The organism is Caulobacter sp. GW821-FHT10C03, from assembly GCF_059415485.1.
In genome coordinates this window covers 14,511-56,068 of sequence record NZ_JBWKNI010000029.1, presented here as the reverse complement: position 1 = coordinate 56,068, position 41,558 = coordinate 14,511, and the positions used below count along the sequence as shown (strand labels likewise).

General features: G+C 69.1%; 34 protein-coding genes and 1 tRNA gene. 21 read left to right on the top strand and 14 right to left on the bottom strand.

The genetic code is table 11. From position 1 onward, the window contains the following. Positions 1-137 precede the first annotated feature (137 nt). A complete protein-coding gene (locus tag AC07NG_RS24295) occupies positions 138-488 on the bottom strand; it encodes an MmcQ/YjbR family DNA-binding protein (RefSeq protein WP_492856556.1) in 351 nt (116 codons plus the stop codon). Further along, a complete protein-coding gene (gene msrA, locus AC07NG_RS24290) occupies positions 488-1,138 on the bottom strand; it encodes a peptide-methionine (S)-S-oxide reductase MsrA (RefSeq protein ID WP_492856557.1) in 651 nt (216 codons plus the stop codon). The genes AC07NG_RS24295 and msrA overlap by 1 nt, the downstream gene beginning before the upstream one ends. Before the next feature lie 160 nt (positions 1,139-1,298). On the opposite strand from msrA, the gene AC07NG_RS24285 reads away from it, so the two are divergent. From AC07NG_RS24285 to AC07NG_RS24275, 3 genes are all read left to right on the top strand, one after another. Next, positions 1,299-1,388, top strand: a tRNA-Ser gene (locus tag AC07NG_RS24285). Between the two features lie 27 nt (positions 1,389-1,415). Further along, positions 1,416-2,129 carry an alpha/beta hydrolase gene (locus AC07NG_RS24280; protein WP_494596894.1) on the top strand — a complete coding sequence of 238 codons (714 nt, stop codon included), beginning with the start codon at positions 1,416-1,418 and terminating at the stop codon, positions 2,127-2,129. Between the two features lie 77 nt (positions 2,130-2,206). After that, on the top strand, positions 2,207-2,695 hold the full coding sequence (locus AC07NG_RS24275) for a nucleoside 2-deoxyribosyltransferase domain-containing protein (protein WP_494596893.1): 489 nt from the start codon (positions 2,207-2,209) through the stop codon (positions 2,693-2,695). A 164-nt stretch (positions 2,696-2,859) separates the two neighbouring features. On the opposite strand, the gene AC07NG_RS24270 is transcribed toward AC07NG_RS24275, so the two are convergent. The 3 genes from AC07NG_RS24270 to AC07NG_RS24260 form a co-directional block, all read right to left on the bottom strand. After that, the gene (locus tag AC07NG_RS24270; protein WP_494596891.1) at positions 2,860-4,440 is read right to left on the bottom strand and encodes an ABC-F family ATP-binding cassette domain-containing protein; all 1,581 of its coding nucleotides are present in this window, start codon (positions 4,438-4,440) and stop codon (positions 2,860-2,862) included. Between the two features lie 128 nt (positions 4,441-4,568). Next, positions 4,569-5,705, bottom strand: coding sequence for a hypothetical protein (locus tag AC07NG_RS24265; protein ID WP_494596889.1), 1,137 nt, complete (start codon positions 5,703-5,705; stop codon positions 4,569-4,571). A gap of 195 nt (positions 5,706-5,900) precedes the next feature. Further along, the gene (locus tag AC07NG_RS24260; protein ID WP_494596888.1) at positions 5,901-6,569 is read right to left on the bottom strand and encodes a hypothetical protein; all 669 of its coding nucleotides are present in this window, start codon (positions 6,567-6,569) and stop codon (positions 5,901-5,903) included. A 258-nt stretch (positions 6,570-6,827) separates the two neighbouring features. Between AC07NG_RS24260 and uvrA the strand changes: the two genes are divergently transcribed. Continuing rightward, positions 6,828-9,737, top strand: coding sequence for an excinuclease ABC subunit UvrA (gene uvrA / locus AC07NG_RS24255; protein ID WP_487291834.1), 2,910 nt, complete (start codon positions 6,828-6,830; stop codon positions 9,735-9,737). A gap of 88 nt (positions 9,738-9,825) precedes the next feature. On the opposite strand, the gene AC07NG_RS24250 is transcribed toward uvrA, so the two are convergent. From AC07NG_RS24250 to AC07NG_RS24235, 4 genes are all read right to left on the bottom strand, one after another. After that, complete coding sequence (locus AC07NG_RS24250; protein ID WP_494596886.1) at positions 9,826-10,761, bottom strand: hypothetical protein; 936 nt, start codon at positions 10,759-10,761, stop codon at positions 9,826-9,828. Between the two features lie 81 nt (positions 10,762-10,842). Then, complete coding sequence (locus tag AC07NG_RS24245; protein WP_492856565.1) at positions 10,843-11,703, bottom strand: hypothetical protein; 861 nt, start codon at positions 11,701-11,703, stop codon at positions 10,843-10,845. Between the two features lie 2 nt (positions 11,704-11,705). After that, positions 11,706-12,485, bottom strand: a complete 780-nt coding sequence (locus AC07NG_RS24240; protein ID WP_494596885.1) for a hypothetical protein — start codon at positions 12,483-12,485, stop codon at positions 11,706-11,708. 83 nt (positions 12,486-12,568) lie between these two features. Further along, a complete protein-coding gene (locus AC07NG_RS24235; RefSeq protein ID WP_494596884.1) occupies positions 12,569-13,570 on the bottom strand; it encodes a hypothetical protein in 1,002 nt (333 codons plus the stop codon). Positions 13,571-13,658: 88 nt separating this feature from the next. Between AC07NG_RS24235 and trmFO the strand changes: the two genes are divergently transcribed. From trmFO to AC07NG_RS24220, 3 genes are all read left to right on the top strand, one after another. Continuing rightward, a complete protein-coding gene (gene trmFO, locus AC07NG_RS24230; protein ID WP_487291839.1) occupies positions 13,659-15,059 on the top strand; it encodes a methylenetetrahydrofolate--tRNA-(uracil(54)-C(5))-methyltransferase (FADH(2)-oxidizing) TrmFO in 1,401 nt (466 codons plus the stop codon). Positions 15,060-15,185: 126 nt separating this feature from the next. Further along, complete coding sequence (locus AC07NG_RS24225) at positions 15,186-15,890, top strand: hypothetical protein (RefSeq protein ID WP_494596882.1); 705 nt, start codon at positions 15,186-15,188, stop codon at positions 15,888-15,890. A gap of 308 nt (positions 15,891-16,198) precedes the next feature. Continuing rightward, a complete protein-coding gene (locus AC07NG_RS24220; protein ID WP_494596880.1) occupies positions 16,199-19,594 on the top strand; it encodes a TonB-dependent receptor in 3,396 nt (1,131 codons plus the stop codon). Positions 19,595-19,622: 28 nt separating this feature from the next. On the opposite strand, the gene AC07NG_RS24215 is transcribed toward AC07NG_RS24220, so the two are convergent. Continuing rightward, positions 19,623-20,429: a DUF1365 domain-containing protein gene (locus AC07NG_RS24215; protein WP_494596879.1), complete on the bottom strand. Its 807-nt coding sequence runs from the start codon at positions 20,427-20,429 to the stop codon at positions 19,623-19,625. Beyond that, positions 20,426-21,766 carry an NAD(P)/FAD-dependent oxidoreductase gene (locus AC07NG_RS24210; RefSeq protein WP_494596877.1) on the bottom strand — a complete coding sequence of 447 codons (1,341 nt, stop codon included), beginning with the start codon at positions 21,764-21,766 and terminating at the stop codon, positions 20,426-20,428. Before AC07NG_RS24210 ends, AC07NG_RS24215 begins: the two co-directional genes overlap by 4 nt. A 141-nt stretch (positions 21,767-21,907) precedes the next feature. On the opposite strand from AC07NG_RS24210, the gene AC07NG_RS24205 reads away from it, so the two are divergent. The 11 genes from AC07NG_RS24205 (at position 21,908) to AC07NG_RS24155 (ending at position 32,148) form a co-directional block, all read left to right on the top strand. Continuing rightward, the gene (locus tag AC07NG_RS24205) at positions 21,908-23,008 is read left to right on the top strand and encodes an SAM-dependent methyltransferase (protein ID WP_494596875.1); all 1,101 of its coding nucleotides are present in this window, start codon (positions 21,908-21,910) and stop codon (positions 23,006-23,008) included. Between the two features lie 21 nt (positions 23,009-23,029). Then, positions 23,030-23,440, top strand: coding sequence for a DUF2177 family protein (locus tag AC07NG_RS24200; protein WP_494596873.1), 411 nt, complete (start codon positions 23,030-23,032; stop codon positions 23,438-23,440). An 89-nt stretch (positions 23,441-23,529) separates the two neighbouring features. Beyond that, entirely contained in the window at positions 23,530-24,060 is a 531-nt protein-coding gene (locus AC07NG_RS24195) for a sigma-70 family RNA polymerase sigma factor (RefSeq protein WP_487291846.1), read from the top strand. Next, the gene (locus tag AC07NG_RS24190) at positions 24,057-24,785 is read left to right on the top strand and encodes an anti-sigma factor (RefSeq protein WP_487291847.1); all 729 of its coding nucleotides are present in this window, start codon (positions 24,057-24,059) and stop codon (positions 24,783-24,785) included. Before AC07NG_RS24195 ends, AC07NG_RS24190 begins: the two co-directional genes overlap by 4 nt. Before the next feature lie 39 nt (positions 24,786-24,824). After that, a complete protein-coding gene (locus tag AC07NG_RS24185; protein WP_494596871.1) occupies positions 24,825-25,919 on the top strand; it encodes a mechanosensitive ion channel family protein in 1,095 nt (364 codons plus the stop codon). 342 nt (positions 25,920-26,261) lie between these two features. Next, positions 26,262-27,491 (top strand): allantoate amidohydrolase, encoded by a 1,230-nt coding sequence (locus tag AC07NG_RS24180; protein WP_494596896.1) that lies wholly within the window; start codon positions 26,262-26,264, stop codon positions 27,489-27,491. Then, a complete protein-coding gene (locus tag AC07NG_RS24175; protein WP_494596869.1) occupies positions 27,488-28,705 on the top strand; it encodes a pyridoxal-phosphate-dependent aminotransferase family protein in 1,218 nt (405 codons plus the stop codon). Before AC07NG_RS24180 ends, AC07NG_RS24175 begins: the two co-directional genes overlap by 4 nt. Before the next feature lie 130 nt (positions 28,706-28,835). Continuing rightward, complete coding sequence (gene puuE / locus AC07NG_RS24170) at positions 28,836-29,750, top strand: allantoinase PuuE (protein ID WP_492856579.1); 915 nt, start codon at positions 28,836-28,838, stop codon at positions 29,748-29,750. Then, complete coding sequence (uraD, locus tag AC07NG_RS24165; RefSeq protein WP_492856581.1) at positions 29,747-30,268, top strand: 2-oxo-4-hydroxy-4-carboxy-5-ureidoimidazoline decarboxylase; 522 nt, start codon at positions 29,747-29,749, stop codon at positions 30,266-30,268. Before puuE ends, uraD begins: the two co-directional genes overlap by 4 nt. After that, entirely contained in the window at positions 30,269-31,453 is a 1,185-nt protein-coding gene (locus tag AC07NG_RS24160; RefSeq protein ID WP_492856582.1) for a urate hydroxylase PuuD, read from the top strand. 35 nt (positions 31,454-31,488) lie between these two features. After that, entirely contained in the window at positions 31,489-32,148 is a 660-nt protein-coding gene (locus AC07NG_RS24155; RefSeq protein WP_494596867.1) for a TetR/AcrR family transcriptional regulator, read from the top strand. Between the two features lie 175 nt (positions 32,149-32,323). On the opposite strand, the gene AC07NG_RS24150 is transcribed toward AC07NG_RS24155, so the two are convergent. Beyond that, positions 32,324-33,643, bottom strand: coding sequence for an amidohydrolase (locus AC07NG_RS24150; RefSeq protein ID WP_494596865.1), 1,320 nt, complete (start codon positions 33,641-33,643; stop codon positions 32,324-32,326). 191 nt (positions 33,644-33,834) lie between these two features. Beyond that, positions 33,835-36,039 carry a TonB-dependent receptor gene (locus tag AC07NG_RS24145; protein ID WP_494596864.1) on the bottom strand — a complete coding sequence of 735 codons (2,205 nt, stop codon included), beginning with the start codon at positions 36,037-36,039 and terminating at the stop codon, positions 33,835-33,837. Positions 36,040-36,319: 280 nt separating this feature from the next. Between AC07NG_RS24145 and manD the strand changes: the two genes are divergently transcribed. Together manD and AC07NG_RS24135 are read left to right on the top strand one after the other, a co-directional pair. Then, positions 36,320-37,531, top strand: coding sequence for a D-mannonate dehydratase ManD (manD, locus tag AC07NG_RS24140; RefSeq protein WP_494596862.1), 1,212 nt, complete (start codon positions 36,320-36,322; stop codon positions 37,529-37,531). 118 nt (positions 37,532-37,649) lie between these two features. Further along, positions 37,650-38,402 (top strand): FadR/GntR family transcriptional regulator, encoded by a 753-nt coding sequence (locus AC07NG_RS24135; RefSeq protein WP_492856593.1) that lies wholly within the window; start codon positions 37,650-37,652, stop codon positions 38,400-38,402. Between the two features lie 121 nt (positions 38,403-38,523). On the opposite strand, the gene ilvD is transcribed toward AC07NG_RS24135, so the two are convergent. Next, a complete protein-coding gene (gene ilvD, locus AC07NG_RS24130; RefSeq protein ID WP_492856595.1) occupies positions 38,524-40,377 on the bottom strand; it encodes a dihydroxy-acid dehydratase in 1,854 nt (617 codons plus the stop codon). Between the two features lie 96 nt (positions 40,378-40,473). Between ilvD and AC07NG_RS24125 the strand changes: the two genes are divergently transcribed. Next, the gene (locus tag AC07NG_RS24125; RefSeq protein WP_494596860.1) at positions 40,474-41,367 is read left to right on the top strand and encodes a LysR family transcriptional regulator; all 894 of its coding nucleotides are present in this window, start codon (positions 40,474-40,476) and stop codon (positions 41,365-41,367) included. The last annotated feature ends 191 nt before the right edge of the window (positions 41,368-41,558 follow it).

The following is a 41,558-nucleotide window of genomic DNA, read 5'->3' as shown; positions in this document are numbered from 1 at the left end:
CCCCCCGCCGGCACAGAGCCCAGTCTCGCCCCCTCCACCACTTCGTGGTCCCCCTCCCCCGTTTCACGGGGGAGGAGAAAAGATGCTCCCCCTCTGGGGGAGCTGTCGCGGAGCGACTGAGGGGGGCCGCGAAGCGGCTAAAGCCCCAGTTCCGCCCTGGCCTTCTTCGTCAGCTTGGCCGCGATCAGCGCGTGGGCCGTCTTCAGCCAGTCGGCGACCTCGGCGTCGTCGAACGACGCCAGATCCTCCAGCTTCACCCACTTGGCGCGAGCCAGATACGGCGCGGCGATCGCCCGGCCGGTCTCGGTCAGCACCTCGTAGGCGACGTCCGAGACCTTGAACGACGCGCCGCCGCCGTGGGTGACGCCAGTCCCGATGACGGCGAACATCTTGCCGCCGACCTTGTAGACCTGGTCGTCGCCCCACTGGACGGTCATGGTCGCCGCGGGCAGCGCCATGGCCGCCTTGTGGAAGGCCTCCGGGCTCATCAGGCCTCGACGCCCACGCCGATCGGGCAGGTCACGCCGGTGCCGCCGATGCCGCAATAGCCGCCCGGGTTCTTGGCCAGGTACTGCTGGTGATAGTCCTCGGCGAAGTAGAACGGACCGGCGGCGGCGATCTCGGTGGTGATCGCGCCCAGACCCTTGGCCGACAGGGCCTGCTGGTAGGCTTCCTTCGACGCCACGGCCGCGGCGGCCTGGGCGTCGTTGGTCGGATAGATCCCCGAGCGGTACTGGGTGCCGATGTCGCCGCCCTGGCGCATGCCCTGGGTCGGGTCGTGGTTTTCCCAGAAGGTCTTCAGCAGGGTCTCGTAGGTGACGGCCTTGGGGTCGAACACCACCAGCACCACCTCGGTGTGACCGGTGCGGCCCGAGCAGACCTCCTCATAGGTCGGGTTCGGGGTGATGCCCGCGGCGTAGCCAGCGGCGGTGACGTAGACGCCCGGGACCTGCCAGAACACCCGCTCGACGCCCCAGAAGCAGCCCATGGCGAACACCGCCGTCTCCAGGCCGTCCGGATAGGGACCCTTCAGCGGGTGGCCGTTGATGAAATGGACGTCAGCGGTCGGGATGGCGGCCTCGCGCCCCGGCAGGGCGGTGTCGATGGTCGGCATCTCGAGGAGCTTCTTGAACAGCATGGGACGGGGCCTTTCGGAGGCGGGAGTTTCTTGAGGCCCGATATAAGTCGTCGCAGGCCCGTTTTCACCCCGTAACGGCGCTTGCTACGAGTCGCTGCCTGAGTATATTGCGCCCCTTCCCGCGCCGGGGGTCTCAACCACCCCCGACTCGAAGTGCGCTGGTGAGGTGGCCGAGTGGTTGAAGGCGCACGCCTGGAACGCGTGTATAGGGGAAACTCTATCGAGGGTTCGAATCCCTCTCTCACCGCCACTACTCTTCCTCGCGGGGAAGCCTCACATGACCTCAGTCGCTCCTAGAACCCAGGATGACGGCCCCGCGCGGCAAGGCGTGCTGCTCCTGCATGGCCATAGCCGCACCGGCCGGTCGATGGGCAAGCTGGCGTCACGGCTGAGGGCCGCCGGCTTTGAGACCTGGGCGCCGACCTATTCCTTTCGCGCCCCGTTGCCCAAGGTCGTGGACCGCCTGCTGCCCGAACTCGCCGCCTTCGAGCGGTCCTTCGACGGCCCGCTGCACATCGTCGCCCACTCGCTGGGCAGCCTGGTCGCCCGCGCCCTGCTGGTCAGGCAGCGGCCCGATCCCCTCGGGCGGGTCGTCATGCTGGCCCCGCCCAACGGCGGCAGCGAATGGGCCGATGTGCTCTCCCGCGTGCGGCTGAACCGGATCGCGCTGGGAGCGATGGCGCCCCACCTGCTGACGGCGAGACCTTCGGACGACGCGAGCCTGCCCGCCGCCGTCGATTTCGAGCTGGGCGTCATCGCCGGCGACCGCGCGCTCGATCCGATCCTGCCCCGGCTGATCCTGCCGCGCCCCAACGACGGCAAGGTCTCGGTGGCGGCGACGCGCATCGCCGGCATGAGCGCCCACGTCGTCCTGCCGGTCACCCACACGCTGATGATCTTCAATCCCCGGGTGGGCGAGCAGGTGCAGGCCTATCTGGAAACCGGACGGTTCCTCGACGTGGAAAACGACGCCCTCCGCCGGACCGCGTGACCATGCGGGTGCGCCTGGCGTACAGACGCGGCATGATCCGCCCGGCCCTCCTCCTCCTCGCAGCCCTGAGCCTGTGCATGACGACCAACGCCCTGGCCGCCCCGACCATCGTGACCTCGCCGCAGACCCTGCCCGCCGCGCACGACCGGCCGCGCGTGTTCCTGGGGGGCAGCATCGACATGGGCAAGGCGGTCGACTGGCAGGCCCAGGTGATCGCCGCCCTGGCCGACCAGGACGTGGTCATCCTCAATCCGCGCCGCCCCGACTGGAACCCGGCCTGGAAACCCGTCGCCGACGAGCCGGAGTTCCGCCGCCAGGTCGAATGGGAACTGGCCGCCCTGGAGAGCGCCGACGTCATCGTGCTCTACCTGACGCCCGGCTCGCAGTCGCCGATCAGCCTGCTGGAGATGGGCCTGCACGCGCGCTCGGGGAAGCTGGTGGTGCTTTGCCCCGAAGGCTTCTGGCGCAAGGGCAATGTCGACATCACCGGCGAGAAGTATGGGGTGAAGCAGGTGGAGAGCCTTGAGGCCCTGATCGCCGAGGTGAAGGCGCGGGTTAAGCGGTAGGTCACTGCTCTCGGGACCTCTTCCCGTAAAATCCCCGCGAAAGCGGGGACCCAGGTGTTTTATCGTCGAGCGCCCCACGTTTCAGAAAAAGCCTGGGTCCCCGCTTTCGCGGGGATTTTACGGAGAGAACCGGGGAGAAACGGAGAGAAGGCGTCACCTCCTCTCTACAGCTCCACCTCCCGCTCCACCCCGATCCCGGCCAGGAAATCGGGGTCGTGGCTGACCACCAGCAGCGCCCCGTCATAGCCCGCCAGCGCCGCCTCCACGGCCGCCACCGAGTCGAGGTCCAGGTGGTTGGTCGGCTCGTCGAGGATCAGCAGTTGCGGCGGGGTCGGCCCGGCCAGGACGCAGGCCAGGGCCGCGCGCAGGCGTTCGCCGCCGCTCAAAGACCCGGCCAGCCGGTCGGCGGCGCTGTTGCGGAAGAGGAAGCGGGCCAGGGCGGCCTGGGCGGCGTTGCGGTCGGCGGCGGGGTGCAGGCGGAGGAAGGCTTCGCGCAGGGTCTCGTCCGGACGCAGGATGGCCAGCGACTGGTCGAGCATCACCGCCGGAACGCCGCGCGTCACCGTTCCCGCCGTCGGCGCCAGCACGCCGGCCGCCAGGTTCAGCAGGGTCGACTTGCCCGCGCCGTTGGGGCCGCGCACCGCCACCCGCTCGGGACCGGCCAGGCGCAGGCTGACGCCGTCGAGCACCGGCGGCCGGCCGGGCCAGGCGAAGGCGACGTCCGCCATCGATAGCACCAGCCGCCCCGCCGGCAGGCCGGTCGGCGGCAGGTCGAAGCCCAGGGTCCGCGCCCGCTCGACCCACTTTTCGGCGCTCTCCACCGCCTCGCGGGCGCCGGACTGCAGCCGCTCGGCCAGGCGGCGTTCCTTGCCGCCGGTGTTCTCGGCGCGCTCGGCCCGGGCGCCGAGCAGGATCTTGGGCTCGCTGCCCTTGGCGGCGAAGCGCTTGCCGGCGGCGTCGCGGCGGGCCTTGCGTTCGAGCGCGGCCTGGGCTTCGCGGGCGGCGCGGCGCTCGTCGCGTTCGGCGCTGTCCAGAGCCCGGCCGGCGGCCTCCACCTCGGCCGCCTTGCGCTCGGCATAGAGGTCGTAGCCGCCGCCATAGCTGGCCGCGCCCAGGCTGGAGATCTCGACGATGCGGTCCATGCCGCGCAGCAGGGCGCGGTCGTGGCTGGCGACGATCGCCCCGCCCTTCCAGCGGGCCAGCACCTGGGCCACGAGGTCCCGCGCCTGGGCGTCGAGGTGGTTAGTCGGCTCGTCCAGCAGGATCAGGTCGGGCGCGGCCAGCAGCAGGGCGGCGAGACCCGCGCGGGTCTGCTGGCCGCCGCTTAGGGCGCTCGCGGGGCGGTCGGGATCGAGGCCGGTCAGACCGACCTCGGTCAAGGCCTCGTCCAGCCGCGCCGGCAGGGTCCAGTCGGCCTCGGCGAAGTCGGTGTCGTCCCCCAGCCCCGCCTCGATGCGCGAAAGCCGCCGCCAGGCCTGCCCGACGGCCAGGCGGTCGGCCAGGATCGCGTCCGGCGCAAGCTCGGGCGTCTGGTCGAGCACGCCGATCGTCCCGACCCGGGCGATGGTCCCGGCCAGGGGCGCCCGCGCGCCGGCGATCAGCGCCAGCAGGGTCGACTTGCCCGCGCCGTTGCGACCGAGCAGGCCGACGCGCTCGGCGCCGACCGACAGGTTCAGGTTTTCGAAAAGGACGCGGCCGTCAGGCGCGGCGGCGGAAACGGAGTCCAGAGTGATGAAGGCGGGCATGGGAAACCACGAACAGGGAAACGGGAAGGACGAAGCGGTCTTCCGTCTGGCTGATCATGGCGGCCTCCATCAGGGGTGGAGCAGCCGATGTAGAGGTCGCGCCGGCCTTGGGCAAGCGCGACCGCGATTCAGAACGTCTTGCTGACCATCACGAAGGCGCTGGCCGAAGGGCGCGTGATCAGGGGCGATATGGCGGTCGCCGAGTCGGCCTTGATGGCGTCCCGATAGTCCGGCAGGACCAGCATGCTGTCCTTGTCGATGATCCGGTAATCCACGACCTTCGAGTCGGTGTCGAACAGCACGCCGATGCCGACGCCGAAATCCGCGCGATTGCTCCCCTCCTTCTTGCCCAGACCCAGGGCCCAGCCGACGCCGAACTGGTCGATCTTGGCGTCGCTGTCGAGCACGGCCGTGAACAGCGGACCGCAGCCCACCACCTGTCCGCTGGAGTCGTTGGCGAGGGCGAACGGACCGCAGGCCACGAGCTTGCCTACGCCGTCCCACCACCTCGCCCAGTTGCTCGGGCCTTCGCCTTTGTCGACTTTGACGTCTTTGGCGTTCCTGCCGGCGCTGATCCCCTGGAAAAGGCTCTGGTTCCGCAGCAGGTAGTGGGTTTCGACCGCGATCTGGATGTCGACGTCTTCCGACTTCTGGACCTGGGCCAGCACCTCGCCGTCCTGGCGGGTGATGAACTTGATGGCGTCGGCGCGCCGACCGCCGAGATTGCCGCTGACCAGCGCGCCCGTGCCGGCATAGAGGTCGGCGACGACGCTCTTCTTGTCGAGTGTCGTCGTCTTGGTTTCGACGACTTCGGTCGTTTCGGGCGTCCCGCCGTCCTTCGTGGTCGTGGTCGTGGTTTTCGTCTCGACCGTGGCTTTTTCCGCGTCCTGCGCCTCGCCGTTCCCACCGCCGCTGCCGGTTTCGACGGCCGGAGGGGCCTGATCGCCGCCGCCACCGCCGGCCGCGAGCGCAAGGGTCGAGGCCTTCTGAATGGCCGAGGGCGGCAGGGCCGTAGCGATCGGGGCGTCCTTGATCGCCGCCGCGGGCGCCTTCCTGGCGGCCGTCGGCTTGACGGCGGCGGGCTTGACCGCGACCGGCGTCGCGTCGGAGGCCTCGCCGAACGTGGTCACCGCGCCCTCGCCGGTCTTGACCGACATCGAGCCGTCAGCGCCGAAGGTGATCGTCACCTCGCCGACGATCTTGACCGTCGGCTTGGTCGAAGCGGCCATGACCGCCGCCGGCGCCAGCCAGGCCGCGATCGCCACGACACACGCGCGTGAAAGTGCTTTCCGCATGCCAGCCCCCCAGCATCATGCTCATGAAAACAATGTCGGAAACGCTCGCCGTTTGGGCGCGAACAGGAGTGCGCCATGGCGTTTTCGAATAGTGACGTTATCTCGAATTTATTGCAACCATGAATTGCTAAGCTCGAAACACTGAAGCCATGGGTTAGCCGAAAATCAGCAGATCCCGTCGCGCAGGCGCGGCTGCTCGGCGCGGCCGGCGCGATAGGCGCCGCAGCGGGCCTGCTTGCGGGCGTCTTCGGCGAAGGGCGGCGGGGGCGGGGGCAGGCCGCGAGGCACGAACTTCGCGGGCGGCGGGGCGAGGCGGCCCACGGGTCCCATCCGCGGCGACGGGGCCTTGGCGGCGAGACTGCCCCAGCACTTGTCCTTCTCCTCGTCGGTCAGGTGCTCGCTGCTGAGGCCCTTGCAGGCCCGGTGGTAGCGACCCCAGCGGAAGTCCGGATTGCCCTCGGTCAGCTTCCAGCGATCGACGGCCCGGGGATCGACCCGCCAGGCGGGATCGATCCCCGGCGCGGCGGGGCCGGGCGAACCGGCCGACGGCCCGCCCTCTCCTTCCAGGGCGGCGGACGCGACGCCGTCGTGGCTGGTCCGAGGTTCGGAAGCGCTGAGCGCTGAAGGGGCGGACGACGTTCTGGCCGCCCGTTTCGGCGCGGGCGGCGGATCTTCCTCCTCCGTCCGATCGAGCTCGACCAGCATGGCCGGCGGCTCGACCGGCGGCGGCGCGCGCTCGACCAGCGACAGCAGGCCGATCAGCAGCAGGTTGGCGGCCAGACCCGCCGGAGCCGCGACCGCCCATCGTCCAACCTCGCGTCGCCCCCGCCCCATCGCCCGCCACCGAAGATTGCCCTGACGACGAATGCTCGCGCTTCGATGGCGTCCGAAATTCGACCGCGCGGCGCCCGCTTTGCGCCCTCGAAATCGCCTCCTGCTGACATCCGGTGTCAGCAGGACTGGCAGCAGGATGGCTGCGGCGTTTGTTCGCATGTTGTTCTTGTGTTAATGCCGCGCCAGCGCCCTACATATAGCCGCTGCGCCGCGCCTCGCGCGTGGCTCCCAATCCGACCTTCGAGCGTTCCGGACACCATGGCCGAGCAACTGAACTTCATCCGCGTCCGCGGCGCCCGCGAGCACAATCTCAAGGACGTCAGCGTTGACATTCCGCGCGGCGAGCTGGTCGTGCTGACCGGCCTGTCGGGCTCGGGCAAGAGCTCGCTGGCTTTCGACACCATCTATGCCGAGGGCCAGCGCCGCTATGTCGAGAGCCTGTCGGCCTACGCCCGCCAGTTCCTCGAGCTGATGAGCAAGCCGGACGTGGACCTGATCGAGGGCCTGTCGCCAGCCATCTCGATCGAGCAGAAGACCACGTCGCGCAACCCGCGCTCGACCGTCGGCACGGTGACCGAGATCCACGACTACATGCGCCTGCTGTGGGCGCGGGTCGGGGTGCCCTATTCGCCCGCCACCGGCCTGCCGATCGAGAGCCAGACCATCAGCCAGATGGTCGATAAGATCACCGTCCTGCCCGAAGGCACGCGCCTCTACCTGCTGGCCCCCGTCGTGCGCGACCGCAAGGGCGAGTACCGCAAGGAGATCGCCGAGTGGCAGAAGGCCGGCTTCCAGCGGCTGAAGATCGACGGCGAGTACTATCCGATCGAGGACGCCCCGGCCCTCGACAAGAAGTTCAAGCACGACATCGACGTGGTCGTGGACCGCGTGGTGACCAAGGCCGGCATGGAGCAGCGCCTGGCCGACTCCCTCGAACAGGCCCTGCGCCTGGCTGACGGCCTCGCGGTGGCCGAATGGGCGACGATCGACGAGGGCGAGAAGGAGCCCAAGCGGCTGCTGTTCTCCGAACGCTTCGCCTGCCCGGTCAGCGGCTTCACCATCGCCGAGATCGAGCCGCGCCTGTTCTCGTTCAACAATCCGGCCGGCGCCTGCCCCACCTGCGACGGCCTGGGCGCGAAGCTGGCCTTCGACGCCGACCTGATCATCCCGGACAAGGACAAGACCCTGCACAAGGGCGCCGTCGCGCCCTGGGCCAAGGGTCCCTCGCCGCTCTACACCCAGACCCTGCAGGCCCTGGCGCGCCACTACGGCTTCTCGATGGACGAGCCCTGGTACAAGCTGCCGGAAAAGGCCCGGACCGTGGTGCTGAACGGCTCCAAGGGCGAGAAGATCAAGTTCACCTACGACGACAACGCCCGCAAGTACGAGGTCGACAAGCCCTTCGAGGGCGTGCTGCCGAACCTGGAACGCCGCTGGCGCGAGACCGACAGCAGCTGGGTGCGCGAAGAGCTCGGCCGCTACCAGTCCGACACCCCGTGCGAGGCCTGCGGCGGCAAGCGCCTGAAGCCCGAGGCCCTGGCCGTGAAGGTGCATGGCCTGGACATCGCCGCCGTCTCGAACCTGGCCATCCGCCCGGCCCGCGACTGGTTCACGGCGCTGGAAGGCCACCTGACCGACAAGCAGCTGGAGATCGCCCGGCGGATCCTCAAGGAGATCAACGATCGCCTGCGGTTCCTGGTCGACGTCGGCCTCGACTACCTCAACCTGTCGCGCGGCTCGGGCACGCTGTCGGGCGGCGAGAGCCAGCGCATCCGCCTGGCCAGCCAGATCGGCAGCGGCCTGACCGGCGTGCTCTACGTGCTCGACGAGCCGTCGATCGGCCTGCACCAGCGCGACAACACCCGCCTGCTGCAATCGCTGCAAGGGCTGCGCGACCTCGGCAACTCGGTGCTGGTGGTCGAGCACGACGAGGAGGCCATTCTCACCGCCGACTACGTGATCGACATGGGCCCGGCCGCCGGCGTCCACGGCGGCGAGATCGTCGCCGAGGGCAAGCCGGACGAGATCATGGCCAATCCGGCCAGCGTCACCGGCCAGTACCTGACCGGCGCGCGCGAGATCGCCGTGCCGGAAGAGCGCCGCCCGATCAACAAGAAGAAGATGCTCAAGGTCATCGGCGCCAAGGGCAACAATCTGAAGGAGGTCACCGGCGAAATCCCGGTCGGCACCTTCACCTGCATCACCGGCGTCTCGGGCGGCGGCAAGTCGACCTTCACGATCGAGACCCTCTACAAGGCCGCCGCGCGCCGCCTGAACAACGCCAGCGACGCCCCGGCGGCGCACGAGCGCATCGAGGGCCTGGAGAACTTCGACAAGGTCATCGACATCGATCAATCGCCGATCGGCCGCACCCCGCGCTCGAACCCGGCGACCTATACCGGCGCCTTCGGCCCGATCCGCGACTGGTTCGCCCAGCTGCCGGAGAGCAAGGCGCGCGGCTACGGCCCGGGCCGCTTCAGCTTCAACGTCAAGGGCGGCCGCTGCGAGGCCTGCCAGGGCGACGGCGTCATCAAGATCGAGATGCACTTCCTGCCCGACGTCTACGTCACCTGCGATATCTGCAAGGGCAAGCGCTACAACCGCGAGACCCTGGACGTGCTGTTCAAGGGCAAGACCATCGCCGACGTGCTGGACATGACGGTCGAGGAGGCCGCCGACTTCTTCAAGGCCGTGCCGCCGATCCGCGACAAGATGGAGACCCTCAAGCGCGTGGGCCTCAGCTACATCAAGGTGGGCCAGCAGGCGACGACCCTGTCGGGCGGCGAGGCCCAGCGGGTGAAGCTGTCCAAGGAGCTTTCCAAGCGCGCCACCGGCCGCACGCTCTACATCCTCGACGAGCCGACCACCGGCCTGCACTTCGAGGACACCAAGAAGCTCTTGGAGGTGCTGCACGAGCTGGTCGACCAGGGCAACACCGTGGTCGTCATCGAACATAACCTCGACGTCGTGAAGACCGCCGACTGGCTGCTGGACTTCGGTCCGGAAGGCGGCGACGGCGGCGGCGAGATCGTCGCCGTGGGCTCGCCCCAGGACGTGGCCAAGGTCGAGGCCAGCTGGACCGGCAAGTACCTCAAGGAACTGCTCGACCGCCACGAGGAGCGCCGCCTGGCGCGGGTGGGCGAGCTGAAGAAGACCAAGCGGGCCTGATCAGGGCGTCCGCCTGAAGCGAGCTTGAAACAACAAAGGGCGGCGGGTCTCCCCGCCGCCCTTTTTCATGTCGGTGTCCCTCGAGGGATCAGACGTCGAACGGCCCCCTCGGAGCGGCCGGCGCGGCATCGGCCGCCCGTTCGACGATCTCGCGATAGATGAAGGCCGACGGGGCGTAGATCGTCACGCTGGTCAGCACCGTGATCAGGCCGCCGACGGCCAGGCTGAGCACGCCGGTCGGGGTGAGCAGCGACTCCAGCGTCAGCTTCTGCGACTGCATCAGGTCGTTCAGGGTGTCGAGGTTGAAGCCGCTGAGCGCGCCGCCCAGCAGGGTGATGATCAGGAACAGCAGCAGGTAGACGACGACCGCCAGGATGGTGGCCACGAAATAGGCCCCGAACATCGGCCAGAAACGTCCCTTGGTCAGGGCGAACGAGCCGAAGACGTTGATCTTGCCCTCGGTGAAGGTCAGCACGTTGGCCAGCGACAGGCGCACGCCCAGGAAGACCAGCACGGCGATCGAGGCCGGCACGATCAGCAGGCCGACCAGCGCGGCCAGGGGCGGCGCGATGGCGCCCAGGATGACCAGGATGAGCGTGACCGCGACCAGCAGGACCAGATAGGCCGCGAACAGCAGCAGGCCCAGCAGGATGGAGACGCCGGCCTGGCGCAGCTCGTCGGCGCCGAACCGCAGATAGGCGCGCCGGGAGTCGGCCGGGCGCAACACCGCGCGATAGATCGCCGCCAGCAGCACCGAATAGAAGGCGATGCTGTAGACCAGCGAGAACAGCGCGAACGGACCCAGCTTGGCCATGGCCTGCAGGGTTTCGGTCGGATCGGTGGAATTGTTCTGGCTGAGCGTCGTGAACGCTTCGAGCTCGGCGCCGAACAGGCCGATCATGGCCACGGACACGATCGCCGAGACGATGGTCGCGATCAGGACCCAGACCGCGACGGTCTTGAAGTGCTCGCGCACCAGGACGAAGCCTGAAATAGCCGCGTCCGTCGCCGAAAAGGTCTTCATCTTGCTCTTGCTCGCCCTGTGCGGTGTGTCGCAGGCAGGAACGCGTAACAAGCTTCGTTGGCCAGGGACAGAGCCCGGGCCTCAAATATCCGGGTGCAGCTGGCGATAGGCGCGGGCCGGGCCGGCGGTCAGGATCACTGTCTGGACGGTGAACATCAGCGGCGCGATCAGCACGTTGGTCAGCAGGCCCAGCAGAACGAACAGCTTGGACCCGCCGCCGACCAGGGCGATGACGCCGGTCAGCAGGCCGCCGACCAGCGAGAAGACGATCGGCGTCAGCACGAAGGCCATGAACAGGTTCAGCACGAACATGCCCAGCAGGCCCCAGAAGTGGCCGTGGGTCAGCACCCAGGCCTCGCGCAGGTTGATCCTGCCCTCGGCGAAGGTCTGGGGCGACAGCAGCGACAGGCGCACGCCCACCCACATCGACAGGCCGATGACGCCCAGACCGCCGAGGAAGGCGATCCAGGCCGCGACGCTGCGTGCGCCCGCGCCGGCCACGGTGGCGGTCAGCAGGGTCACCAGGCCGCTGGGAATGGCGGTGACGAACAGGGCCGCGGCCCAGGTGATCAGGGCCACGACGAACAGCCGGACCTCGTCGGCGCCCAGGCGCAGATAGGCGCCGCGGTTCTGCTCGGGATGCAGCACCGAGCGCAGGATGGCGCTGGCCAGCACCGCGCAGATGGCGGCCGCCAGCAGGATCAGCAGGGCCATGGCCCCGCCCAGGTGCGCGATCAGGTCGAGCACCTCCTTGGGGTCGGCGGTGAAGCGGGTCTGGGCCAGGTCGCGCCGCACCTCCTCGCCGAAGGCGACGGCCAGCAGCACCCACAGCAGGATCAGGGCGGCCCAGTAGAAACCGCCCCAGGCCAGCAGCGAGGCGGGGTGGCGGCGCATGGTGCGCGGCCCTTCGAGAGCGGCGGCGATGGGCGACAGGGCGATCATGGTCAGGCTTCCGGCCGCTCGGCGACGGCCAAGCTCGGGCCGTGTCTGTAGACGTGGACGCACGCCGCCGTCCAGGCCGGCGCGACGCAGAAATAGTAGAGACACACGGCCACGGCTTGCAGCGCCAGGGCGGCGGGGCCGTCGAGGGCGGTGCGCCCGCCCACGGCGATCACCACGCTGGGCAGGTAGAACACCAGGCCCAGGGCCACCAGCAGGCCGGCGCGGCCCTTGGTCAGGTCGAAGGCGCTGAGCACCTGCAGCCGTCCGGCGGCGATGCTGGCGGCCGGAGCCAGCGACAGACGGGCGGCCAGCCAGGCCAGGACCGCCAGGCTGGCCAGCGGCGCCAGGCTGGCGGCGAAAGCGGCCAGGGGACCCGACAGCGCCGCCTTCCAGGCCTCGGACGAGGTGGCGTCGAAGCCGGGCGCGGCGGCGCGGGCGACGCCCAGGGACACGGCCCCGACCACCACCAGCAGCACGGAGATCACCACCAGGAAGATCAGGGCGAGCAGCAGCTGCACCCCGGCCATCAGCGCCTCTTCACGCCCCCAGCGCAGGCCGGCCAGGCCCGCCGGGCGGTCGAAGGCGGCGCGATAGAGCGCCCCATAGGCCAGGGCGGCGGCGAGGAAGTCGGCCAGCAGCACCCAGCCCCCGCCGGCGAAGCGGCCGGCCAGTCCGAGCAGGCTGGCCGCGGCCAGGGCGGCCCAGGTGCGGGGCGCAAGACGGGTCACGCCGGTGATCCCGGCCCGCGCCGTCGCGCCGATCGCGATCGATGCCTCGCCCATTTCGCTCCCAAGCCCTCAGTCGCCGGCAGTCTAGCCCGCGCCGCGCCATCAGACGACGAGTCGGCGCGGGCGTGGCGCTGATTTTACGCCGGCGTGGCCTCGGGGTCGCTTTCGACCGGCGGTTCGGGCGGAGCGGGCGGCGGCGGCGGCGCTGCGGCCTCCCCGGCGGCCCCCTCGGCGGTACGGGCCGTCAGCTGCTGATAGGCGCTGGCCCACGGCGCGATGTAGATCGTCAGCACGATCGACTGCAGCAGCGCCAGGATCGGCGCGGCCGCGAGCAGCCAGGGCCAGAGCAGATGCAACAGCTCGTCCAGGCCACTGACCTTCGACAGCGCCGACCAGGTCCCGGCCATGGTCAGGGCGAAGACGATCAGCACGGCGACGCCCAGAACCATCTCCACCGCCATGACCAGCAGGACGGCCAGCACCGCCATGCCGAACAGGCGCAGCGACGAGCCCTTGGTCAGGGCCCAGGACTCGAACAGCACCAGACGCCGGCCCGCGAAGGTCATGGGCCAGGCCATGGACAGACGAAGCATCGCCCAGACGATGGCGACCAGACCGCCGATCACCGTCAGCACGCCGATCGTGATCCCCAGGAGCTTGCCGGTCGCGAAATAGGCCAGGGCGCCCACCAGCACGCCCGCGATCAGCGCGACGGCATAGACGATGTAGAAGCCGATGAGGGCGATCACCGACAGCAGCAGCATCCAGCCCTCGCTGGCGCCGACGCGCAGATAGAACCACCGGCGGGCCTGGGGCTCCAGCACGGCGCGGAAGATCGCGGCCGCCAACAGCGTCTGGACCAGGATCTGCAAGCCGGACGTCGTCAAGTTGATCAGCATCAAGCGCATCTGCATGGCCATGAACTGCCCGAAGACCGCGGGGTCCTGGCTCGCCGTCACGTCCCTGTTCAATTCGGCCATTTGCTGGATCTGGCCGAGGAGCGGCACGTAGAGCCCGATCAGCGGGGCAATCATAAGCACCAGCGCCACCAGCCCCCAAACCGCCACGGACGCCGGTTCGCGCCCCAGCAGGTTCCAGCCGGCCATCGCCGCCGTCGTCGCGGAAAACCTCTTCGCCACCCCAAATCCCCCAAATAGGAACACACGCTCGGAGGTGGAGCTTACACGGCGGTTCCGTCTTGGCGAGGGCGGAGGTATGAGGGCGGCCATGACCACCTCCCCCATTCACGTGATCGGCGGCGGCCTCGCCGGTTCCGAGGCCGCCTGGCAGATCGCCCAGGCCGGCGTTCCCGTCATCCTGCACGAGATGCGTCGCGACGACGCCGCCGGCAAAGTCACCACCGACGCCCACCAGACCGATGGCCTGGCCGAGATGGTGTGCTCCAACTCGTTCCGCTCGGACGACTGGCAGTTCAACGCCGTTGGTTTGCTGCACGCCGAGATGCGGCGCTGCGATTCCATCATCATGTCGGCGGCCGACCAGCACCAAGTGCCGGCCGGCGGCGCCCTGGCGGTCGACCGCGACGGCTTCTCCGAAGAAGTCACGCGCCGCCTGGAAGCCCATCCGCTGGTCACCATCGTGCGCGAGGAGATCGCCGGCCTGCCGCCGGAAGCCTGGGACAGCGTCATCGTCGCCACCGGCCCGCTGACCTCGCCGGCCCTGGCCCAGGCGGTGCTCGACCTGTCGGGCGAAGGCCAGCTGTCGTTCTTCGACGCCATCGCGCCGATCATCCACCTCGAATCCGTCAACATGGACGTCGCCTGGCGCCAGTCGCGCTACGACAAGGAAGGCCCCGGCGGCGACGCGGCCGCCTACATCAACTGCCCCATGAACAAGGAGCAGTACGAGGCCTTCATCGACGCCCTGCTCGAAGGCCCCAAGGCCGAGTTCAAGGAGTGGGAGAACGTCCCCTATTTCGACGGCTGCCTGCCGATCGAGGTGATGGCCGAGCGCGGCCGCGAGACCCTGCGCCACGGGCCGATGAAGCCGGTCGGCCTGACCAACCCGCGCGACCCGACCGTGAAGTCCTACGCCATCGTCCAGCTGCGCCAGGACAACGCTCTCGGCACCCTGTGGAACATGGTCGGCTTCCAGACCAAGCTGAAGCACGGCGTCCAGGCCGAGACCTTCCGCATGATCCCGGGGCTGGAGAACGCCCAGTTCGCGCGCCTGGGCGGCCTGCACCGCAACACCTTCATCAATTCGCCCAAGCTGCTCGACAAGGGCCTGCGCCTGAAGGCCCAGCCGCGCCTGCGCTTCGCGGGACAGGTCACGGGCGTCGAGGGCTATGTCGAGAGCGCCGCCATCGGCCTGCTGGCCGGCCGCTTCGCCGCCGCCGAGCGGAAGGGGGCGAGCCTTGAAGCCCCGCCGCCCTCGACGGCCCTGGGCGCCCTGGTCGAGCACATCACCGGCGGCCACCTGGAGGGCGCGCACGGCGGATCGTTCCAGCCGATGAACATCAACTACGGCCTGCTGCCGCCGCTGGAGGCCCCCAAGGTCGACGAGGACGGCAAGAAGATCCCGCTGAAGGAACGCGGCCGCGCCAAGAAGCGGCTGATGAGCCTGCGGGCGCTGAAGGACCTGGAGGCCTGGCTGACGGCGGGCTGAGCCGAAGCCGGTCTCCTCCGACTTGAAGAAAACGGCGTCCGCCCCGTCCAAGGCGGAAACGCGCGGCCGTGGAACCTTGGCGTTCCCGGCCGCGCCCCGTCGCGGCGTCTTTCGCGAGACCGCCCCATGCTCCGCCTCATCAGCGCCGCCGTCGCGACCACGGCCCTCCTGACCGCTCCGGCCCTCGCCCAGGACGTGGTCTCTCCGGCCAAGGAGACGATCCTGGCCCCGTTCGACATCGTCCGCACCGAGGTGAAGAGCGTTGGTCCCGACGTGGTCTTCCGCGTGCAGGTGCGCGGCAAGGCCGGCGAGCTCAAGCCCAAGGCCACCGGCCAGTTCGCCGGCAGCGCCGTCTGGAGCTACGTCTGGCCGACCTCGCTGGACAGCGGCGGCGTCGGCTTCGAGGGCGGCCAAGGCATCCTGGCCCTGGCGGTGACCTTCCACCCCGACTTCGACGACGCGGCCTATGGCGGCGTGAACCGCCACGTCTGGCATCCGCACTGGGTGGTGCTGGTCCCCGACGACGCCTGCGGCAAGGGCGCGCTGAAGGTCCGCGACATTCCCGAGGGCACCAAGCCCAAGGTGCCGGCCACCTGGCCCGGCGCGCCGCTGCTGATCGACAGCCCGAGCTATCCGACCACCCTTGCCACGGACACGGTCGAGGTGAAGGTCCCGGCCGGCGTGATCGGCGCGGTCGAGGGGGTGAAGTTCGACGGCGTGACCTCGGCCCTGAAGGTCAACGCCAACCTGCACGCGCCCTTGCTGTGCATCTCCGACATCTTCGACGTCGCTTCCGGCGACCTCAGCCTGCCCGGCCGCATCGGCCGCTGATCTCCCGCCGATCGCGGGCGCCGCCCCGGCGGCGCCCCGGAAAGCGGAGCCGTTTTCCGCCGTGGCGCGACATTTCGCCCCAGTTCGCAAACCACCGGTTTGTTGCCCGGAAGCTACGCCCGACCGCATATTTGCCGTCATCGACGCTCGCGGATCGATTTCGATTTGATCCCGACGCCATGTTTCGCCTTAATGACACCGGTAGCTATTTTAATGACACCGGTAGCGGTTAGCGCTACCAACAAGAAACGTATCACGGGTCAGGCCGCTCAATGAGCCAGGCCCGTCGGGAAGAACTGGGAGGGAATATGTTGCAAGTCACCTCGCGGCGGAGCCGCGCCCGCGTGCTGTGCGACCGAGCGTCGCTCGGCGCTCTGACCATCGCCGGCAGCCTGCTGATCACTGGCGCCGCCTTCGCTCAAGATACCGCACCCGCCGCCGCTCCGGGCCAGACCGAAGAGAACGCGGTCGAGGAAGTGGTCGTCACCGGCTATCGCGCCGCCCTGCAGAGCGCCCTCAGCGTCAAGCGCAACGCCAACGTGATGGTCGACGCCATCAACGCCGAGGACATCGCCGACTTCCCCGACGCCAACCTCGCCGAGTCGCTGCAACGCCTGCCGGGCGTTTCGGTCGACCGCGAGAACGGCGAAGGCCGCACCATCACCGTCCGCGGCCTGGGCAGCGACTTCACCCGCGTTCGCCTGAACGGCCTTGAGGCCCTGTCGACCGCCGGTCCGTCGATCGCCGGCGACGCCGCCAACCGCTCGCGCGGCTTCGATTTCAACACCTTCGCCTCGGAACTGTTCAGCGCCCTGAAGGTGCAGAAGACCGCCTCGGCCGAAACCGACGAAGGTTCGCTGGGCGCGACGGTCGACCTCGAGACCGGCAAGCCCCTGAACTTCAAGGACCGCCGCCTGGCCCTGTCGATCGCCGACGCCTACTACGAAAACGGCGGCTCGCACTCGCCGCGCGTCGCGGGCCTGCTGTCGGATCGCTGGGAAACCAACTGGGGCGACTTCGGCGCCCTGTTCTCGCTGGCCTACAACAAGCGCAACCAGATCATCGACAGCTACCAGCGTCAGGCCGGTCAGTCGGAATACACCTATCGCGGCTCGACCTTCCTGGCGACCAACTCGACCGCCACCTCGCCGCGCCGCCAGGGCTTCGCGACCCCGACCGGCACCTCGTGCAACGGCGGCGTGATTCCGGGCGTCAACATCACCAACTCGGCGATCTGCTCGATGCTGGTGGGCTCGAACTCGACCGCCTACAATCTGGTCAACAGCCCCTCGAGCGCGACGACCAACGCCACGACCCTGACCAACACCGGCACGATCACCGCCGCCGGCCCGCTGGTCCGCATCCCCGCCCTGGCCACGCTGAACCAGCAGGACCTGGAGCAGAAGCGCCTGGGCCTGACCGGCGCGCTGCAATGGCGCCCGACCGCCCGGACGACCATCTCCTATGACTGGGTCTATTCGGAGCTGGACCAGTCGTCGGTCAACTATCAGGTCCAGACCGTCGGCCTGAACCGCAACAACACCAACGCCAACCTCTATGCGCTGTCCAACAGCACGGCGGCCGCCACCAAGCGCGGCCTCTACGCCTCGTGCACGGCGCAGGACGCGACCGCGATCCGCGACGCCATCGACTGCGGCCAGGTGCTGAACGGCGGCGCCTTGGTCTCGGGTACGACCAACAGCTACAACCCCTACAACCTCGACCCGTACGACTACTACAACAGCACCTCGTCGGTCGGTTACGTCGCCAGCACCTACGGCGCCTCGATGGTCGACAAGTTCATCGGCCGCCCCAGCGTGCGCCTGATCGACGCCGCCCTGTCGCCCAGCGGCGCCAACGCCGACTACCTGAAGCTGGGCAATGTCGACCTGCGCTCGGCGGCCGACGCGGCCCTGTTCACCACCTACTTCCGCCAGTCGTCGCTGAAGCTGGACCACGAGTTCACGGACAACTTCTCGATGACCGCCGTCTGGGGCAAGTCGTCGTCGAAGAACAAGACGCAAGGCCTGCTGGCCGACTTCATCCGCCTGGACTCGGGCCAGGGCGTGGCCGGCGACGACTACCTCGTCTACGACGCCCGCGGCGGCGGCGACATGCCGCTGCTGAACCTCGGCTTCGACGCGACGAAGTCGACGGCCTGGGACTTCGTGAAGGGCTATTCGGCCCTGCGCCACTTCCAGCGCTTCACCAACAACGACTACGAGACCCTGCGCTTCGACTTCAAATATTCGGTCGATGACAATCTCGACGTGAAGTTCGGCATCAGCCGCCGCGAATACGGCTTCTCGACCGCCGAATATCGCCGCCTGACCGGCGAGACCCTGAACCCCAGCCTCAAGGAAGCCGGCGTCACCGTCGCCGACGTCAGCAAGGTCGTGAACTGGGGCACCGGCCTGGACGTCCCGGCCGGCACCACCACCGCCTTCCTGGTCCCCGACCTGCAGAAGATGGTCAACCTGTTCCAGTTCGACTGTAACTGCATCAACAAGTGGGGCGACTGGCGCCTGTCCTACCTGGCCAGCGCCGCCAACCGCTACGCGGTCGACGAGAAGGACACCGGGGCCTACGTCCAGTTCGACTACAACACCGAGGTGTTCGGCCGCACGCTGCGCGGCAACGTCGGCACCCGCTACGCCCTCACCGAGGTGGAGTCGTCGGGCCTGACCAACACCTCGCGGCCGATCGCCGGCGAGAACAAGTATCACGACGTCCTGCCCTCGCTGAACGCCGCCTACGAGGTGGCCGACAACATGATCGTGCGCTTCGGCGCGGCCAAGGTGATGGCGCGTCCGATGCTGGCCAACCTGGCGCCCAGCGTCACGGCCATCAGCGTGCCGACCGCGGCCGGCGCGACGACCGGCGGCTCGCTGACGGTCGGCAATCCGAAGCTCGACCCGTTCCGGGCGGTCAACTACGACCTGAGCTTCGAGTGGTACTTCACCACCGGGGCCCTGGTGTCGGTCGCGATCTTCGACAAGCAGATCAACAACTTCCCGCAGACCCTGATCAACAACGCGCCGCTCAGCGCGATCATGGACGCCGAGGGCGTCGCCGCCCTGCGGGCCGCCCAGACCAACGTCAACGCGCTGGCCTATATCGACGCCGACAACACCTTCGACATCCGCCAGTTCGGCAATGCGCCGGGCGGCTACATCCGCGGCATCGAGTTCAACTACCAGCAGGACCTGACCTTCCTGCCCTGGTACTTCAAGAACCTCGGCGTCCAGTTCAACGCCACGCACCTGGAGTCGGAACTGGAGTACATCGTGACTCCGGCCAACAGCCGTACTGGCGCGGCGGCCGTCACGGCCAAGGGTCCGTTCACCGGAGCCTCGCCGGACGCCTTCAACTTCACGGTCTACTACGAAGTCGACAAGTTCTCGGCCCGCCTGTCCTCGGCCTATCGCAAGGGCTACCGCACGACCTATCCGATCGCCGCGGGCACCTGCGAGCCGGGCTTCTGCGACTCCCCGCTGGTCAACGACTTCCTGGGCAGCGAGAAGACCTTCAACCTCGACGGTTCGGCCACCTACAAGCTGAACAAGAACGTCACCCTCTCGCTGGAAGCCCTGAACCTGACGGATCAGAAGGAACAGCGCTGGGCCTACGAGAACGACCCCGTCGTGACCCGCTACGCGGCGACCGGCCGGTCGTTCTTCCTGAGCGCGCGCGTCGTCTACTGACGGCTCGCGAGCGACGCCCTGAGGCGTCTCAACTCCCCGACATCGCTGGCGGCGCGGATATCTTCCGCGCCGCCTTTTTCTTTGGCGCGCCGGTCCCGCCCGGATTGGGGAAGAAGCGGAAGCCCTTGAACAGGATCCGCAGCGCCTCCCAGTGGATCGCCGCCAGCACCCCGATCACCTGCCAGGGATGGCCCAGCATGGCCCGCAGCAGCGCCTGGTCGCTCAGCGGCTCGCGCCGGCCGGTGAAGCTGGCCGCCAGCACCCGGCCCTGGTCGTCATGGACGTCGATCCCCACCCGCACCGCCTCGCGCGGCGGGGCCAGGGTAAAGGCGTAGAGCAGGTCCATCGGCATGAAGGGCGAGACGTAGAAGGTCTTGTCGCAGCCCTGCACCACCACCCCGTCCTCGCGGGCGGTGGCCGGCAGCACGTAGTCACTGCGCTCGCCGAAGGTGTTGCTGACCGCATAGACCACCGCCGCCAGCCGCTCGTCGGCGTCGTGGTGGAAGTAGACCGTCAGCGGGTTGAAGCCGTGGCCCAGCACGCGGGGCATGCACAGGGCCGCGATCCGCCCGCCGGGATGATGCAGGCCGTGCCGCGCCAGCAGCGCCTCGATCTGCGGCTTGACCGGCGCGCGCCGGCGCTCGGCGTGGTCGCGGTCGTGATAGCTGAGCAGGTTCAGGGCGTTGTGCGAGAAGAGGCGCAGGCGAGCGCCAGCCGCGTCGAGCTCGTCGAGATCGAGCAGCAGCATGAAGATCCGATAGCTCAGCCGGTGCCGGCGCGGCCGGGCGCGGTCGTGGACGACGAGGCCGGAATAGAGGGCCGAGCGCAGGGTCATGCGGCCAGCTCCGGCTGCGCGGGCGCCGCCTTGCCCAGGACGATGCGGCCGGAGGGATCGGCGACGGTCCAGGGCCGGCGCACCCCGCCCAATTGCTCGGCCACGGCCAGGCCCGCCTGCAAGCCGTCCTCGTGGAAGCCCGAGCCGAAATAGGCCCCCGCGAACCAGGTGCGCCGCGCGCCCTGCAGCGACCACAGGCTCGCCTGCGCCGCCATGGCCGGGCCGTCGAACAGCGGATGCTCGTAGACCTGGTCGTGCAGCACCTGGCCCGGCGCGCGGTCGGGATTGAGCGACAGGAAGAAGGGATCCTGACCGGGCAGCGGCTGGAGGCGGTTCATCCAGTAGGTGACGCCGCCGACGCCCTCGCCGTCCCGCTCCTCCGCCCTGCGACGACCGACATGATTCCAACTGGCCCAAGCCTTCGCGCGGCGCGGCATCAGGGCCCGGTCGCGATGCAGCACCGCGCGGTTGCGGCTGTAGCGGAAGGCGCCTAGCAGGGCTGTCTCCTCCAAGGTCGGCTTGGCCAGCATGGCCAGGGCCTGGTCGGCATGGGCGGCGATCACCACCTGGTCGAAGCGCCGGGTCTCGCCCGCGCCGTCCTCGATGGTCACGTGGTCGGGCTGGCGGTCGATCCGCCGCACCGGCCGCGACAGCAGGATCTCGCCGTCGGTGTCGGCGGCGATGGCGGCGACGTAGCGGGCGCTGCCGCCGGCCACCGTGCGCCAGATCGGCCGCTTGTCGATCGGCAGCATCAGGCCGTGATTGTCGAAGAAGCGCAGGAAGGCGCCGGCCGGGAACTCGCGGATGTCGGCCAGCGAGGTCGACCAGATCGCCGCGGCCTGCGGCAGCAGGTGGTCCTCCTGGAACGCCCGCCCGAACCCTTGGGCGTCGAGATAGTCCACCAGCCGGCAGAAGCCGTCGTCGCGCAGGGCCCGGGCGTCGCGCGCCCCCGCCCGATAGAAGCGCATGACGTCCAGCAGCATGCGCAGGAAGCGCGGATTCACCAGGTTGCGCTTCTGGGCCAGCAGGTTGCTGGAGGAATATTCCAGCGCCCCGTCGTCGAGCGAGACGCCGAACGACATGTCGCTGTCGACCGTCTCGACGCCCAGGTGGGCGAACAGGGCGGTCAGATTGGGATAGTTCGGCTCGTTGTAGACGATGAAGCCGGTGTCCACCGCCGCCTCGCCCACCCGCACGGTGTTGGCGTGGCCGCCCAGCCGCTCGTCGGCCTCGTACAGCGTCACCTCGTGGCGCTTCGACAGCAGCCAGGCCGCCGAAAGCCCTGAAATCCCGGAGCCGACGACGGCGATGTGCTGACGAGAGGGCGAACTGGACATCGATGCTCCTGGGGTGCTCCTGGCAAGGCTCTGCTTGCAGCTACGGAGCAAGGGCGATCCCGGACGCATGCATCCGAACATCGATCGCCGCCGTAGCTCCGACCGGAGGTCGCCGGCGGCGGCCGATCGGACGGAGATCCCATGACCGACGCGACGACGAGCGACCCCGCCCTGGCCGCGCCTGGCGCCGAAGCAGAGCGCGGGCGGGCCGGCGGCGGCCTGGTCTCGGCCCTGGTGCGCCTGGCCCAGGACGCCCCGGTTCCGGATTTCGTCGCGCGGCTGGCGATCGAGCGGCTGGTGTCCGGCGCCCGGCGCTCGCTGGAGGGCGCGCCGTCAGAAGCCAGCCAGCGCTTCGCCGAGGCCATGGCCGAGCGCCCGATCGCCACCCACGTCGAAGACGCCAACGCCCAGCACTACGAACTGCCCGCCGCCTTCTTCGAGGCGGTGCTGGGCCCGCACCTGAAATATTCCAGCGGCTTCTACCCGCCCGGCGCGCGCGACCTGGCCGAGGGCGAGGTCGCCGCCCTGCGCGAGACCGAGATCCACGCCGACCTGCGCGACGGCCAGTCGGTGCTGGAGCTGGGCTGCGGCTGGGGGTCGCTGTCGCTGTGGATGGCCGAGCGCTTTCCCAACTCGACGATCACGGCGGTGTCGAACTCGGCCTCGCAGAAGGCCTTCATCGACCGCCGCGCCGCCGCCCGAGGCCTCTCGAACCTGACCGTCGTCACCGCCGACATGAACGCCTTCGAGGCCGGCCGGCGGTTCGACCGCGTCGTCTCGGTCGAGATGTTCGAGCACATGAGCAACTGGCGGGCGCTGCTGACCCGGGTGCGGACTTGGCTCGCGCCCGACGGCCTGCTGTTCTTGCACGTCTTCACCCACGTCGCGACGCCCTATCGCTTCGAGACCGACGACCCGGACGACTGGATCGCCCGCTATTTCTTCAGCGGCGGCGTCATGCCCAGCCACGACCTGGCGAGGCAGTTCCCCGACCTGTTCGAGGTGGCCATGGACTGGCGCTGGAGCGGCGAGCACTACGCCCGCACCGCGCGGCAATGGCTGGAGCGGTTCGACGCCGCCCGCGCGACGATCGATCCGATCCTGGTCGAGGTCTATGGCGACCGGGCCGCCGTCTGGCGGCGGCGCTGGCGGCTGTTCTTCCTGGCCACGGCCGGCCTGTTCGGCCATCGCGGCGGCCGCGACTGGGGCGTCAGCCACTACCGCCTGCGACCCGTCGCCTGATCCCCAATCCAAGGAAACCCCATGCTTCGCTACGCCGCCGGCTACCTGGCGACCGCCGTCGTCTTTCTGGCCATGGACGCCGTCTGGCTGACCCAGACGGCCGAGCGCCTCTATCGCCCGCACATCGGCGCCCTGATGGCCGACAAGCCCAACCTCGTCGCCGCGCTCGCCTTCTACCTGATCTACATCGCCGCCGTTCTGGGCCTGGCGATCATCCCGGCCCTGCGGCCAGGCGGCGGCTGGTCGCGGCTGCTGACCAGCGCGGCCCTGTTCGGCCTGGCCGCCTACGCCACCTACGACCTGACCAACCAGGCGACGCTGAAGACCTGGTCGACCGTGATCACCCTGGCCGACATGGCCTGGGGGACGTTCGTCACCACCGTCGCGGCCTCAGCGGGCTATTTCGTCGCCAGTCGGCTTGGCGGACGCTAGCCGTTGCCAGCCTCGCGGCCCCGTGCGACCGTCCGTCGCAGATTCAGGCGCCAGGGGACCCTCGGTTGGACGCAGACTCAAGCCGCGCCTTGCTTTCGCGAGCCCTCGCGCGCGTCGCCAACCGCGACCACGACGCCCTCAAATACGTCTATCGGCACACCTCGGCGAAACTGCTGGGCGTGGTCCTCCGTATCTTGAATGATCGCGAGGAGTCCGAGGACGTGCTGCAGGACGTGTATCTGACGGTGTGGAACAAGGCCGACCGGTTCGATCCGGAGAAGGCCAGCCCCATCACCTGGCTGGTCAGCCTGGCCCGCAACCGCGCCATCGACAAGCTGCGCGCGCGCGGAACCCGGGTGATGACCGGCGTCGAGGAAGCCGAGGCCCTGCCCGACGCCGCCCCGCTGGCCTCGGCCCGGGTCGAGGCCGACGAGGACCGCCAGCGCCTCGACGGGTGCCTCGACCAGCTCGATCCCAAGCATTCGGGCGCCGTGCGCAAGGCCTTCTTCGAGGGCCTGACCTATGACGCCCTGGCCCAGGCGGTGGGCGTGCCGCTGGGCACGATGAAAAGCTGGATCCGGCGCAGCCTGATCAGCCTGCGGGCCTGTCTCGAAGCATGACCGACGCGACCGACATCCCGCCGGAAGGTGAAGAACGCCCCCTGGCCGGCGAGTACGTACTGGGCGTGCTGGAGGCGGACGAACGCGCCGAGGCCGAGCGCCGCATCGTGGCCGAACCGGCCTTCGCCCGGTCCGTGGCCTGGTGGGAGGAGCGCCTGACGCTGCTGGCCGCCGACATCCCCTCGGCGACACCGTCAGAAGGCCTGTGGCCGCGCATCCAGAACCTGATCGTCGAGCCGCTGAAACCGTCGGCCTGGAACAGCGTGAACCTGTGGCGCGGCGTGGCCGCCGGCGCCCTGGCCCTGGCGGCCGCCAGCGTCGTCATCGCCGTGCTGCCGCGCCCGGCCGCGCCGCCGATCGTCGCGCCGAGCCCGGCCAAGCCGCAGGCCGCCGAAGTGGCGCTGATCGCCGATCCGACCAGCAACAAGCCGATGGTGGTCGCCACCCTCGACCACGCCACCGACCAGGTGATGCTGACGCCGATGGGCATGAAGATGCCCGAGGGTCGCGACGCCGAGCTGTGGATCATCCCCGAGGGCCAGAAGGCGATCTCGCTGGGCGTGATCCCGACCGATGCGCCCAAGCGGATCCCGATGCCCGAAGGCCTGCGCGGCGCGGGCACCTACACCGCCCTGCTGGCCGTCACCGACGAGCCGATCGGCGGCTCGCCCACGGGCGTGGCCACCGGCTCGGTGCGCGCGGCGGGCAAGTTCCTGAAGGGGTAAGGCGGGAGCCATCGCGGCGCACACGCGTTGGCCCCGGTCATGAGCACCATCGCAGACCGGCTGCCTGACTGGCTGAACGACTCCGTGTGGCTGATCGCCTGGGCGCCGCCCTGGATCGTCAGTCTCGTGCTGATCGCCCTGGCCGTCGTGCTGGCCTGGAGCGTCCACGCCATTGCGGTGCGGATGGTGCGCCATTCGCTGTCCAAGCGCGACGCCTTCTGGCAGGCCCTGATCGCCCGCACCCGCCGGCCCACCCGCATGGCCTTCGTGGTCGCCGCCCTGGGCGCGGCGGCCTCGGTCGCGCCGCTCGACGCCGCCCAGGCGGAAACCGCCAAGCACGTGCTGCTAGTGCTGTTCATCCTGCTGCTGGGCTGGATGGCGATGACCGCGCTCGACATCGGCGCGGCGCTCTACCTGCGGGGCTTCAAGGTCGACGTCGAAGACAACCTGCTGGCTCGCAAGCACATCACCCAGATCCGCATCCTGCGGCGGGCCATGGCGATCCTGGTCGGCATCTTCACCCTGGCCCTGGCCTTGATGACCATCCCCGGCGTGCGGCAATGGGGGGTCAGCCTGCTGGCCGCCGGCGGCGCGGCCTCGGTGATCGTGGGCCTCGCCTTGCAGCCCCTGCTGACCAATCTGATCGCCGGCATCCAGATCGCCGTCACCCAGCCGATCCGCATCGACGACGCCGTCATCGTCGAGAAGGAGTGGGGCAATATCGAAGAGATCAACGCCACCTATGTGGTGGTGCGCCTGTGGGACTGGCGGCGGATGGTGCTGCCGCTCAGCTACTTCATCCAGACCCCGTTCCAGAACTGGACCCGCGAGAACGCCGCCCTGATCGGCACGGCCATGCTCTATGTCGATCCCGCCGCCCCCGTGGACCGCCTGCGCGCCAAGCTGGAGGAGATCGCCAGGGGCTCGAAGCTGTGGGACGGCAAGGTCGTGAACCTGCAGGTCACCGACATCACGCCCGAGGTCATGGAAGTCCGCTGCCTGGTCAGCGCCCGCAACGCGCCGGTAACCTTCGACCTGCGCTGCGAGGTCCGCGAAAAGATGATGGCCTTCCTGCGCGACGAACTACCGGAGGCCTTCCCGAAGAAGCGGCTGGCGCTGGCGACTGAGGCCTAACTCCCCTCCCCCTTGATGGGGGAGGGGTCAGGGGTGGGGGTGGCTACGGCGGTTCAACGCGCGCCAGATCCTGAAACGCTGTCACCCCCATCCCCAACCCTTCCCCCATCAAGGGGGAAGGGAGGAAGACAATCATCAAGTAAGTGATTTATGACTTACGAACAGGCGCCCGCCTCGTTGGCTGGCGCTTGCGCGGGCAATCGGCGATGACTTGACCGTCGCGCCGCTTGCCCAGGGGGACGGGCGGGCGCAGCCTGCTACCCATGGGGGCGACGAAATGCGGGGAGCGTGGTGACGCGGGAATTCGAGATCGGCGTCAGGGCCAAGGCCCGCTGCGACCTGATGGGCGCGGCGCCTTTCAGCGAGGCCGACGACATGCTGGTGCGGCGGTTCCTGACCAGCGCCCACAAGGCCGCCCTCGACACCCTGAAGTTCTGGATGGAAGAGGCCGGCATGGCCGCCCGCCTCGACGCCGCCGGCAACCTGGTCGGCCGTTACGAGGGCGAGACGCCAAGCGCCCCGGCCCTGCTGATCGGCTCGCACATCGACAGCGTGCGCAACGGCGGCCGCTATGACGGCGCGCTGGGGGTGATGCTGGCGATCGACGTGGTCGAGGCCTTCCACCGCCAGGGCCGCCGCCTGCCCTTCGCCATCGAGGCCATAGCGTTCGGCGACGAGGAGGGCTCGCGCTTTCCCGCCTCCATGGCGTGCAGCCGCGCCGTGGCCGGCACGGTCGATCCCAAGGTCATGGAGATGACCGACGCGGAGGGCACGAGTCTCGCCCAGGCCTTCGCCGCCTTCGGCCTTGACCCGACGCGCCTCACCGAGGCCGCCCGCCGGCCTGACGAGATCTTCGCCTTCCTCGAAGCCCATATCGAGCAGGGGCCGGTGCTTGAGGCCGAGGGCCTGGCCCTGGGCGTCGTCAGCGCCATCGCCGCCCAGAAGCGCCTGATGGTGCGATTCAAGGGCCAGGCGGGCCATGCCGGCACCACGCCGATGGGCCTGCGCAAGGATCCCGGCCCTGCCGCCGCCGAGGCGGTGCTGGCCCTGGAGCGCATCTGCCGCGACGGACCTTTGGCGGGGACCGACGGCCTGGTGGGCACGGTCGGCCGAATGACCGCCCTGCCCGGCGCCTTCAACGTCATTCCGGGCGCCGTCGAGTTCTCGATGGACATCCGCGCAGAGACCTCGGCCACACGCGACGCGGCTGTCGAAGCGATCACCACCGAGATCGAGGCCATCGCAGCCCGACGCGGCCTGACGGTTTCGGTCACCCTGATGCAGGCCCTGGCCGAGAGCCCCTGCGACGCGGGCCTGACCGACCTGCTGTCAGGAGCCGTGGCCGACCTCGGCGGCCCGGTCCGCCGCCTGCCCAGCGGCGCGGGCCACGACGCCATGGTCATCGCCGACCTCTGCCCCACCGCCATGCTGTTCATCCGCTGCGAGGGCGGGATCAGCCACAACCCCGCCGAAGCCGTCACCGACGCCGACTGCGCCCTGGCCGCGCGGGCGATGGTCGGGTTCGTGGAGCGGCTGGCGACACGCAACGATTTCTCGAAGACGCCCGAATGAACACCTTCAAAGAACTCGACCACCCCGCCCGCCTGCTGATGGGTCCCGGCCCGATCAACGTGCACCCGCGCGTGCTGCGGGCCATGTCGGTGCAGCTGCTGGGCCAGTTCGACCCCGAATTCACCGGCTACATGAACGAGACGATGGCGCTCTATCGCGGCGTCTTCCAGACCGAGAACCGCTGGACCTTCCTGATCGACGGCACCTCGCGGGCCGGGATCGAGGCGGCGCTGGTCTCGACCCTGGTTCCGGGCGACGACATCGTGGTGGTCAACGCCGGGCGCTTTGGCCTGCTGCTGGCCGAGATCGCCGAGCGCTGCGACGCCAAGGTCACCTTCGTCGAGGGCGAGTGGGGCCAGGTCGTCGACCCGCAGGCGGTCGAGGACGCGGTCAAGCGTGTGAAGCCCCGGCTTGTAGCCTGCGTGCACGGCGACACCTCGACCACCATCGCCCAACCGATCGAGGCCATCGGCGAGATCTGCGAGCGGCACGGCGCGCTTCTGTATGTCGACGCCACCGCCACCCTGGGCGGCATGAGCGTGCCGGTCGACGCCTGGAAGGCCGACATCGTCACCGCCGGCCTGCAGAAGTGCCTGGGCGGCCCCTCCGGCTCGGCCCCGATCACCATCAGCGACAAGGCCGCCGACCACATCTTTTCCCGCCGCCACGTCGAGAAGGGTCTGGCCGTTCCCGGCGCGACGGGCGCCGGCCGCCGCATCGCCTCCAACTATTTCGATCTGGCGATGATCATGGACTACTGGTCCGACAAGCGCCTGAACCACCACACCGAGGCCGCCAGCATGCTGTTCGCCGCCCGCGAATGCGCGCGGATCGTGCTGGAGGAAGGGCTCGAGGCCCGCTTCGCCCGCCACGCCCAGGCCGGCGCGGCCATGACCGCCGGGATCGAGGCCCTGGGCCTCCAGGTCTATGGCGACCAGGCGCACAAGATGGCCAACGTCACCGGCGTGATCGCGCCCCCCGGCGTCGACTACGACCGGGTGAAGGCCCGCATGCGCACCGAATTCGAGATCGAGATCGGCGCGGCCTTCGGGCCTCTTGCGGGAAAGATCTGGCGGATCGGGACGATGGGCGTGAACGCCCGCAAGCACGCGGTTCTGCAGACCCTGGCGGCTCTTGAGGCGGTGCTGCGGTGGGAGGGCTTCGTCGCGCCGGCGGGGGCGGGCGTGGACGCGGCGGCGGGGGTGTTCGGGTGATGGCGGTGAAGACCCCCTCCGGCCCTTCGGGCCACCTCCCCCAGAGGGGGAGGATCGCGTTCGGCGCCGACGCCAAGATGCTCCCCCTCTGGGGGAGCTGTCGCGGAGCGACTGAGGGGGCCTGCGGCTTATGACGGCTTACCCCCGCGACCTCGTCGGCTACGGCGAACATCCGCCGCACGCCCAATGGCCGGACGGCGCCCGCGTGGCGGTGCAGTTCGTGCTGAACTACGAGGAAGGCGCCGAGCGCAGCGTCCTGCATGGCGACAAGGTGAGCGAGTACTTCCTGTCGGAGATGGTCGGCGCCCAGCCCATCGAGGGCGCGCGGCACATGTCGATGGAGAGCCTCTACGAATACGGCTCGCGCGCCGGCTTCTGGCGGATCCGGCGCCTGTTCGAGGAATTCGGCCTGCCGCTGACCGTCTACGGCGTCGCCCAGGCCATGGAGCGCCATCCGGACGTGGTCGAGGCGATGATGAAATCCGGCTGGGAGATCGCCAGCCACGGCTATCGCTGGATCGACTACCAGCACTTCCCCGAAGACCTGGAACGCGAGCACATCGAGAAGGCCATCGAGGTGCACAAACGGCTGACCGGGGAACGCCCGCTCGGCTGGTACCAGGGGCGCACCAGCCCCAACACCGCGCGCCTCGTCGCCCAGGAAGGCGGCTTCGTCTACGACGCCGACAGCTATAGCGACGACCTGCCTTACTGGGACGACCAGCATGGCCGCGCCCAGCTGATCGTGCCCTATACGCTCGACACCAACGACATGCGCTTCGCCGCGCCCCAGGGCTTCAACAGCGGCGACCAGTTCTTCGCCTATCTGCGCGACGCCTTCGACGCCCTCTGGCTGGAGGGCGAGACGGCGCCGAAGATGATGAGCATCGGCCTGCACTGCCGCATCGTCGGCAAGCCCGCCCGGATCATGGCCCTGCGGCGGTTCCTCGAACACTTGACGAGCCACGACAAGGTCTGGGTGGCCAAGCGGATCGATATCGCCCGCCACTGGATCGCGACGCATCCCTACGGAGCCAAGGCATGAGCGCCCCGCCTCTCACCCTGGCTCGCCTCAACAGCATGAACCAGACGGGTTTCGTCACCGCCCTGGGTTTCGCCTTCGAGCTGTCGCCGTGGGTCGTCGAACGCGCCTGGGACGCGCGGCCGTTCGCCAGCGTCGAGGCCATGCATGGCGCGATGATGGACGTGCTGAACGCCGCCTCCGTCGACGACAAGCTGGCCCTGATCCGCGCCCACCCTGAACTGGCCGGCAAGGCCGCCATCGCCCGGGCGCTGACCGCCGAGAGCACGGCCGAGCAGGCCGGCGCCGGGCTCGACAAGCTGACGCCCGAAGAGTTCGCCCGCTTCCACGACCTCAACGCCGCCTACGGCAAGAGCTTCGGCTTTCCGTTCATCATCTGCGCGCGGCTGAACGACAAGAGCTCGATCCTGCGGGCCATGCAGGCCCGCCTGTCCAACGACCGCGAGGCCGAGATCGCCGAGGCGATCCAGCAGATCGGCCTCATCTCCAAACTCCGCATCCAAGACGCCGTGACGCAATAGATGGACTACGATCTCGCCGCCTGGCTGAACCTGGCGCTCCGCTGGCTGCACGTGATCGCGGGCGTCGCCTGGATCGGGGCCTCGTTCTACTTCGTCTGGCTCGACAACAATCTGCGTGCGCCCGAGCCCCCGAAAGACGGCGTGAAGGGCGAGCTGTGGGCCGTGCACGGCGGCGGCTTCTACCACTCGCAGAAGTACATGACGGCCCCGCCGCACATGCCGGACCACCTGCACTGGTTCAAGTGGGAGGCCTACACCACCTGGCTGTCGGGCTTCGCCTTGTTGTTCGTGCTCTACTACTGGGGCGCGCCGGTCTATCTGATCGACCCGACCAAGCACGCCTTCAGCCACTGGCAGGCGGTGGGCGTGGGCCTGGCCTTCATCTTCGGCGGCCTGGCGGTTTACGAGGGCCTCTGCCGCTCGCCGCTGGTGGAGCGCCCGCGCCTGTTCGGGATCGTCTGGTTCGCCGCCCTGGTCGGCGCGGCCTACGCCCTGCAGCACCTCTTCACCGACCGTGGGGCCTTCATCCACGTCGGGGCGATCATCGGCACGGCCATGGCCGCCAACGTCTTCCTGACCATCATCCCCAACCAGCGGAAGATCGTCGCCGACATGCTGGCCGGTCGCGAAGTCGACCCGCGCCTGGGCGCGGCGGGCAAGCAGCGCTCGGTGCACAACAACTACATGACCCTGCCGATCCTGTTCATCATGATCAGCAACCACTATCCGGCCATCACCGGCCACCCGAAGGCCTGGCTGCTGCTGGCGCTGGTGGGCATGGCGGGGATCTCGATCCGCCACTTCTTCAACCTGCGCCACCACGGGATCATCCGGCACGACTTCCTGTTCTACGGGGCCATGCTGATGTTCGCCGTCAGCGTGATCGTCAGCCAGAAGCCCAAGACCCCCGCCGTGCTGGGGCCGGTCAGCTTCTTCGAGGCCCAGGCCATCGTGCAGAAGCACTGCGTGACCTGCCACAGCGCCGCGCCCAGCCATCGCGGCTTCTCGGCCCCGCCCAACGGCGCGACCTTCGACAGCGCCGAGCACATCGCCCGCTATGCGCCCAAGATCCGTGAGCGCGCTGTGATCAGCACCAGCATGCCGCTTGGCAACGAGACCCATATGACCGATGAGGAGCGCGCCAAGCTTGGCGCCTGGATCGAATCCGGGGCCAAACTGCCCTGACGCCCTCCCCCTTGGCGACGCTGGAGACCGCCCCCTTGTCCGACGCCGATCACGAGGTCGCCCCCGACGCCCCGGCCCCGCGCAAGCGCAACGCCGAGCGGACCCGCAAGGCGATCATGTCGGCGGCGCTGAAGGAGTTCTCTCAAGCCGGGTTCGCGGGCGCGCGCATCGAGCGGATCGTCAAGGCCGCCAAGTGCAACATCCGCATGCTCTACCACTACTTCGGCGACAAGAAGGGCCTCTACGTCGCCGTGCTGGAAAGCGCCTACGAGGACCTGCGCAACCGCGAAGCCGAGCTGAAGATCGACTTCGACAAGCCGATGGCCGGTTTCCTCGAATTGCAGCGCTTCACCTTCGAATATTTCGAGAAGAACCCGAAGTTCGAGGGCCTGCTGCGCAACGAGAACCTGCTGCAAGGGCGGTTCGTGGCGCAATCGCGCAAGGTCACCGAGACGGCCTTTCCCCTGCGCCGCACCATCGAGCGGCTGATCGAGAGCGGCCAGGCCCAGGGCCTGTTCCGCGACAACCTCGACCCGATCCAGATCTACGTCACCATCGCCGCCATGAGCCGCTTCCACCTGGCCAACGGCTGGTCGCTGTCGGCCACGCTGGACACCGACATGACGACGCCCGAATGGCGCCGGGCGCGGTTGCAGCATGCGCTGGACGTGCTGGAGGGGTATCTGAGCATCTGATCCTTCTCCCCTTGCGGGAGAAGGTGTCGACGAAGTCGACGGATGAGGGGTCGCACCCACGAAAAACGCCGCGACAGCTGATCGGCCGTCGCGGCGTCTTGCTTCTGAGAGACCCCTCACCCGACCTCCCTCCGGGAGGCCACCCTCTCCCGCAAGGGGAGAGGGATCGAGAAACCTACTTCGCCATCACGTTCATCACCGCCAGGGTCATCGCCTCGACGCCCGTGCGGATGCTCGGCTCGGGGACCGGGGCGAAGAAGGGCGAGTGGTTGACGGGCAGCGGCTTGCCGGCGGCCTTGGCCTCTTCCATCGCCTTGGGATCGAAGCCGCCGATCGAGAAGTAGACCGAGGACACGCCGGCGATGATGAACTCCGAATAGTCCTCGCTGGCCGAGCCGGGCGACGGCACGGCGACCGCGTCCTTGCCGAAGGCGGCCTTGAAGACGGCGGCGGTGCGCTCGGTCAGGGCCGCGTCGTTGACCACCGCCTTGCCGCCGGGGATCAGCTGGAGGTCCGGGGCCGGGGCGCCCGACATCTCGGCCACGGCCTTGGCGGTGCGGGTCACGCCGTCGAGGATTCTGGTGCGCACGCCGTCGTCCTGGGTGCGGATGGTGCCGCGCACCTTGGCCTTGTCGGGAATGATGTTGCCGGCGCTGCCGGCCTGGATCGAGCCGACCGTGACGACGCCGAACGCCGCCGGATCCTTCTCGCGGCTGATCACGCTCTGGACATCGACCGTGAAGCGGGCGGCCATCATCACCGGGTCGATCGAGGCGGCCGGCATCGAGCCGTGGGCCCCGCGGCCGTTGAAGGTCAGCTCCAGGGCGTCGGAGGTCGAGGTCAGGACGCCGGCCTTGTAATAGACCTGCCCCGCCGCGCCGGGACCGACGTGCAGGGCGAAGCCGTAGTCGGGCTTGCCGAACTTCTCGAAGAAGCCGTCGCTGATCATCGCCTTGGCGCCGCTGACCGTCTCTTCCGACGGCTGGGCGACGAACACCAGCGTGCCCTTCCACTTGGCCTTCTGGGCGACCAGCTGGCGGGCGGTTCCGATCCAGGCGGCCATGTGCACGTCGTGGCCGCAGGAATGGGCGACGAACACCTCGGCGCCGTTCCAGGTGGTCTTGGCGCGGCTGGCGTAGGGCAGGCCCGTCTTTTCTTCCATCGGCAGGGCGTCGAGCTCGGTGCGCACGAGAACGCTGGGGCCCTCGCCGTTCTTGAGCACCGCCACGACGCCGGTCTTGCCGACGCCTTCGGTCACCGTGAAGCCCAGCGCGCGCATCTGCGCGGCTAGCTTCTTAGCGGTCTCGACCTCCTGGAAGCCCAGTTCCGGATGGGCGTGGATGTCCTTGTAGAGCGCGTCGAGCTGCGGGTAGTCGCGGTCCAGCTGGGCCTTGATGGCGGTCGCCGTCGCCGGGACGTTCAGCGGCGCGGCCAGCGCCGGGGTGGCCAGCAGGGCCAGGACGGCGGCGAGGGTGAGCTTCGGGGTCAAGGTCATGCGGCTCGCGCGGCGGACCGCGCCCTTCTGGTTTTACGCTTGAACTGAACCCTTCCCCCTTGATGGGGGAAGGGCAGGGTTGGGGGTGGTTACGGCGATGGACGTCACGCGGGCGGCGCCAAATCCTGAACCGCTGTCACCCCCATCCCCAACCCTTCCCCCATCAAAGGGGGAAGGGAGAGCATCGAGGATCAGAACTTCCGACGGGCGTTCACCCCGAAGGTGCGCGGGGTCAATCCATAAAGCAGGTCCTGGTACCCGACGTTGCTGTTCTTGTTCATGATGCCCTCGGCGTCGGTGAGGTTGCTGACGAAGGCGTAGACGCCCCAGCCCTCGCCCTCGACCCCGGCCCGCAGGTTCACCGTGCTGAAGCCGCCGAACTTGTCGTAGTAGACGTAGGTCGGGCGGAAGGTGGAGACCATGTCGCCGGTATAGGCGTAGTCGGCGCGCACCAGGCCGTTGAGGCCCGCCACGGGCAGCGGCCACGTGTATTGGGCCGAGGCCGCGGCCGTCCAGTCGGGCACGTTGGCGATGCGGTCGCCCTTCTTGCCGGTCGAGCCGTCGACCAGGATGTTGGCGTTGGCCTGGTCCTCGGTCAACTCGGCCTTGGTGTAGCCCACCGAACCGCTCAGCGAGAGGCCGTGGATCGGACGGGCCGAGACCTCGAGCTCGATACCCTGGATCCGCGCCGCGCCGGCGTTGGTGATGAAGGAATAGAGGCCGTCGGCGGTGATGGCGCTGGTCTGGCGGTTCTTCCAGTCGATGCGGTAGACGGCCGTGTTGGCGGTCAGCTTGCCGCCCAGCCAGCTGGTCTTCAGGCCCGCCTCGTAGTTCCACAGGCTGTCGGGGTTGTAGACCACGAGCTTGCTGTTGAGGCCCGGCACGTTGTTGGCGCCGCCCGGCCGGAAGCCCTCGGACGCCGTGGCGTAGGCCATGATGTCCGAAGTGATCTTGTAGCTGGCGTTGAACTTGTAGACCCAGCCCGAGGCTTCGGCGGTCTGCTCGGAATAGGCGGCCGGCGCGGCGCCGGTCAGCAGGTTGCGCTGCGTACCCGCGCTGCCGGTGGTCTTGGTGTAGTCGTAGTGGCGCGCCCCCACCGTCAGCGACAGGCCCTCGACCTGCGGCGGCGTCCAGGTCAGCTCGCCGAACTCGGCGGTCTGCTTGACGTTGGTGTTGACGTAACGGCCCTGCACGTACTGCATCGGGCTGTAGGGCAGGCCCGTGGCCAGGCTGGTCAGCACCGTGTTGCTGTCGATGTGGTCCTTGCGCAGCTCCATGTAGCCGCCGACCGTCCACTGCAGCTGGCCCTCGCCCTTCGACGACAGCCGCACCTCGTGGTTCCAGGCCCCCAGATAGGCCGGCTGGTAGCCGATCACGCCATAGGCGCTGCCGATGTATGGCTTGTACTGCGGGGTGAAGTCGATCGTCCGCAGCATGTCGTACTTGTAGTAGGCGCTCGACGCGGTCAGCTCGCCGATCGGGCTCGACCATTTGCCGGTGACGCTGGTCAGGTCCATCTCGGTGTTCAGCGGCAGCTTCACGACGCTGTCGGTCTTGTAGTCGCCCAGGCGGTCGTACCAGCCCTGCAGGTCGTCGGCCGACGAGTTCTGGTGGATCTTGGTGACGACCAGCGAGATGTCGTCGGTGGGCGTGAAGCCCAGCATGGCGCGATAGCCGTCGGCGTGGCTGTCGTTGATGTTCTTGGCGCCGGTCTTGACGTTGTCGACATAGCCGGGGCGGTCCTCGGTATAGGCGACGATGCGGGCGGCCAGCTTGCCCTCGATCAGCGGAATGTTGCCCATGGCCTTCAGGTACGAGCCCTGCGAGCCGCCCTTGGTGGTGGTGGCCTGGGCCTCCATCGAGGCGCTGAACTCCGTGCTGTCGGGCTTGGAATAGATCACCCGGATGGTGCCGCCCATCGAGCCGCCGCCGTACAGCGTGCCCTGCGGGCCGCGCAGCACTTCCACCCGCTCAACGTCGAACAGGTTGAGGTCGGCGGCGTTGTTGGCCGGGTCCTGGGTGGTGCCCGAGGGGCCGGTGATCGAGGTCTCGTCGTAATAGAGGCCGGTGGTGGCCTCGCCCGAGCCCTGCACGCCGCGGATGGTCACGCGGCTCTGGCCAAGCTGGCCCTGGGTCAGGTTCACGCCCGGCACGGCGCGGAAATAGTCCTGCAGGCCGGTGGCGCCGATCTTCTGCAGGCTGTCGCCGGTGACGGCGCTGATGGCCATCGGCGTGGTCTGGAGGGTGGTCGAGCGCTTCAGCGCGGTGACGACGATCTCCTCGACCGTCTCGTCGGCGGCCGGCGCGGGCGTAGCGGTTTGAGCGGCCGCCCCCAGCGGCGCGGCCAGGGCGGCGAGCGCCGCCGTGGAAAGCAGGATCTTCAGGTCGGTACGCATAGCAGGTCCCCAGTGCATGCATGGTCACGCCCGCTCTGATGGCGGGTCGACGCCCAGGCTGGGGTCTGGGTCGAAAATATGTCAACACTTATGTATCGATATTATTTGGACCGATATAGGCGCCCTTTTGTGAGGCGCCCGTCCGCCGCGCGCCTCATCGTGGTCGAGTCTTTGCCGGCCGATTGGTCTGACCATTGGATTGACAACTACCCCGCCCCGTTTAAACGAGAGGACGGGAAGACATGTCGCCGCGTACCGGCGCCGCCGCGGAAGGACGCCGATGCCGAAGATCACCGCCGCCAGGGTCATCGTCACCTGTCCGGGGCGCAACTTCGTCACCCTGAAGATCGAGACCAGCGACGGCGTGCATGGCATCGGCGACGCCACCCTGAACGGCCGCGAACTGGCGGTGGCCAGCTACCTCAACGACCACGTCATTCCCTGCCTGATCGGCCGCGACGCCCACCAGATCGAGGACATCTGGCAGTTCCTCTACAAGGGCGCCTACTGGCGGCGCGGGCCGGTGACCATGTCGGCGATCGCGGCGATCGACATGGCCCTGTGGGACATCAAGGCCAAGATCGCGAACCTGCCGCTCTACCAGCTGCTGGGCGGGGCCTGCCGCACCGGCGTCATGGTCTACGGCCACGCAAACGGGGCCAGCATCGAGGAGACCCTCGACAACGCCGCCGTCTATGCCGAGCAGGGCTACAAGGCCATCCGCCTGCAATCGGGCGTGCCGGGGCTGAAGACCGTCTACGGCGTCTCCAAGGACCGCTTCTTCTACGAGCCGGCCGACGCCGACCTGCCCAGCGAGAGCGTCTGGTCGACCGAGAAATACCTGCGCAGCGTGCCGCCGCTGTTCGAGGCGGCCCGGGAGAAACTGGGCTGGGACGTCCACCTGCTGCACGACGTGCATCACCGCCTGACCCCGATCGAGGCCGGCCGCCTGGGCAAGGACCTGGAGCCCTACCGGCCGTTCTGGATGGAGGACGCCACCCCGGCCGAGAACCAGGCCAACTTCCGCCTGATCCGCCAGCACACCACCACCCCGCTGGCCGTGGGCGAGATCTTCAACTCGATCTGGGACTGCAAGCAGCTGATCGAGGAACAGCTGATCGACTACATCCGCGCCACCGTGGTGCACGCCGGCGGCATCACCCACCTGCGCCGCGTGGCCACCTTCGCCGACATGCACGGGGTGCGCACCGGCTGCCACGGGGCCACCGACCTCTCGCCCGTCTGCATGGCCGCGGCCCTGCACTTCGACCTGTCGATCCCCAACTTCGGGATCCAGGAATACATGCGCCACACACCCGAGACCGACGCGGTGTTCCCGCACGCCTACAGCTTCGAGGGCGGCATGCTACACCCGGGCGAGGCGCCGGGCCTGGGGGTCGACATCGACGAGGCCCTGGCGGCGAAATACCCCTACAGCCGCGCCTATCTGCCCGTGGCCCGCCGCGAAGACGGCTCGATGCACGATTGGTAAGCGCGGGATTGGTGAGATCGCCGCCGCGATCTTGTCAGACCAAATAGCCGGGGCTTCCGACAAGGGTTATGTTATCGGTGTCGAACCTTAAGGTTCCGCGCGTCGATTCCAGGACCCCATGTCGGACAACGTCAAGCTCTACCGCAAGATCGCGGACACCGTGGCCGACGCTATCGAGGCGGGCCAGTACAAGCTGGGCGACCGCCTGCCGACCGAGCGCGAACTGGCCGAGCAGTTCGGCGTCTCCCGCCCCACCCTGCGCGAGGCGATGATCGCCCTGGAAATGCTGGGCATGATCGAGGCCCGCCACGGCCTGGGCATCTATGTCACCGGCGACGTGCGCCCCGTCGCGCCGCAGCCGGCCGAGCGGGATACGGAAATCGGCGCCTTCGAGCTGATCGAGGCCCGCCGCCTGTTCGAGGGCGAAGCCGCGGCGCTCGCCGCCACCTCGATCACCGAGGAGCAGATCGCTCAGTTGGAAAGCCTGCTCGATCGCATGCACGAGGAAGAGGAGATCCGGGGCGAGGACGCCGACCGCGAGTTCCACCTCGTGATCGCCGGCGCCACCGGCAACGGCGCGATCATCGCCACGATCGAAAACCTGTGGGACTGGCGCAACCGCTCGCCCCTGGCCCGCAACATCCTGACCCGCGCCCGCGGCATGGGGCTGGAGCCGCGCATCGCCGAGCACCGCCGCGTGGTCGACGCCCTGAAGGCCCGCGACCCCGCCGCCGCCCGCCAGGCCATGCGCGACCACCTGGAACGGGTGATCGAACACCTGCTGCACGCGACCGAGACCGAAGCGGTCGAACGGGCCCAGCAGGAGACGAGCGCGCGCCGCGACGCTATTGCAAAGCGCGTGGCGATCTAGGGGGGCGGGAGCCCCCTTCCACCCGCAATAAATCCGCTCATCCCCGCCTTCGCGGGGATGAGCGGTGTTTGGGAGGCGATACGGCTCGAGACCGATCACCTCCCAAATCCAGAAGCGAGAACTACCCCCGCTCGACTTGGCTGACGTCCCGCACCGCGCCGCGCGCGGCGTTGGTGGTCATGGCCGCATAGGCCCGCAGCGCCGGCGAGACCTCGCGCTTGCGGTCCTTCGGCTTCCAGGCGTCCTTGCCGCGCGCCAGCTGGGCAGCGTGGCGCTCGGCGAGAACCGCGTCGGAGACTTCCAGCTGGATGCCGCGGTTGGGGATGTCGATCAGGATCGAGTCGCCGGTCTCGACCAGGGCGATCAGGCCGCCCTCGCCGGCTTCCGGCGAGACGTGGCCGATCGACAGGCCCGAGGTGCCGCCCGAGAAGCGGCCGTCGGTGATCAGGGCGCAGGCGGCCCCCAGGCCCTTCGATTTCAGATAGGTGGTCGGGTACAGCATCTCCTGCATGCCCGGACCGCCCTTGGGGCCTTCGTAGCGAATGACCACGACCTCGCCGGCCGTGACCTTGCCGCCCAGGATGCCGCTGACGGCGTCTTCCTGGCTCTCGAACACCCGGGCCACGCCACGGAAGGTCAGGATCGACTCGTCGACCCCGGCCGTCTTCACGATGCAGCCTTCCGGCGCCAGGTTGCCGAACAGCACGGCTAGGCCGCCGTCCTTGGAGAACGGGTGCTCGACCGAGCGGATGACGCCCTTCTCGCGATCGAGGTCCAGGTCCTCCCAGCGCGCGGCCTGGCTGAAGGCGATCTGAGTCGGCTTGCCGCCGGGCGCGGCGCGGAAGAACTCCTGGGCCGTGCCGCTGTTGGTGCGGCCGATGTCCCAGCGGGCCAGGGACTCGGCCATGGTCGCGGCGTGGACGGTCGGCTGGGTCGCGTCGATCAGGCCGCCCTTCTCCAGCTCGCCCAGGATCGCGGGCACGCCGCCGGCGCGGTGGACGTCTTCCATGTGCACGTCGCTCTTGGCCGGGGCCACCTTCGACAGGCAGGGCACGCGGCGCGACAGCCGGTCGATGTCGGCCATCGAGAACTCGACCTCGCCCTCGCTGGCGGCGGCCAGCAGGTGGAGCACGGTGTTGGTCGAGCCGCCCATGGCGATGTCCAGGCTCATGGCGTTCTCGAACGCGGCCCGGGTGGCGATGCCGCGCGGCAGGGCCGTGGCGTCGTCCTGCTCGTACCAGCGCTGGCACAGGTCGACGATCAGCCGGCCGGCTTCCTTGAACAGGGCCTCGCGATCGGCGTGGGTGGCCAGGACCGAGCCGTTGCCCGGCAGCGACAGGCCGAGCGCTTCGGTCAGACAGTTCATCGAGTTGGCGGTGAACATGCCCGAGCACGAGCCGCAGGTCGGGCAGGCGGCCTTCTCGATCGCCTCGACTTCCTCGTCCGTGTACTTGTCGTCGGCGGCCACGACCATGGCGTCGACCAGGTCCAGCGAGCGGATCGCGCCCTTGATCTGCACCTTGCCGGCCTCCATCGGCCCGCCCGAGACGAAGACCACCGGGATGTTGAGGCGCATGGCGGCCATCAGCATGCCGGGCGTGATCTTGTCGCAGTTGGAGATGCAGACGATCGCGTCGGCGCAGTGGGCGTTGACCATGTACTCGACCGCATCGGCGATCAGTTCGCGGCTGGGCAGCGAATACAGCATGCCGCCGTGGCCCATGGCGATGCCGTCATCGACGGCGATTGTGTTGAATTCCTTGGCCACGCCCCCGGCCGCCTCGATCTCGCGCGCGACCAGCTGGCCCAGGTCCTTCAGGTGCACGTGGCCCGGGACGAACTGGGTGAAGCTGTTGGCGACCGCGATGATCGGCTTGCCGAAATCGGAGTCTTTCATGCCGGTGGCGCGCCACAGGCCGCGGGCGCCGGCCATGTTGCGGCCGTGGGTGGAGGTGCGTGAGCGATAGGGAGGCATGGGAAAATCTCAGTGTCGGCTGTGGGGTTATTACGCCCCTGCACGGCGCTTTCAAAATATATTAGAACGGCGATATTAGGTCGCCAGAGATATGAGATGGACATCCGCCCGCTGCGCCACTTCGCGGCCGTCGCCGAGACCCTGCACTTCGGCCGCGCGGCCGAGCGCCTGGGCATGACCCAGCCGCCGCTCAGCCAGTCGATCATGGCGCTGGAAAAGACCCTGGGGGCGCCGCTGTTCGTGCGCTCCAAGCGCAGCGTGCGCCTGAGCCCCCTGGGCGAAGCCTGGCTGCCGGACGTGCTGGCGGCCCTGGCCGCCGTCGACGAACTGCCGACCACCGCCCGGCGCCTGCGCGACGGCCAGACAGGCCTGCTGTCGCTGTCCTTCGTCAGCACCGCCGACTACAGCGTGCTGCCCGACCTAGTCAGCCGCTATTCGCGGGCCTATCCAGACGTCGAGATCCGCCTGGTCGAGGCGACCAGCGACGTGCAGATCCCCGCCATCGTCGCCGGCGAGCGCCATGCCGGCATCATCATCCCGCCGTCCGACCGCGCCCTGCCAGAGCCCCTGGCCTACCAGCGCCTGGTCTCCGAGCCCCTGGTCGCCGCCGCCCCGGCCGCCTGGATCGAGAGCGGCCGGCTGACGGTCGAGGACGGGGTGCTCGTGCCGGAGGCCATCGTCGATGCGCCGCTGATCCTCTTCCCCCGCACCGTCGCGCCGGCCTTCCACGACCTGGTCACCGGCTACTTCGCCCGCCTGGGCCGTCCCGCCCACATCGTGCAGGAGGCCATCCAGATGCAGACCATCATCAGCCTGGTCTCGGCCGGGCTCGGCGTGGCCCTGGTGCCGGCTTCCCTACGCAACCTGGCCCGGGCGGGCGTGGCCTATGTCGAGGTCCGCGATCCGCCGACGCTGGAGACGGGGCTCGCGTGGCGGCGGGACGACGACACGCCGACCTTGCGGGAGATGCTGCGGCTGGTGGGGGCCTGACCCCCTCAGTCGCTCCGCGACAGCTCCACCAGAGGGGGAGCATCTACGCCGCGAAATCCTCCCCCTCTGGGGGAGGTGGCCCGGAGGGCCGGAGGGGGCCAGCGCCGAGCCCAGCCTGGGGGGGGGGGGGGGGGGGGGGGGGGGGGGGGGGGGGGGGGGGGGGGGGGGGGGGGGGGGGGGGGGGGGGGGGG

Bases quoted from the DNA above. Each gene is read 5' to 3' on its own strand.
- AC07NG_RS24295 (WP_492856556.1), bottom strand. From the start codon at position 488: ATGAGCCCGGAGGCCTTCCACAAGGCGGCCATGGCGCTGCCCGCGGCG.
- msrA (WP_492856557.1), bottom strand. From the start codon at position 1,138: ATGCTGTTCAAGAAGCTCCTCGAGATGCCGACCATCGACACCGCCCTG.
- AC07NG_RS24280 (WP_494596894.1), top strand. From the start codon at position 1,416: ATGACCTCAGTCGCTCCTAGAACCCAGGATGACGGCCCCGCGCGGCAA.
- AC07NG_RS24275 (WP_494596893.1), top strand. From the start codon at position 2,207: ATGACGACCAACGCCCTGGCCGCCCCGACCATCGTGACCTCGCCGCAG.
- AC07NG_RS24270 (WP_494596891.1), bottom strand. From the start codon at position 4,440: ATGCCCGCCTTCATCACTCTGGACTCCGTTTCCGCCGCCGCGCCTGAC.
- AC07NG_RS24260 (WP_494596888.1), bottom strand. From the start codon at position 6,569: ATGGGGCGGGGGCGACGCGAGGTTGGACGATGGGCGGTCGCGGCTCCG.
- uvrA (WP_487291834.1), top strand. From the start codon at position 6,828: ATGGCCGAGCAACTGAACTTCATCCGCGTCCGCGGCGCCCGCGAGCAC.
- AC07NG_RS24250 (WP_494596886.1), bottom strand. From the start codon at position 10,761: ATGAAGACCTTTTCGGCGACGGACGCGGCTATTTCAGGCTTCGTCCTG.
- AC07NG_RS24245 (WP_492856565.1), bottom strand. From the start codon at position 11,703: ATGATCGCCCTGTCGCCCATCGCCGCCGCTCTCGAAGGGCCGCGCACC.
- AC07NG_RS24240 (WP_494596885.1), bottom strand. From the start codon at position 12,485: ATGGGCGAGGCATCGATCGCGATCGGCGCGACGGCGCGGGCCGGGATC.
- trmFO (WP_487291839.1), top strand. From the start codon at position 13,659: ATGACCACCTCCCCCATTCACGTGATCGGCGGCGGCCTCGCCGGTTCC.
- AC07NG_RS24225 (WP_494596882.1), top strand. From the start codon at position 15,186: ATGCTCCGCCTCATCAGCGCCGCCGTCGCGACCACGGCCCTCCTGACC.
- AC07NG_RS24220 (WP_494596880.1), top strand. From the start codon at position 16,199: ATGTTGCAAGTCACCTCGCGGCGGAGCCGCGCCCGCGTGCTGTGCGAC.
- AC07NG_RS24215 (WP_494596879.1), bottom strand. From the start codon at position 20,429: ATGACCCTGCGCTCGGCCCTCTATTCCGGCCTCGTCGTCCACGACCGC.
- AC07NG_RS24210 (WP_494596877.1), bottom strand. From the start codon at position 21,766: ATGTCCAGTTCGCCCTCTCGTCAGCACATCGCCGTCGTCGGCTCCGGG.
- AC07NG_RS24205 (WP_494596875.1), top strand. From the start codon at position 21,908: ATGACCGACGCGACGACGAGCGACCCCGCCCTGGCCGCGCCTGGCGCC.
- AC07NG_RS24200 (WP_494596873.1), top strand. From the start codon at position 23,030: ATGCTTCGCTACGCCGCCGGCTACCTGGCGACCGCCGTCGTCTTTCTG.
- AC07NG_RS24190 (WP_487291847.1), top strand. From the start codon at position 24,057: ATGACCGACGCGACCGACATCCCGCCGGAAGGTGAAGAACGCCCCCTG.
- AC07NG_RS24185 (WP_494596871.1), top strand. From the start codon at position 24,825: ATGAGCACCATCGCAGACCGGCTGCCTGACTGGCTGAACGACTCCGTG.
- AC07NG_RS24180 (WP_494596896.1), top strand. From the start codon at position 26,262: ATGGGCGCGGCGCCTTTCAGCGAGGCCGACGACATGCTGGTGCGGCGG.
- AC07NG_RS24175 (WP_494596869.1), top strand. From the start codon at position 27,488: ATGAACACCTTCAAAGAACTCGACCACCCCGCCCGCCTGCTGATGGGT.
- puuE (WP_492856579.1), top strand. From the start codon at position 28,836: ATGACGGCTTACCCCCGCGACCTCGTCGGCTACGGCGAACATCCGCCG.
- uraD (WP_492856581.1), top strand. From the start codon at position 29,747: ATGAGCGCCCCGCCTCTCACCCTGGCTCGCCTCAACAGCATGAACCAG.
- AC07NG_RS24160 (WP_492856582.1), top strand. From the start codon at position 30,269: ATGGACTACGATCTCGCCGCCTGGCTGAACCTGGCGCTCCGCTGGCTG.
- AC07NG_RS24150 (WP_494596865.1), bottom strand. From the start codon at position 33,643: ATGACCTTGACCCCGAAGCTCACCCTCGCCGCCGTCCTGGCCCTGCTG.
- AC07NG_RS24145 (WP_494596864.1), bottom strand. From the start codon at position 36,039: ATGCGTACCGACCTGAAGATCCTGCTTTCCACGGCGGCGCTCGCCGCC.
- manD (WP_494596862.1), top strand. From the start codon at position 36,320: ATGCCGAAGATCACCGCCGCCAGGGTCATCGTCACCTGTCCGGGGCGC.
- AC07NG_RS24135 (WP_492856593.1), top strand. From the start codon at position 37,650: ATGTCGGACAACGTCAAGCTCTACCGCAAGATCGCGGACACCGTGGCC.
- ilvD (WP_492856595.1), bottom strand. From the start codon at position 40,377: ATGCCTCCCTATCGCTCACGCACCTCCACCCACGGCCGCAACATGGCC.
- AC07NG_RS24125 (WP_494596860.1), top strand. From the start codon at position 40,474: ATGGACATCCGCCCGCTGCGCCACTTCGCGGCCGTCGCCGAGACCCTG.